Origin of the sequence: Frigoribacterium sp. Leaf172, from assembly GCF_001424285.1 — a bacterium.
Classification (GTDB): domain Bacteria; phylum Actinomycetota; class Actinomycetes; order Actinomycetales; family Microbacteriaceae; genus Frigoribacterium.
In genome coordinates this window covers 786,027-840,847 of sequence record NZ_LMPB01000001.1, presented here as the reverse complement: position 1 = coordinate 840,847, position 54,821 = coordinate 786,027, and the positions used below count along the sequence as shown (strand labels likewise).

General features: G+C 72.6%; 58 protein-coding genes, 2 tRNA genes and 1 pseudogene (2 of these 61 cut by a window edge). 36 read left to right on the top strand and 25 right to left on the bottom strand.

Annotated features, from left to right (window positions below):
- Together ASF89_RS04110 and ASF89_RS04105 are read left to right on the top strand one after the other, a co-directional pair.
- Positions 1–3: the final stretch of an MFS transporter gene (locus tag ASF89_RS04110; RefSeq protein WP_055812235.1), read on the top strand. It extends 1,419 nt beyond the left edge of the window; the window shows 3 of its 1,422 coding nt (coding positions 1,420–1,422); the start codon falls outside the window, past its left edge; its stop codon occupies positions 1–3.
- A gap of 70 nt (positions 4–73) precedes the next feature.
- Positions 74–349, top strand: coding sequence for a hypothetical protein (locus tag ASF89_RS04105; RefSeq protein ID WP_055800482.1), 276 nt, complete (start codon positions 74–76; stop codon positions 347–349).
- On the opposite strand, the gene ASF89_RS04100 is transcribed toward ASF89_RS04105, so the two are convergent.
- From ASF89_RS04100 to ASF89_RS04090, 3 genes are read right to left on the bottom strand one after another with little or no spacing between them, the layout of a single operon-like run.
- Entirely contained in the window at positions 346–1,137 is a 792-nt protein-coding gene (locus ASF89_RS04100; RefSeq protein WP_055812232.1) for an NAD(P)-dependent oxidoreductase, read from the bottom strand. The genes ASF89_RS04105 and ASF89_RS04100 overlap by 4 nt on opposite strands.
- A gap of 46 nt (positions 1,138–1,183) precedes the next feature.
- Positions 1,184–1,498, bottom strand: coding sequence for a multidrug efflux SMR transporter (locus ASF89_RS04095; protein WP_055812229.1), 315 nt, complete (start codon positions 1,496–1,498; stop codon positions 1,184–1,186).
- Positions 1,498–1,911: a multidrug efflux SMR transporter gene (locus tag ASF89_RS04090; protein ID WP_055812226.1), complete on the bottom strand. Its 414-nt coding sequence runs from the start codon at positions 1,909–1,911 to the stop codon at positions 1,498–1,500. Before ASF89_RS04090 ends, ASF89_RS04095 begins: the two co-directional genes overlap by 1 nt.
- 199 nt (positions 1,912–2,110) lie before the next feature.
- Here ASF89_RS04090 and ASF89_RS04085 point away from each other — a divergent pair, with 199 nt between their 5' ends.
- Together ASF89_RS04085 and ASF89_RS04080 are read left to right on the top strand one after the other, a co-directional pair.
- Complete coding sequence (locus ASF89_RS04085; protein ID WP_055812223.1) at positions 2,111–2,818, top strand: hypothetical protein; 708 nt, start codon at positions 2,111–2,113, stop codon at positions 2,816–2,818.
- A 171-nt stretch (positions 2,819–2,989) separates the two neighbouring features.
- Positions 2,990–3,238 carry a hypothetical protein gene (locus ASF89_RS04080; RefSeq protein ID WP_055812220.1) on the top strand — a complete coding sequence of 83 codons (249 nt, stop codon included), beginning with the start codon at positions 2,990–2,992 and terminating at the stop codon, positions 3,236–3,238.
- Positions 3,239–3,319: 81 nt separating this feature from the next.
- Here the strand turns inward: ASF89_RS04080 and ASF89_RS04075 are convergent, their stop codons facing one another.
- Entirely contained in the window at positions 3,320–4,489 is a 1,170-nt protein-coding gene (locus ASF89_RS04075) for a zinc-dependent alcohol dehydrogenase (protein WP_055812217.1), read from the bottom strand.
- The gene (locus ASF89_RS04070) at positions 4,486–4,953 is read right to left on the bottom strand and encodes a hypothetical protein (protein WP_055812214.1); all 468 of its coding nucleotides are present in this window, start codon (positions 4,951–4,953) and stop codon (positions 4,486–4,488) included. The genes ASF89_RS04075 and ASF89_RS04070 overlap by 4 nt, the downstream gene beginning before the upstream one ends.
- Positions 4,954–5,126: 173 nt before the next feature.
- On the opposite strand from ASF89_RS04070, the gene ASF89_RS04065 reads away from it, so the two are divergent.
- Together ASF89_RS04065 and ASF89_RS04060 are read left to right on the top strand one after the other, a co-directional pair.
- Positions 5,127–5,711, top strand: coding sequence for a helix-turn-helix domain-containing protein (locus ASF89_RS04065; protein ID WP_055800455.1), 585 nt, complete (start codon positions 5,127–5,129; stop codon positions 5,709–5,711).
- Between the two features lie 10 nt (positions 5,712–5,721).
- Positions 5,722–7,116, top strand: a complete 1,395-nt coding sequence (locus ASF89_RS04060) for an MFS transporter (RefSeq protein WP_082489764.1) — start codon at positions 5,722–5,724, stop codon at positions 7,114–7,116.
- A gap of 4 nt (positions 7,117–7,120) precedes the next feature.
- Here ASF89_RS04060 and ASF89_RS04055 read toward each other — a convergent pair whose 3' ends face one another.
- Complete coding sequence (locus tag ASF89_RS04055; protein ID WP_082489763.1) at positions 7,121–8,506, bottom strand: hemolysin family protein; 1,386 nt, start codon at positions 8,504–8,506, stop codon at positions 7,121–7,123.
- A gap of 212 nt (positions 8,507–8,718) precedes the next feature.
- On the opposite strand from ASF89_RS04055, the gene ASF89_RS04050 reads away from it, so the two are divergent.
- From ASF89_RS04050 to ASF89_RS04035, 4 genes are all read left to right on the top strand, one after another.
- Positions 8,719–8,916 carry a hypothetical protein gene (locus tag ASF89_RS04050; RefSeq protein ID WP_055800452.1) on the top strand — a complete coding sequence of 66 codons (198 nt, stop codon included), beginning with the start codon at positions 8,719–8,721 and terminating at the stop codon, positions 8,914–8,916.
- A 218-nt stretch (positions 8,917–9,134) separates the two neighbouring features.
- Positions 9,135–9,566, top strand: a complete 432-nt coding sequence (locus ASF89_RS04045) for a hypothetical protein (RefSeq protein ID WP_156357424.1) — start codon at positions 9,135–9,137, stop codon at positions 9,564–9,566.
- A 105-nt stretch (positions 9,567–9,671) separates the two neighbouring features.
- On the top strand, positions 9,672–10,190 hold the full coding sequence (locus ASF89_RS04040; protein ID WP_055800445.1) for a hypothetical protein: 519 nt from the start codon (positions 9,672–9,674) through the stop codon (positions 10,188–10,190).
- Between the two features lie 281 nt (positions 10,191–10,471).
- Complete coding sequence (locus ASF89_RS04035; RefSeq protein WP_055812211.1) at positions 10,472–11,563, top strand: hypothetical protein; 1,092 nt, start codon at positions 10,472–10,474, stop codon at positions 11,561–11,563.
- A 70-nt stretch (positions 11,564–11,633) separates the two neighbouring features.
- On the opposite strand, the gene ASF89_RS04030 is transcribed toward ASF89_RS04035, so the two are convergent.
- Both ASF89_RS04030 and ASF89_RS04025 read right to left on the bottom strand, forming a co-directional pair.
- Positions 11,634–11,990, bottom strand: coding sequence for a hypothetical protein (locus tag ASF89_RS04030; protein WP_055812206.1), 357 nt, complete (start codon positions 11,988–11,990; stop codon positions 11,634–11,636).
- Between the two features lie 123 nt (positions 11,991–12,113).
- Entirely contained in the window at positions 12,114–12,761 is a 648-nt protein-coding gene (locus ASF89_RS04025; protein WP_235483972.1) for a TetR/AcrR family transcriptional regulator, read from the bottom strand.
- A gap of 33 nt (positions 12,762–12,794) precedes the next feature.
- Here ASF89_RS04025 and ASF89_RS04020 point away from each other — a divergent pair, with 33 nt between their 5' ends.
- From ASF89_RS04020 to ASF89_RS16045, 7 genes and pseudogenes are all read left to right on the top strand, one after another.
- On the top strand, positions 12,795–13,808 hold the full coding sequence (locus ASF89_RS04020) for a DMT family transporter (protein WP_082489762.1): 1,014 nt from the start codon (positions 12,795–12,797) through the stop codon (positions 13,806–13,808).
- Complete coding sequence (locus ASF89_RS04015) at positions 13,805–14,521, top strand: CHRD domain-containing protein (RefSeq protein WP_235483970.1); 717 nt, start codon at positions 13,805–13,807, stop codon at positions 14,519–14,521. Before ASF89_RS04020 ends, ASF89_RS04015 begins: the two co-directional genes overlap by 4 nt.
- Before the next feature lie 86 nt (positions 14,522–14,607).
- Positions 14,608–15,228 carry a class F sortase gene (locus ASF89_RS04010; RefSeq protein ID WP_235483968.1) on the top strand — a complete coding sequence of 207 codons (621 nt, stop codon included), beginning with the start codon at positions 14,608–14,610 and terminating at the stop codon, positions 15,226–15,228.
- A 293-nt stretch (positions 15,229–15,521) separates the two neighbouring features.
- Complete coding sequence (locus ASF89_RS04005; protein ID WP_055800430.1) at positions 15,522–15,932, top strand: molybdopterin-binding protein; 411 nt, start codon at positions 15,522–15,524, stop codon at positions 15,930–15,932.
- Positions 15,929–16,807 carry a molybdate ABC transporter substrate-binding protein gene (gene modA / locus ASF89_RS04000; RefSeq protein ID WP_082489761.1) on the top strand — a complete coding sequence of 293 codons (879 nt, stop codon included), beginning with the start codon at positions 15,929–15,931 and terminating at the stop codon, positions 16,805–16,807. Before ASF89_RS04005 ends, modA begins: the two co-directional genes overlap by 4 nt.
- A 103-nt stretch (positions 16,808–16,910) precedes the next feature.
- Positions 16,911–17,678, top strand: a pseudogene (locus ASF89_RS16050) (ABC transporter permease); the annotation flags it as partial.
- Positions 17,658–18,893, top strand: coding sequence for a sulfate/molybdate ABC transporter ATP-binding protein (locus tag ASF89_RS16045; RefSeq protein ID WP_235476625.1), 1,236 nt, complete (start codon positions 17,658–17,660; stop codon positions 18,891–18,893). The pseudogene ASF89_RS16050 and the gene ASF89_RS16045, both read left to right, overlap by 21 nt.
- Before the next feature lie 19 nt (positions 18,894–18,912).
- Here the strand turns inward: ASF89_RS16045 and ASF89_RS03990 are convergent, their stop codons facing one another.
- Positions 18,913–19,314 (bottom strand): CrcB family protein, encoded by a 402-nt coding sequence (locus tag ASF89_RS03990; RefSeq protein ID WP_055812197.1) that lies wholly within the window; start codon positions 19,312–19,314, stop codon positions 18,913–18,915.
- The gene (locus ASF89_RS03985) at positions 19,311–19,820 is read right to left on the bottom strand and encodes a CrcB family protein (RefSeq protein WP_055812194.1); all 510 of its coding nucleotides are present in this window, start codon (positions 19,818–19,820) and stop codon (positions 19,311–19,313) included. Before ASF89_RS03985 ends, ASF89_RS03990 begins: the two co-directional genes overlap by 4 nt.
- Positions 19,821–20,084: 264 nt before the next feature.
- Between ASF89_RS03985 and ASF89_RS03980 the strand changes: the two genes are divergently transcribed.
- Positions 20,085–21,428: an APC family permease gene (locus ASF89_RS03980; protein WP_055812191.1), complete on the top strand. Its 1,344-nt coding sequence runs from the start codon at positions 20,085–20,087 to the stop codon at positions 21,426–21,428.
- A 94-nt stretch (positions 21,429–21,522) separates the two neighbouring features.
- On the opposite strand, the gene ASF89_RS03975 is transcribed toward ASF89_RS03980, so the two are convergent.
- The 4 genes from ASF89_RS03975 to ASF89_RS03960 all read right to left on the bottom strand — a co-directional run bounded on the left by ASF89_RS03975 (position 21,523) and on the right by ASF89_RS03960 (position 24,333).
- A tRNA-Arg gene (locus ASF89_RS03975) sits at positions 21,523–21,594 on the bottom strand.
- 69 nt (positions 21,595–21,663) lie between these two features.
- Positions 21,664–22,158, bottom strand: coding sequence for an HNH endonuclease (locus tag ASF89_RS03970; RefSeq protein WP_055800417.1), 495 nt, complete (start codon positions 22,156–22,158; stop codon positions 21,664–21,666).
- 336 nt (positions 22,159–22,494) lie between these two features.
- Positions 22,495–23,412, bottom strand: a complete 918-nt coding sequence (locus ASF89_RS03965; RefSeq protein WP_156357423.1) for a C40 family peptidase — start codon at positions 23,410–23,412, stop codon at positions 22,495–22,497.
- A 228-nt stretch (positions 23,413–23,640) separates the two neighbouring features.
- Complete coding sequence (locus ASF89_RS03960) at positions 23,641–24,333, bottom strand: metal-dependent transcriptional regulator (protein ID WP_055800411.1); 693 nt, start codon at positions 24,331–24,333, stop codon at positions 23,641–23,643.
- 87 nt (positions 24,334–24,420) lie between these two features.
- On the opposite strand from ASF89_RS03960, the gene serC reads away from it, so the two are divergent.
- A complete protein-coding gene (gene serC / locus ASF89_RS03955; RefSeq protein ID WP_055800408.1) occupies positions 24,421–25,539 on the top strand; it encodes a phosphoserine transaminase in 1,119 nt (372 codons plus the stop codon).
- A 100-nt stretch (positions 25,540–25,639) separates the two neighbouring features.
- On the opposite strand, the gene ASF89_RS03950 is transcribed toward serC, so the two are convergent.
- A complete protein-coding gene (locus tag ASF89_RS03950; protein ID WP_082489757.1) occupies positions 25,640–26,323 on the bottom strand; it encodes a DUF3027 domain-containing protein in 684 nt (227 codons plus the stop codon).
- Entirely contained in the window at positions 26,316–26,693 is a 378-nt protein-coding gene (locus tag ASF89_RS03945) for a cold-shock protein (RefSeq protein ID WP_055800403.1), read from the bottom strand. Before ASF89_RS03945 ends, ASF89_RS03950 begins: the two co-directional genes overlap by 8 nt.
- Positions 26,694–26,776: 83 nt before the next feature.
- On the opposite strand from ASF89_RS03945, the gene ASF89_RS03940 reads away from it, so the two are divergent.
- The 6 genes from ASF89_RS03940 to ASF89_RS03915 all read left to right on the top strand — a co-directional run bounded on the left by ASF89_RS03940 (position 26,777) and on the right by ASF89_RS03915 (position 33,905).
- Positions 26,777–27,055, top strand: coding sequence for a multidrug ABC transporter ATPase (locus tag ASF89_RS03940; RefSeq protein ID WP_156357422.1), 279 nt, complete (start codon positions 26,777–26,779; stop codon positions 27,053–27,055).
- A 40-nt stretch (positions 27,056–27,095) separates the two neighbouring features.
- On the top strand, positions 27,096–28,961 hold the full coding sequence (locus ASF89_RS03935) for a helicase-associated domain-containing protein (protein ID WP_055812188.1): 1,866 nt from the start codon (positions 27,096–27,098) through the stop codon (positions 28,959–28,961).
- Between the two features lie 101 nt (positions 28,962–29,062).
- Complete coding sequence (locus ASF89_RS03930; protein ID WP_055800394.1) at positions 29,063–30,697, top strand: DNA repair helicase XPB; 1,635 nt, start codon at positions 29,063–29,065, stop codon at positions 30,695–30,697.
- Positions 30,694–31,308, top strand: coding sequence for a hypothetical protein (locus ASF89_RS03925; protein ID WP_055800391.1), 615 nt, complete (start codon positions 30,694–30,696; stop codon positions 31,306–31,308). Before ASF89_RS03930 ends, ASF89_RS03925 begins: the two co-directional genes overlap by 4 nt.
- Before the next feature lie 80 nt (positions 31,309–31,388).
- A complete protein-coding gene (locus tag ASF89_RS03920; protein ID WP_055800388.1) occupies positions 31,389–32,081 on the top strand; it encodes a response regulator transcription factor in 693 nt (230 codons plus the stop codon).
- 69 nt (positions 32,082–32,150) lie between these two features.
- Complete coding sequence (locus tag ASF89_RS03915; protein ID WP_055800385.1) at positions 32,151–33,905, top strand: cell wall metabolism sensor histidine kinase WalK; 1,755 nt, start codon at positions 32,151–32,153, stop codon at positions 33,903–33,905.
- A 208-nt stretch (positions 33,906–34,113) separates the two neighbouring features.
- Here the strand turns inward: ASF89_RS03915 and groL are convergent, their stop codons facing one another.
- The 5 genes from groL to ASF89_RS03890 form a co-directional block, all read right to left on the bottom strand.
- Positions 34,114–35,733: a chaperonin GroEL gene (gene groL / locus ASF89_RS03910; RefSeq protein ID WP_055800382.1), complete on the bottom strand. Its 1,620-nt coding sequence runs from the start codon at positions 35,731–35,733 to the stop codon at positions 34,114–34,116.
- 208 nt (positions 35,734–35,941) lie between these two features.
- The gene (locus ASF89_RS03905) at positions 35,942–36,145 is read right to left on the bottom strand and encodes a cold-shock protein (protein ID WP_055800379.1); all 204 of its coding nucleotides are present in this window, start codon (positions 36,143–36,145) and stop codon (positions 35,942–35,944) included.
- 206 nt (positions 36,146–36,351) lie between these two features.
- Positions 36,352–36,924 (bottom strand): LytR C-terminal domain-containing protein, encoded by a 573-nt coding sequence (locus tag ASF89_RS03900; RefSeq protein ID WP_055800376.1) that lies wholly within the window; start codon positions 36,922–36,924, stop codon positions 36,352–36,354.
- Positions 36,925–36,988: 64 nt separating this feature from the next.
- A complete protein-coding gene (locus ASF89_RS03895) occupies positions 36,989–37,282 on the bottom strand; it encodes a DUF3263 domain-containing protein (RefSeq protein WP_055812185.1) in 294 nt (97 codons plus the stop codon).
- 53 nt (positions 37,283–37,335) lie between these two features.
- Positions 37,336–38,358: a DUF2332 family protein gene (locus ASF89_RS03890; RefSeq protein WP_055812181.1), complete on the bottom strand. Its 1,023-nt coding sequence runs from the start codon at positions 38,356–38,358 to the stop codon at positions 37,336–37,338.
- Between the two features lie 115 nt (positions 38,359–38,473).
- On the opposite strand from ASF89_RS03890, the gene msrB reads away from it, so the two are divergent.
- Both msrB and ASF89_RS03880 read left to right on the top strand, forming a co-directional pair.
- The gene (gene msrB / locus ASF89_RS03885; protein ID WP_055800367.1) at positions 38,474–38,896 is read left to right on the top strand and encodes a peptide-methionine (R)-S-oxide reductase MsrB; all 423 of its coding nucleotides are present in this window, start codon (positions 38,474–38,476) and stop codon (positions 38,894–38,896) included.
- Between the two features lie 4 nt (positions 38,897–38,900).
- Entirely contained in the window at positions 38,901–39,461 is a 561-nt protein-coding gene (locus ASF89_RS03880) for a nitroreductase family protein (protein WP_055800364.1), read from the top strand.
- Positions 39,462–39,533: 72 nt separating this feature from the next.
- Here ASF89_RS03880 and ASF89_RS03875 read toward each other — a convergent pair whose 3' ends face one another.
- Positions 39,534–39,716, bottom strand: a complete 183-nt coding sequence (locus ASF89_RS03875; protein WP_055800361.1) for a hypothetical protein — start codon at positions 39,714–39,716, stop codon at positions 39,534–39,536.
- 163 nt (positions 39,717–39,879) lie between these two features.
- On the opposite strand from ASF89_RS03875, the gene ASF89_RS03870 reads away from it, so the two are divergent.
- Both ASF89_RS03870 and ASF89_RS03865 read left to right on the top strand, forming a co-directional pair.
- Positions 39,880–39,953 (top strand) — tRNA-Thr (locus ASF89_RS03870).
- 281 nt (positions 39,954–40,234) lie between these two features.
- Positions 40,235–41,965 carry a family 16 glycosylhydrolase gene (locus ASF89_RS03865; protein ID WP_162240682.1) on the top strand — a complete coding sequence of 577 codons (1,731 nt, stop codon included), beginning with the start codon at positions 40,235–40,237 and terminating at the stop codon, positions 41,963–41,965.
- On the opposite strand, the gene ASF89_RS03860 is transcribed toward ASF89_RS03865, so the two are convergent.
- Complete coding sequence (locus tag ASF89_RS03860) at positions 41,917–42,447, bottom strand: MarR family winged helix-turn-helix transcriptional regulator (protein ID WP_055800355.1); 531 nt, start codon at positions 42,445–42,447, stop codon at positions 41,917–41,919. The genes ASF89_RS03865 and ASF89_RS03860 overlap by 49 nt on opposite strands.
- A 106-nt stretch (positions 42,448–42,553) precedes the next feature.
- Between ASF89_RS03860 and ASF89_RS03855 the strand changes: the two genes are divergently transcribed.
- Complete coding sequence (locus tag ASF89_RS03855; RefSeq protein ID WP_055812175.1) at positions 42,554–43,675, top strand: FUSC family protein; 1,122 nt, start codon at positions 42,554–42,556, stop codon at positions 43,673–43,675.
- Here the strand turns inward: ASF89_RS03855 and ASF89_RS03850 are convergent.
- Positions 43,602–43,847, bottom strand: coding sequence for a hypothetical protein (locus tag ASF89_RS03850; protein WP_055800347.1), 246 nt, complete (start codon positions 43,845–43,847; stop codon positions 43,602–43,604). The genes ASF89_RS03855 and ASF89_RS03850 overlap by 74 nt on opposite strands.
- 58 nt (positions 43,848–43,905) lie before the next feature.
- On the opposite strand from ASF89_RS03850, the gene ASF89_RS03845 reads away from it, so the two are divergent.
- The 4 genes from ASF89_RS03845 to ASF89_RS03830 all read left to right on the top strand — a co-directional run bounded on the left by ASF89_RS03845 (position 43,906) and on the right by ASF89_RS03830 (position 49,262).
- Complete coding sequence (locus ASF89_RS03845) at positions 43,906–44,187, top strand: hypothetical protein (protein WP_055800344.1); 282 nt, start codon at positions 43,906–43,908, stop codon at positions 44,185–44,187.
- Between the two features lie 181 nt (positions 44,188–44,368).
- Complete coding sequence (locus ASF89_RS03840) at positions 44,369–45,391, top strand: 3-oxoacyl-ACP synthase III (RefSeq protein ID WP_055800341.1); 1,023 nt, start codon at positions 44,369–44,371, stop codon at positions 45,389–45,391.
- Entirely contained in the window at positions 45,388–48,282 is a 2,895-nt protein-coding gene (locus ASF89_RS03835) for an alpha/beta fold hydrolase (protein WP_055812172.1), read from the top strand. The genes ASF89_RS03840 and ASF89_RS03835 overlap by 4 nt, the downstream gene beginning before the upstream one ends.
- Entirely contained in the window at positions 48,279–49,262 is a 984-nt protein-coding gene (locus tag ASF89_RS03830; protein ID WP_055812169.1) for an NAD(P)-dependent oxidoreductase, read from the top strand. The genes ASF89_RS03835 and ASF89_RS03830 overlap by 4 nt, the downstream gene beginning before the upstream one ends.
- Before the next feature lie 144 nt (positions 49,263–49,406).
- Here the strand turns inward: ASF89_RS03830 and ASF89_RS03825 are convergent, their stop codons facing one another.
- A complete protein-coding gene (locus ASF89_RS03825) occupies positions 49,407–52,907 on the bottom strand; it encodes a bifunctional proline dehydrogenase/L-glutamate gamma-semialdehyde dehydrogenase (protein WP_055812165.1) in 3,501 nt (1,166 codons plus the stop codon).
- Between the two features lie 179 nt (positions 52,908–53,086).
- Between ASF89_RS03825 and ASF89_RS03820 the strand changes: the two genes are divergently transcribed.
- Positions 53,087–54,091, top strand: coding sequence for an ATP-binding cassette domain-containing protein (locus ASF89_RS03820; RefSeq protein WP_055812164.1), 1,005 nt, complete (start codon positions 53,087–53,089; stop codon positions 54,089–54,091).
- Positions 54,088–54,821, top strand: the 5' portion of a protein-coding gene (locus ASF89_RS03815; RefSeq protein ID WP_055800328.1) for an ABC transporter permease. The gene runs 112 nt beyond the window's last position; only the first 734 of its 846 coding nucleotides appear in the window; it begins with the start codon at positions 54,088–54,090; its stop codon lies beyond the right edge, outside the window. The genes ASF89_RS03820 and ASF89_RS03815 overlap by 4 nt, the downstream gene beginning before the upstream one ends.

Below are 54,821 nucleotides of genomic sequence, written 5' to 3'. Positions count from 1 at the left end.
TGACCGCATCGCCGGCCGGCCCATCCGTCGCTCGAGGGAGGCGCGGGGCCGGTCGGCGACGTAGCGTCGCCTCATGGACGAGTCCACGGAACGCCCCGTGCCCGACCCCGAGAGCGGCGCCGGCGCCGCCGACGACGCGGAGGAGTCGGACTCGAACGACGTCGCGATGGCGATCGTGTTCGGCGTCGTCGGCGTGACCCTGGTGCTGACCCTCGACACGCCCTGGGCGGGGCTGCCCATGCTGGTGCTCGGCCTGTTCTTCGGCGGCAGGGCCGTCCGTCGGAGCCTGCGCCCGGGCGGCGATCCCGCGAGCACGCCGACCACCAGGGCGTCGGAGGCCGACGACTAGCGGCGCATCCGATCCGTCGAGAATCGCGCCGTGGCGAAGTCCCCGCCCTGCGGGGTGCGCTGGTCGATCGGCTCGACCTCGCCTCGTTCTGCGGAGTCGTCTTCGGGCACGTAGCCGAGGGCGGCGCCGGAGTCGAGATCCCACCAGCGGGTGGTGTTCGCCGACACCGCGTAGAACACGGCCGTCTTCTCGGTCGTCGTCATCGCCGCCACGAAGGCACGGACGGCGTCGGCGGGGCTGAGCCAGGTCCGTTGCGCGCGGGCGGACTCCGGGGCGTCGGCGTAGGTGCCGATGCGGACGGAGATCGTGCTGAGGTCGAACTTGTCGGCGTAGAGCCGGCAGAGCGCCTCGGCGGCCGCCTTCGAGACGCCGTAGAAGCCGTCGGGGCGGACGGGCATCTCGGGTGTCACGTGATCGCCAGCCGTGTACGAACCCGTCAGACGGTTGCTGCTGGCGAAGACGACCCGGGGCACGCCGGCTCGCCGGGCGGCCTCGAGCACGTGGTACGTGCCGACGATGTTCACCTCGGCCAGATCGTGGAAGTCCGCTTCGTCGGGGATGCCCCCGAGATGGACGACCCCGTGAGCCCCCGCGAACAGCTCGGTCAGCCCCTCGAGGTCGGCCAGGTCGGTCGTCGCGGAGGTCTCGCCCTGGTCGGCGGGGACGACCGGCCTGATGTCGGTCGAGACGAGCTCGACGCCCCGCTCGAGGAGTGCTGCTCGGAGGGCGGTTCCGATGGTGCCGGCCGCGCCGGTGATGACCCAGCGGCGGCCTGTGATCGTCGTCATGAACGGATCGTACGACGAGCCTCCGACACCGGGGCGGGTCCGCCGCTCAGTGACCGAGCTCGATGAGGAACACCCCCGCGATGATGCAGACGATGCCGGCGCCCATCAGCCAGGTGAGCGGGTCGCCGAAGAGCACGCGGCCCAGCACGGCCGTCAACGCGACGCCGGTCGCGGCCCAGACGCCGTAGGCGACGCCGATCGGCAGACCGAGCGAGAGGGCGGCGCCGAGCAGCGAGAAGGCGACGACGTACCCGATGCCGACGGCGATGTACCAGCGCCGACGCCCGTCGGTGGCGAGCTTCAGGCTGATGGTCGCCGCGACCTCGCAGAGGATCGCGATCGAGAGCAGCACCCAGGCCATCAGAGACCTCCGTCCGTCTGCGGGGCGGGCGGGACGTCGCCCGGGTGACCCGCGCCTCCTGAGGATCCCGTCGCCGCACGGGCCCGGGCGGCGTGCGCCCGCTGCGAGCCCAGCTCGACGAGCAGCACCCCGACGACGATCAGCACGAGACCGACGATCATCACCCCGGTCAGCGCCTGGCCGAACAGCACGGCCGCCATGACCGCGGTCAGCGCGACGCCCGACGCACCCCAGATGCCGTAGGCGACGCCGATGGCCATGCCGCCCTTCAGCACGCGGGTCAGGCAGAGGAAGGCCGAGAGGTAGCCGGCGACGACGAGGGCGTACCAGCCGGGTGCGGTCACGGCGGCCTGCAGCGCCAGCGACGCGGTGACCTCGACCGCGATCGCGCCGCCGAGCCAGAGCCAGGTCATGCTGTCCTCTCGTCGATGGCGCCCCCGGATGAGCCGGGAGAGGTCCGAGCGGACCACGACCCCGGACGGTCTCCGCGGGGCCTCCTCATGCTGTCAGAGTCTCCCGACGAAGGCCGTCAGGGGGCCTCGCCCGAGCGTCGATGCGCCGTGAGCTGCGCGGCGTCGGCCCCGCCGGGTCGGAAGGCGGCAGGATCTCCCCATGAGTGACGGAGCGCTGCGCGCCGGATGGCGTCTCGTCCGGGAGCGACGAGGGGAGTTCCTCGATCCGGCCCGGCTCCGTCGACGGACCGTCGTCGCGGGTCTCGTCGCCGTCGTCGTCGGCGCGGCGCTCGTCGTGTCCGAGATCGCCTGGGGCTTCGATCTCGGGCCCGTCCGGGGTGGCATCGCGCTGGTCCTGCTCGCCGCGGCGGCGGGCTGTCTGGCCGCGACGCTGGTGGGCACCGCGGCTCCCGGCGTCGTGCCGCCGGCGGGGAGCGCTCGAGGCGACTGGCGCCGCTCCCTCCGCATCGAGCAGCACTTCGAGGCCCGACCGCCGATGATGACGTCCGACGACCGCGACGACGTCATCGCCTGGGCGGACGCGACGCTCGGCCCGTCGGTCGTCGCCGCCGATCGCTCGGTCTGGAACCCGGCGGGGTTCCTCATCGCCTGGATCGCGTTCCTGGTGGGCGGCGCCTCCCTCTCGGTCGCTCCGACGCTGGCGTTCTTCCCGGCCGCGTTCGGTGCGCTGCAGTGCGTGCCCGTCATCGGCGCCGTGCTCGCCGCGGGTCGCGGCGAGGCGGCCCGTCGGCGCGCCCTCGCGGTTCCCCCTCTCACGCCCGCGGAGCCCGCCCCCGAGCGGCGTCCTCGACCGGAGCCTCGTGCCGTCAGGCCGCCGGGCTCGCAGCTCGCCCTGCCGGACGAATGACCTGCCGGAGCCCGGGCCGGCGACCCGACGCGCACGCCGGCGAGGCTGGAGCGAGGGGCGGACGCCGACCCGTCCCCGCCTCCTCGTCGTACGCTGACGGCAGACCGGAGGTCGTCGTCCCTTCTGGAGGCGCGGCGCGGGGATCCGGACGGCACGAGATCAGGGGGCGTCATGGAACCACGGACCGACGACGGACTGGCTGACGCGCGGGCGCTCTTCCGGTCGTCCGACGGATCCGAGCCGGAGACCGTGACCCGGGCCGATGCGACTTCGCGCGACACGCTCGCCGGGGCCGCCGCGCTCGGACTAGGGTCGGCCGTCGTGGCGACCCTCGGCACGGTCGTCGTCATCGTCGCCGCGGTGGGGCTGCCGATCCTCGCGATCGCGCTCAGCGCGGCGGCGGCCTCCCTCCTGCTCTGACCGGAGGAGGCGCGGGCCGGCGGCGGACCGCCACCGTCCGGCCTCGACGGCACCGCACCTCCTCGGCACCCGGTCGTGCGCTCAGGGGTGGAAGACCGCCCGGACGCAGCCGTCGGCCTTCTTCTTGAACATGTCGTAGCCCTGCGGTGCATCGCTCAGCGGCATGACGTGGGTGGCGAGGTGGTCGGTCGAGATCTCGCCCGCGGCGATGCGCTCGAGCAGCATCGGGATGTACCGGTGACCGAACTGCTGCCCCGAACGCAACGTCAGCGCCTTGTTCATGAAGGCGCCGAGCGGGAACTTGTCGACGTAGCCGCCGAACACGCCGAGCGAGAAGACGCTGCCGCCCTTGCGAGCCGAGAGGACCGCCTCGCGCAGCGCCGTCGGCCGGTCCGTCTCGAGCTTGAGCAGCGACTTCGCCTTGTCGTAGACGCCGTCGGCGCGGTGGCTGTGCGCCTCCATGCCGACCGCCTCGATCGCGACGTCCGGGCCGCGTCCGCCGGTGCGCTCACGCAGCTCCGCCATCACCTCGGTGCTCGAGTAGTCGAGGGTCTCCGCCCCGATGCGCCGGGTCACCTGGTCGAGCCGCTCGGGCAGGCGGTCGATGACGATGACCTTCTCGGCGCCGAGCAGCATGCTCGCGCGCGCGGCCATCTGCCCGACGCCTCCGGCACCCCAGACGGCGACCGTGTCGCCCGGCTGCACTCCCCCGAGGGCGGCGCCCATCCATCCGGTGGGGACGGCGTCCGATGCGAAGACCGCCTGCTCGTCGGTGACGCCGTCGGGCACGGGGAAGGCGCCCGTGTCGACGAACGGCACGCGGACGTAGTCGGCGTGACTCCCGGCGAAGCCGCCCGTGATCTGGCTGTACCCGAAGCAGCCGCCCGTGGCCGCGCCCCACAGCCCCTCGCCCATGCCCTGGTGCGGGTTCGAGTTGTCGCAGAGCGAGGTCTTGCCCGCCTTGCAGTAGACGCACTGCCCGCAGCTCATGAACGAGCAGACGACGACCCTGTCGCCGACCTTGCGCTTCGTCACGGCCGAGCCGACCTCGACGATCTCGCCCATGAACTCGTGGCCGAGGATGTCGCCCGCCCGCATCCCGGGGACGTAACCGCCCAGCAGGTGCAGATCCGAACCGCAGGTCACCGTCGTGGTGACCTTGACGATCGCGTCGTGCGCGTTGAGGATCCGCGGGTCGTCCACCGTCTCGACGGCGAGCTCGTTGATCCCTGTCCAGACGAGAGCCTTCACAGCACTCCCTCCCCACCGGAGCGGTGAGCGACGAGATCCGTCAGCCGACCGGCCGGCGTCGACCGCCGATGACCTTCGGGCTGCGGCTCCTGCCTCGTGATCTCGCCGACCTCGAGCAGCTGCTTCGTCTCGCGCAGCGCGCGGCGGACGTCCTGTCGCGGGTCGGCGCCGGTGGCCCGTCGGGCCAGCGATCCGACGGCGGTCGCAGGAGGCGCGGCGAGGGGACGCGCTGACAGCTCGGTCCCGCGACCCCCCGGCGCCTCCTTCGTGCGCACCTCGACCGAGTCGCCCAGGTCGCCGAGCGGGCCCGTGGCCGCAGCCGCGGCGACCTCGTCGCGAGGCCGGTCGACGGTGACGACGTGCCAGCGGTCCGCCGAGGCCCGTCGGCCGAGTCGTCGGCGACGGACGACGACGACGGCTGCGGCCGTGACGGCGGGGAGGACGAGTGCTGGGGCGAGGCGCATGGGACTCCGATCCGCGAGGGGCTGCTCTGTCGGCCCGACGGTACGAGCCGGTCCGCCTCGAGGACCGGATCGGGGCGCCCCCCTTGACAACGGCCTGAGGCCTCGTCTCGGGAGCGTGATGGATGCACAACGACTCTTGCGCAACATCCCTTGCGGAGTCTATCGTCGTCTCCATGACCCCCCGCGAGACCTCTCGGACGACGCTCACCTCGGCCGCCTCGATGCGCGTGATGGCGCATCCGACGAGGCTGCGCCTCCTCGGCCTGCTCCGCGAACGCGGCCCGCAGACCGCCGCCCTCCTCGGCGACCTGGTCGACGAGGCGCCGGGGACGATCAGCTACCACCTCGGTCGGCTGGCGTCGATCGATCTCATCGAACCCGCGACGGCGCAGAGCACGGATCAGCGCGAGCGCTGGTGGCAGGCGACCACGATGCTCACCTCGTGGGAGCCCGCCGAGCTGCTCGACGACCCCGACGACCTCGCCGCCTCGTCGGCCCTGCAGAAGTCGATCGCGCACGCCTACGCGAACCGGTACACGGACTACATCGACGCGGCACCGGCCCTGCCCCGCGAGTGGGTCGCGGCCGCGGCGAGCGGCGATCGCAGCCTGCGCCTCACGGTCGACGAGCTGGCCACCCTGCGGGGCGAGCTCGAGGCGCTCGTCGAGCGCTGGGTCGCGGCGAGCGCGAGCCGTGACCGCGACGACGACGGCGCGGAATCGGTCGCGCTCGTCTACCAGGCCTACCGGCGGCCGTGAGGCGCGCCCGATGCGCCGCGCATCAGCCGGGGGGTCGGTGACGACCACCCCGCGTGACCGTCGAGCCGTCGGCTCGCTGACCGCACTGCTGGCGGCTCACGCCGTCTCGCAGACGGGCAACGTCGTGACGGCCTTCGCCGTGCCCTTCTACGTCCTCGGGCTCGGCGGCTCGGGAGTCGAGGTCGGGGTCGCCGCGTTCTTCGCGACCGTCCCCGTCGTCGTCGGCGGCGCGTTCGGCGGAGTCGTCGTCGACCGCGTCGGCCACCGTCGCGCCTCCGTCGTGGCCGATCTCGTCAGCGGGGCGGCGGTGCTGGCGATCCCCACCCTGGCGTTGACCGTGGGGCTGCCCTTCTGGGCCCTGCTGGCGCTGGTCTTCGCCGGCGGCCTGCTCGACACCCCGGGGCAGACGGCCCGCCGCGTCATGCTGCCGCGCCTCACCGAGCGGGCCGGCGTCCCCCTCGAGCAGAGCGTGGGCCTCCTCGACGGCTCGGAGCGCTTCGCGAAGCTCGTCGGCGCGTCGGTCGCGGGCCTGCTCGTCGCCGCGCTCGGGCCGCTCCCCGCCCTCTTCGTCACCGCCGCGACGTTCGCCGTGTCGGCGGGGCTCACGGTGGCGTTCGTCCCCGCGGCCACCCGGGAGCCCCCGGTGACCGGCGGCGACGGCAGCGTCACGACGGCCCGCACCTCGTACTGGTCCGATCTCGGCGACGGGCTGCGCTTCGTCGTCCGGGATCCCCTCCTGCGACTGGTCGTCGCGCTCGTCCTCGTCACGAACCTGCTCGACGCCGCCCGCGGGTCGACCCTGCTGCCCCTCTATGCAGACGACCGACTGGGCGGAGCGGCCGCGTTGGGCCTGCTCGTCGCGACCATGGGCGGTTGCGCACTCGTGGGCAACATCGCGTTCGGCTTCGTCGCCCATCGGCTCTCCCGCCGCGTGACGCTCGCCGTGTGCTTCACCCTGGCCGGCGGCCCCTCGAGCGCCGCGTTCGCCCTGGGCGCCCCGCTGCCCGTGCTCATCGCGGCGACCGCCGTCGCCGGCCTCGCAGCGGGGTCGATCAACCCGATCCTCGGCGCCGTCCAGCTCGAACGGGTGCCCGAGCGCATGCGCGGTCGCGTCTTCGGACTCACGAACGCGGGGGCCTGGGCCGGAGTGCCGTTCGGCGCCCTGCTCGGAGGCATCGCCGCCGACACGATCGGCCTCGCCGTGGCCTTCGGGGTCGTCGCCGTCGCCTACACGATCGCCACGCTGACCCCCTTGCTCGGCGGCTCGTGGCGGTTGATGGAGCGAGAGCGGATCGCGCTCGGCCGGTCGGCGACCACCGGCGACCGCCCGCCCGCACAGCGGAACGGCCCCGCCGAGGGCGGGGCCGTTCCGATCGATGATCGTCAGGAGGGGCGAGGAGCGTGACGGGTCAGACCATCCGGCCCCGGTCCGCCCCGTCGTCGGCGGACGAAGCCTTCGCCGTGGCCGAGCTCGAGCCGCCCGGGAGCTCGACGTGCTCGACGTCGGCGTCGCTCTCGGTCTCGTCGGGGATGACCAGCAGCTCCGAGATGCGGCGGCGGTCCATGACCGTCACCTGCAGACGCGCCCCGTCGATCTCGACGATGTCGCCCACCCGGGCCAGTCGGCCGAGGCTCTCGATCACGAAGCCGGCGACCGTGTCGGACGCGCTGTCGGGCAGGTGGATGCCCGTCGCCTCCTCGAAGTCCTGGAAGTTCAGGCGACCGTCGACCGTCCCGCCCCCGGCGCCGAGGTCCTCCGCGGCCGACTCGGTGTCGTACTCGTCGAAGATCTCGCCCACGACCTCCTCCACGAGGTCCTCGAGCGTGACGATGCCGTCGGTCCCGCCGTACTCGTCGATGATGACCGCGATGTGGTGCCCGCCGGCGCGCATGGACGTGAGCGTCGGCAGCACGCGGGCCGTGGCGGGCAGATACGAGATGGTGCGGACGATGTCGCGGACGGGGGTCGCCGGGTCCTTCGAGATGGCCTCGAACAGGTCGCGGACGTGCACGAAGCCGATGATGTCGTCGATGGACCGGTCGATGACCGGGTACCTCGAGTACGGGCGGTCCTGCACCTCGCTCGCGGCGTCGCTCACGGTGCCGGTGCCGTCGACGGCCGTGACCTCGGGGCGAGGGCGCATGACCTGGCTGAGCTGCCGATGACGCAACGAGAGCACGTCGTCGAGGATGCGGCGCTCGTCGTCGGGCAGACCCTCGTGGCTCGAGACGATGTCGCGGAGCTCCTCCTCGGTCATCTCCTCGCCCGTCTTGTGCGGGTCGCCGCCGAGCATCCGGACGACGAGGTTCGTCGAGATCGACAGCAGCCAGATGACGGGCCGCATGAGCACCGCGAAGACGGCAAGGACGGGTGCGACGGCGTAGGCGAACGAGGCGTTCCGCTGAATGGCCAGCCGCTTGGGCGCGAGCTCGCCGAGCACGAGCGAGAGGTAGGCGATGATCAGGGTCAGGGCGATGGTCGCGACCGTGCCCGCGGCCTGCTCGCCGAGTCCCCACGAGACGAGGAGGGGCGAGACCGACGGGGCGATCGACGACGCACCGTAGGCGGCCGACGCGAATCCGGCGACGGTGACGCCGATCTGCACGGCGGCGAGGAACATGTTGGGGTCGCGGGCGAGACCGGCGACCTTCTCACCCCGCTTGCCCCGGGCGGCGATGGCGTTGACCTGGCTCTCGCGCAGGGTGACCAGGGCCATCTCGGTGGCCGCGAACACACCCCCGACGAGGACGAAGACGACGACCAGGACGATGTTGAGGACGAGATCGCCGTTCATCGGGTCGTGGTGGCGATGGGCCGGGTGGTGCCCGGGGTCTTCCGGGCGCCCGGACTATGGCAGTCGGACGACGAGGACGATGAGTCTGCTGTGCGCTTCATGGGTGGAGAGTACCGGTAGAAGGGTGAGAGACACCGGCCTCGTCGTCGGCCGGACAGCCGCCTGCGGCTCAGCACCTCGGCCCTCCCACGATCGCGGCGTAGCGTCAGAGCATGACTGACGAGAAGCAGACCGAACCGATCATGGACGGCGCGACCGAGGCGACCAACGACGAGAAGCTCAGCGGGCTGATCGAGCAGGTCGAGCACGACCACGGCGACGAGGGAGCCGGCGCGATGGCCGACCACCTCCGAGACCGCATGGACGAGACGAGGACCGAGCCCGAGAACGGCGGCGACACCGAGGACTGACCCGCAGGGCGGCACCCCGGACCGCTGACCCCTGACCTGGGGGTGCTGCCCGCGCCTCCTCGACCGCGCCGCGGCGACGGTCCGTCGATACTGTGCAGACAGGGGGTTCTACCGGCGACGCGTCGGGGGCTCGTGCAGCCGGACGGTCCGGCGCCGATCGGTCCGACGACACGGGCCACGGCGAAGACGTCGCGCAGCGGCGTGATCAGGGGGAAGACATGGCGACACAGGCGACGACACGGAATCGGATCATCGGGGCGGTGGTGGCGATCGTCGTCGCCGTGCTCGTCTCGTTCGGGGTGCGGGCGGCGTTCCAGGCGTTCGGGGGCGACTCGAAGGAGGACGCCATCGCCGAGAACGTCGAACAGGCGAAGGAGCAGTACGACCTGCCGCAGCAGATCGACGAGGTCACCGTCCTCGAGGACATCACGGCCGAGTCCGACGCGATCCACTACCGCTACACGCTGTCGGGCGAAGGCGTCGAGAGCGTCACCGAGGAGCTGCTCGCGGCGTCGGTGCTCCCGCAGCTGTGCAGCACGGCGGCGACGCGCGACATCCTCGACCGCGACATCGGGATGAAGTACTCGTACGACGTCGAGGGAACGGGCGACCAGCTCGAGCTGGCCTTCTCGAAGTCCGACTGCGCGTAATCCGCTCGCGGTCTCCCGGACCCGTCGACCCCGCTCCGGCGGCGGCTCGGCGGGTCCTTCTCATCCGGCCTTCCCGAGCTGCGATCGACCTGGCAGAGTGAGGCGATGACCGATCGTGCTCACGACGACCTCAATCGCTCGCCCGTCGACGACGACGCGGTCGACGATCTCTTCTCCCGCGCCGAACGCCGCGACCGGGTCGTGCAGCTCGGCGTCGTGCTCGGGTACGTCGGTCTCTCGTTCGTGCGCCCAGCCTCCCTGGCTCCCGTCGCGCGGGTCGCGTATCACGTGACCCTCGCCGGACTGGCGGCGGCAGGCACGGCCAGCGGACTCACGCGCGAGCCCTTCACCGATCCGAAGGTCACGGCAGGAGGCGCGGCGGGGGCCGCCGGGGTCGTCATCGGCTTCGCGCGCACCACCGAGGCCCTCGACGAGCGTCTGCACCGGTCGATCGAACGCCTCGGCGTCGACCGACCACGGTGGATCATCGCCGCGCTCAGCCTGACCGTCGGCGTCAGCTCGCTCGTGCTCGAGCGGGTCGTCACCGAGCGGAGGCGCGCCCTGGTCGAGGCCGAGGCGGCCGCGGCGACGGCGCCGGCGCAGTCGGCCTCCCGCTCGCACTGACTCCGCCCTGCCCCTAGCAGGCCCGGCCCCCGCCGCACCCGACCGGCCCGCTCGACCCGCTCGGCTTCCGGAGGGTGTTCTCTCGCGCAGGCTATTACGAATACACGCGTAGCACCCCCCACCCGACTCCCCGCTGCGCATGCATGCGTGATTGAGAGGACACGCCGCCCCGGTCAGCTCCGCACACGCACACGCACGCACAGACAGGCACCTACCCCCTCGCGCTACGCGGTCAGCGGACACCGCGCCTCCTCGACCTCCGGCGCTGGCAGGGTGTCGTCATGAAGACACTCGTCCTCGGCGGCACGGCCTGGCTCAGCCATCGCATCGCATCGACGGCCGTCGCCGCTGGGCATGACGTCACCTGCCTAGCCCGCGGCATCGCCGTCCCCGACGGGGTGACGCTCGTCCGGGCCGATCGCGATCACGACGATGCGCTCGCCCCCGTCATCGGGCATCGCTGGGACGCGGTCATCGACGTCGCCCGCGAACCCGGTCACGTGCGGCGGGCCGTCCGCGACCTCGAACCCGTCGCCGACCGCTACCTCTTCATCTCGACGACGAGCGTCTACGCCGCGCCCGGACCCGTCGGAGCCGACGAGTCCGCCGAGCGCGTACCGCCCCTCGCCGCCGACCGCGTGCCCGGCCCCGACGACTACGGCCCCGCGAAGGCCGCCTGCGAGGACGCGGTGCTCGACGCCTTCGGAGAGGACCGGGCTCTCATCGCGCGGGCGGGGCTCATCGGCGGCCCCGGCGACCCGACCGGCCGCACCGACTACTGGCCGTGGCGGTTCGCCCACCCCACCCGCGCCTCCTCGGCCGACACCAGCACCAGCACCAGCACCAGCACCAGCACCAGCAACAGCACTGACGGTCGATTCGTCCTCGTCCCCGACGCCCCCGACCTCCCGACGTCGGTGATCGACGTGCGCGACCTCGCCGAGTGGCTCGTCCGCTGCGCCGAGCAGAGCACGAGCGGCGTGATGGACGCCGTCGGCCCGTCGGCGCTCTTCCCCGCCCACCTCGAGGCCGCGCGAGAGGCCGCAGAGGCGGCACCCACGACGGTGACCGCGACGGCGTCGGCCGACTGGCTGCTCGCCCGCGAGGTGGGTCAGTGGGCGGGCCCGCGCTCACTCCCGCTCTGGATCGCCGACGCCGACTGGTATGGAATGAACGCGCGCACGGGCGACCGAGCGCGGTCCGCGGGACTCACGCACCGCCTCCTCGTCGACACGCTGCGCGACGCCCTCGACGACCGCGAGCGCCGGAGCGACCCCGGCACGCGTCCGAGCGGACTCGACGACGACGACCACGCCGCCCTGCTCGCCGACCTGCTCGCCGGTGCCGGCGCGGGGGAAGGCTCACCCGACTGAGCATCCCCCGCCGCCGTGCCTGCCGCGGGCACGGCGGCGGGCACGCGACAGCCGAGGAGGCGCGGCTCGCTCAGAGCAGGTCGCGCACCGTCTCGTACGTCCGGTCGGGTGCCTCGAGGTGCATGTCATGGTGCACGCCGGGCAGTCGGCGCACCTCCCACCCCACTGACTCGAGCCTCGTCGCGAGGGCGTCGGGCAGCACCGACGGGGAGTCGTCCGACAGCACGATCGTCGATGGGACCTCGGGCGGAGCCACGACGACCGGGTGGAACGCGACGTCGCGGAACACCCCGACGGCCATCCGCCGGTCGAACAGCCCGTTCGCCCGATCGAGCGAGGCCCGGATCTCGGCGGTGTAGCCGGCACGCGTCCGGGCTCCGCGTCGCGCCTGCAGCGCCCCGGCGACGCCCATCGTCACCAGGGGCACCGCCCAGAACAGCCGACCGGCGATGCCCGTCGTGGGCAGCGCACCTCCGACCGCGCCGGGAGCGGGCGTCCTGCCGGGCCGACCCGCGCCTCCTACGGCCTCGGCACCCCGCCCCGCTCCGCCTCAGACGACCCGCGCGCGCAGCACCTCGGCCGCCGCCGCCCGTGCGACGACGAACGGCTCGGCGAACGTCCGCATGCCGAGGGTGACGAGTCCCCCCTCGTGCAGCAGCATCAGCAGTCGCGCCGTGCCGTCGGGGTCGTCCACGCCCGCCTCGCGGCACAGGGCGCCGAAGAGCTCGAACATCCAGGCCTTCTGGCGGACGACCTCGGGCAGAGCGGGGTTGCCGTCGCTCCCGTCGCCCATCTCGGCCCGGGCGTTGATCGCGCTGCAGCCCTTCCGGTCGTTGTCGGGCACCCAGAGGATCGTGGCGTCGAAGACGGCCAGCACCCGGTCGGGGCCCGGCTCGGGCACGAGAGCGAGGTGGGCGGCGATGTGCTCGCGCCATCTCTGGTCGCGGTGCTGCAGGTACGAGACGACCAGCGCCTCCTTCGATCCGAACCGGTCGTAGAGGGTCTTCTTCGTGACCCCGGCTTCGGCCGCGATGGTGTCGACGCCGACGGCGTGGATGCCCTGCTCGTAGAACAGCCGCGACGCCGCGTCGAGCACGCGACGGGCGCCGGGCGTGAGCGGAGGCAGGGGCGGCAACGACGCCGGCAGCGGATCGGTCGAGGAGTCGGGGAGGCGCGAGGTCGTCTCGGATTCGGTCACCCCGAGAGTCTACCGATCTGTATAGTCGATCGCATGAGTAAACAGATCGGTGTACTCGGTGCCGTCGTCACCGTCGTGGCCTCGGCCGCCTTCGTCACGTCGTGGAGCTCCGGCTTCGTCATCGCCAAGATCGCCACGGTCGACGTGCCGGCCACGACCCTGCTGGTCTGGCGCTTCGCCCCGCTCGCGGTCGTGCTGCTCGTCGTGCTGCTCGCCCGGCCGGACGGGCTCGCGGCGCTCCGCACGGTGCCGCGGGCCGACCTCCGACGGCATGTCGCGATCGGGCTCTCGGCCCAGTTCGGCTACTGCTTCTTCGTCTACGCCGCGGTCGGGGCGGGCATCGCGACCGGCACGACCGCTCTGATCGACGCCGTGCAGCCGCTCGTCGTCGCCACCCTCGTCGGGCCGCTGCTGGGGCTGCACGTCCGCGGCGGCCAGTGGGTGGGCCTCACCCTCGGCGCCGTCGGGGTGGCGCTGGTCGTCGGATCGCAGCTCGGCGGCTCCGACGCGTCGGCGGCGGCCTACCTGCTGCCCGCGGCGGCCATGGCCTGCCTCATCGTCGGGACGTTCGTCGAGCGGCGATCGGAGGCGCGCCTCCCCGTCGTCACGACCCTCACGATCCACATCGTCGTGACCGCCGCCGCGCTCATCGTGCTGGCACTCGCCACCGGCACGCTGGCGCCGCCCGCCGATGCGGCCTTCTGGCTGGCCGCCCTGCTGTCGGCGGCGCTGCCGACCCTGATCGCCTACGGCCTTTACTGGTGGCTGCTGCGGCGGGTCGGCATCACGGCCCTCAACGCCCTGCTCTTCCTCGTGGCGCCGACGACCGCCCTCGCGGGAGCCGCCCTGTTCGACGAGCCGCTGACCGTCGTGACCGTCGCCGGGTTCGTGCTGTGCGCCTCCGGGGTCGCGCTGGTCCTGATCTTCGAGGGAAGAAAAGATCCTGTCGTGTTGAACGTTCCGCGCAGCGCCGTCGTAGGCCCCTCCACAAGCGTCGTCCGACCGGATCACGCCCCGCGAGAGGCAGAGGAAGCATGTCGAAGATGAACCGTTCCGTCCGCACCCTGACCATCGGAGGCGCCGCCGCGGCCGCCCTCACCCTGTTCGCCGCCGCTCCGGCGAGCGCCGAGACCGAGGTCCCCGAGCCCTCGAGCTTCACGAGCGCCTTCACCGTCATGGCGACGCCCGACCAGGTCATCAACACCGAAGGCGCCGTCACCCCGGGCCAGGAGGGCGCCACCGGCACCTTCGACTTCCGCATCAACAGCGACCAGAACATCATCTGCTACGACATCACCCTCTCGGGCGTCTCGGGCGACTACAAGAGCCCGGCCAAGACGGCCACGCACATCCACGAGGCGGCAGCCGGCAAGTCGGGCCCGCCGCGCATCGCGTTCCCCAACCCCGTCGACGACGGCACGGGCGAGCGCACCAGCAGCGGCTGCCTCCAGGGCCCCTTCACCACGGGCGTCATGAGCGACGCGGGCGCCGACACCGGCGAGGGCTTCACGCTCGCGCAGATCGAGGCGAACCCCGAGGGCTTCACCGGCGACTCGCACACCGCCGACTTCGCCGCCGGCGTGGTGCGCGGCCAGCTGACGCAGGTGCCGGTCGGCGGGGTCGACACCGGTGCCGGAGGCGCGGCGAACGCCTCGTCCGGTGACCAGAGCCTGATCGGCGCCGGCGCGATCGGCGCCCTCGGACTGCTCGGCGCGGCCGGCGTGCTCGTCGCCCGTCGCCACCGCCGCCAGGAGTCCTGATCTCCGGCGGTCGCCCCGAGGCGGGTGCGTCGCGTGAGCGTCGCACCCGCCGGGCGGCCGCGCCCCTGATCGTCTCGGCCGCCGCGGTGGTCGCCCTCGTGCTGACCGGCTGCGCGCCGGACTCAGGAGGCGCACCCGCCGCACCGACGGAGGTCGCCGCCCCGACGGGGTCGGGTCCGACGGCGGAGTCGAGCGCGCCTCCTGCCGGGTCCACCGCGCCGTCGGCGGCACCGACCCCGGTGGCGTCGCCGGCGATCGCCGACGGGGTCGCCCCGATCAGGGTGTCGGTTCCGTCGATCGAGCTCGACGAGCCCCTCATCGACCTCGGCATCGCCGCCGACGGACGCATGGAGGTCCCGACGGACTTCGACGACGTGGGCTGGTTCACCGGAGGCGGTCGACCCGGTGGGAGGGGACCGACCGTCATCGCGGCGCACGTCGACTCGACCACGGGGCCGGCCGTGTTCGCGCGACTCTCGGAGGTCGCGGTGGGCGACGAGGTCGAGGTGCTCGACGCCGACGGCACGCCCGCCCGCTACGCCGTGACCGAGGTCGAGGACTTCGCCAAAGCGGACTTCCCCACGGCCAGGGTCTTCGGCGCCACGGCCGACGACTCGCTGCGCCTCATCACCTGCGGCGGGTTCTTCGACCGGAGCGTCGGGCACTACGACGACAACCGCGTCGTCTTCGCCGAGCGCGTCCGGTAGGCCGGGGCCGGGCGGAGCGGGCCGGGCGCCTCCGTCTCCCCCACCTCCCCCCCCTCCATCGCCGCCGCCGCCGCCGCCCGAGTGGTCAGAAGATGCTCTCCCCCCGCTCACGGACGACATCTTCCGACCACTCGACTCCTGGCCAAACCGCACTGCGGGGCACGGTGGTCGCTTCCCGCCCTTCGCGCCGCCCTCGAGGGCCTCTTCCGACCACCGAATCGAGGCGCCTCCGGCGCCCTTCCGCGGGTCGGTGAGCTCCTTCGCAGCGCAGATGCGGACTTATACTGGCTCCCATGGCTCAGATACGGATCCGCGACGCAGCGTCCTTCCTCGGCGTCAGCGACGACACCGTCCGCCGGTGGGTCGCCGACGGCACCCTCGTCGGCGAGCGCGACGCCTCGTCGCGCACCGTCGTCGACGGGCTCGCCCTGGCTCGACTGGCTCGCGAGAACGCCGTGCTGCCCGACGACCCGTCGGGCATCGGCCGTTCGGCTCGCAACCGGTTCGTCGGGCTCGTCACCGACATCGTGATGGACACCGTCATGGCGCAGGTCGAGATCCAGTGCGGGCCGCATCGCGTCGTGTCGCTGATGAGCAGCGAGGCCGTCCGCGAGCTCGGGCTCGAGCTCGGCTCCGTCGCGGTGGCCGTGGTGAAGGCCACGACCGTGATCGTCGAGACGCCTCAGCGACCGGTGGGCGCATGAGACTCCCCGCGGCCCACGCGAGCGGCGATATCGCTCCCTCGGGGCGCACCCGCCGCACCCGCCGCACCCACCGCCCCCTCCGCACCCGCCGCGCCGCAGTGCTCGGCATCGTCGGGCTGACGGTCGTCGCGCTGACCGGGTGCGGGGCATCCGACGACGGCGCCACCTCGGCGTCGGGCTCACCGGGCGGTGACGACCTGTCGGGCAGCATCACGGTCTTCGCCGCCGCGTCGCTCACCGGCTCGTTCGCCGACCTGGCCGCCGACTTCGAGGCGGCGCATCCGGGGGTGTCGGTCGACCTCAACCTCGCGGGCTCGTCCGATCTCGCCACGCAGATCGTCGAGGGGGCGCCCGCCGACGTCTTCGCCTCGGCCGACGCGAAGAACATGAGCACGGTGGTCGACGCGGGCCTCACGGACGGCGACCCGGTCGACTTCGCGACGAACGTGCTCGAGATCGCCGTGCCTCCGGGCGATCCCGCCGGCGTGCGCGACCTCGCCGATCTCGCCGACCCCGATCTCGACGTCGTCGTCTGCGCCCCCGCCGTGCCCTGCGGCGCGGCGACGGTCGCCGTCGCCGAGGCGGCGGGGGTGGAGCTGACGCCGGTCAGCGAGGAGTCCTCCGTCACCGACGTGCTCGGCAAGGTCACCTCGGGCCAGGCCGACGCGGGGCTCGTCTACGTGACCGACATCGCCGCCGCCGGTGACGCCGTCGAGGGCGTCCCGTTCGACGAGTCCGCCGAGGCCGTCAACACGTACCCGATCGTGGCGCTCACCGACTCCCGAGACTCGGATGCGGCACAGGCGTTCGTCGACTACGTGGCCGGCCCCGACGGCCAGGCGGTGCTCTCGGCCGCCGGCTTCGGGTCGCCGTGACGAGGCGCCAGGCGGCGACAGCCGCTCGTCGCCTCCCCCGGTCTCCTGCCGCCGCTGGGTGGGAGCCGATCCGGTGAGCCGTGGTCGTGTCCGCCGCGCGCCCATGAGCCGCGTACCCGCCACCGGGATCCCGGCGGGCGTGCTGATCGTGGCCGCCGTGGGCGCCGCGTTCGTGGTGCTGCCCCTGGCCGCGATGGTGCTGCGGGTGGACTGGCACCGCTTCATCCCCCTCGTCACGTCGGAGTCGTCGCTCTCGGCCCTCCTCCTCAGCCTCCGCACATCCGTCGCCGCGACCGTCCTCTGCGTCGTCTTCGGCGTCCCGATGGCCGTCGTGCTGGCACGAGCGCGATTCCGCGGGCAGCAGCTGCTGCGGGCACTCGTCCTGCTGCCGCTCGTCCTCCCACCCGTCGTCGGGGGCATCGCACTGCTCTACACGTTCGGCCGGCGGGGTCTGCTCGGCGGGGTGCTCGACGTGCTCGGCGTCGAGATCGCGTTCTCGACGACGGCGGTCGTCCTGGCGCAGACCTTCGTCGCCCTGCCGTTCCTCGTGCTCAGCCTCGAGGGCGCCCTGCGCACCGTCGGCACGCGGTACGAGGTCGTGGCCGCCACCCTGGGCGCTCGACCGACGACCGCGCTGCGCCGCGTCACGCTGCCCCTCGTGCTGCCCGCGGTCATCTCGGGCGCCGTGCTGTCGTTCGCCCGGGCCCTCGGCGAGTTCGGAGCGACGCTGACCTTCGCCGGCAGCCTGCAGGGCACGACCCGCACGCTCCCCCTCGAGATCTACCTGCAGCGCGAGACCGACCCCGACACCGCCGTGGTCCTCTCGCTCGTGCTGGTCGTCGTCGCCGTCGTGATCGTCGCGGTCGCGCATCGGGTCGGCGGGTTCGCGCCCACCCGCGGGGCGGCGCCCACGGACCGCCCGTCGGCGGAGGCGCCCGGCCGCGCCGACGACGGCCCGCGAGCGGATGACGCTCCGGCGGGCACCGCCCCGCCCGCCGCGCCTGCGCGTCGTCTCGAGGTGACCCTCCGGGTCGACGAGCGCGACGTCGACCTCCGCCTCGTCGTCGAGCCGGGCGAGACGGTGGCCGTGCTCGGCCCGAACGGCGCGGGCAAGTCGACGCTGCTCGGCGCCGTCGCCGGGCTCGTCCGACCCGACGCGGGTCGGATCGCCCTCGACGGCACCGTGCTCTCCGAGGCGGGTCGCGACCGGGGCGACGCGTCGTCGTGGCTCGCACCGCACCTCCGCGGCGTCTCGCTCCTGGCGCAGGAGCCGCTGCTCTTCCCGCACCTGACCGTGCTCGAGAACGTGGCGTTCGGCCCCCGCAGCGCAGGCCGCCCCGCCGACGAGGCGCGCCGGACGGCCCGGCGCCGGCTCGACGAGGTGGGGGTCCTCGATCTCGCGGGCAGGCACCCGGGCGAGCTCTCGGGCGGCCAGGCTCAGCGGGTCGCCGTCGCGCGGGCGCTCGCATCGGAGCCGGGGGTCCTGCTGCTCGACGAGCCCCTGGCGGCGCTCGACGTGGTCGTGACGCCCGCTCTGCGGCGGACCCTGCGGCGCGTGCTCGCCGACCGCACCGTGATGATCGTCACGCACGACGCGCTCGACGCGTACACGCTCGCGGATCGCGTCGTCCTCGTCGAAGGCGGTCGCGTCGTCGACGAGGGGACGCCGACCGAGGTCTTCGACCGTCCGCGCACGCGCTTCGCCGCGCGTCTCGCCGGCGTCAACCTCGTCACCGGGGTCGTCGACCGGGGCGCGGTGCGCGTCGACGCCGACACCCGCCTCGGCGTCGGCACCGGCCCGGGAGCCGACCTCCTCATGACGGAAGGAGGCGCCGTGTCGTTCGCCGTGCCTCCTGCGCTGGTCACCGTGTCGTTCGATCGGCCCGACGACCCCTCGCGAGAATGCGTCCGCGGCGAGCTGCTCGACCTCGAACCGCGCGGCGACGTCGTCCGGGTGCGGGGCGCGCTGCTGTCGGCCGACCTCGGTCCGAGGCGAGCCGCGGAGCTCGACGACCACGTCGGGCGCCCCGTCTGGTTCTCGTTCGACCGCGCCGCCGCCGAGGTCTACCCCGCCGAGCGCCGCTGAGCGCCCGCCCCGCACGGGCTCAGCCGCCGAGCGCCACCCCGAGCACGGCGGCCCCGACCGACAGCACCAGCACGCCGACGACGTTCAGCACGCCGGCGCCGCGGCGCCCCTCCGCGAGCAGTCGGGCGGTCTCGACGCTCGCCGTGCTGAACGTCGTGTATCCGCCGATCAGTCCTCCGCCCGCGACGAGCAGCACCTCGTGCGAGACCCCGCTCGTCGACGCCAGCCCGGCCAGCAGCCCGAGGGCGAACGACCCCGTCACGTTGATGAGCGCGGTGCCGAGCGGCAGGCGTCGCGCCGTCGAGTCGGCCCGCGTCCGCGCCGCGATCGCCGACCGCACCATCCCGTCGACGACGAGGCGCAGCGCCGCGCCCACCCCGCCCGCGAGCGCGATGGCGACGAAGACGAGCGGGCCGGTCATGCCGCGCCTCCCCGCCCGTGTCGAGGCGGGCGGGGGTCGACGCGTCGGCGCATGCGTCCGGCCAGGGCGATGCCGGCCCCGGCGGCGAGGGTCCCGAGCACCACCGACGACACGGCGTAGGCGAATGCGATCACGAGGCCGCCGCCCGATCCGAGCAGCCCCACGTCGACCGCGAAGGCGCTGTACGTGGTGAAACCGCCGATCAGCCCCGTGCCGACGAGCAGCCGCGCCATCCGCCGCCGCCCCTCGTCCGAGCCCCGGCGCACCAGCGACTCGAGCAGCAGACCCAACGCGAACGACCCGACGAGGTTGATGACCAGGATCGCGACGGGGAACCCCCCGGGAGGCGCGGCGAACGTCAGCGCCAGCCCCTCGCGCAGCGCGGTCCCCACCATGCCGCCGAGCGCGACGAGCCCGAGCGAGCTCCACCGCAGGTGGAGGGGCCGGGTGGCGGAGGGCCGTGAGCGGTGGCCTTCGCGAGGGTGGGATGCCGGGTCGTCGGTCACCGCGCCTCCTCGTCCTCCGTCGATCGCGCGCCGATACGCGCCTCGCCGAGGGTACCCGCGTCCGGCCCGGGCTCCGCCTCCGGCTCCGGCTCCGGCCCAGGCTCCGGCTCCGGCTCCGGCTCCGGCTCCGGCTCCGGCTCCGTGCCGACCGCCGACCAGAAGCGCACCCCCGTTGTCAACCCCTTGCGGCCTCAGGGAGCGGACCCGCGCCTCCGCGGCCGTTTCCGCATTGACTGACCGATGCACCAGACCTCGAGGAGACCCATGAGCACGCCCGCCCCCACCAGCGCCCCCGCGCCGTCCGACAGCTCGCCGTCGAAGCTGAAGCAGGCGATCACCGGGCCGCTGCTGTACCTGTTCATCCTCGGCGACGTGCTCGGTGCGGGGATCTACGCGCTGATGGGCACGCTGTCGGCCGAGGTCGGCGGGGCGCTCTGGGCGCCGTTGCTGCTCGCGCTGCTGCTGGCGCTGCTGACGGCCGGTTCGTACGCCGAGCTGGTCACGAAGTACCCGAAGGCAGGAGGCGCGGCGATCTTCGCCGAGCGCGCCTTCCGTCAGCCGATCATCTCGTTCCTGGTCGGGTTCAGCATGCTCGCCGCCGGGGTGACGAGCGCAGCCGGTCTCTCGCTGGCCTTCGCGGGCGACTACCTCGGCACGTTCATCGACCTGCCGCCGGTGCCGACGGCGATCGCGTTCCTCGCCCTGGTGGCCTGCCTGAACGCGCGGGGCATCAGCGAGTCGCTCAAGGGCAACGTCGTCATGACGGTGATCGAGGTCTCGGGCCTCGTCGTCGTGATCGCCGTCGTGGCGATGATGCTCGGCGGCGGGGGCGGCGACGTCAGCCGGATCGGCGAGTTCCCCGTCGACGCGAACCCCGCGATCGCGACGCTGGGTGCAGCGATCATCGCGTACTACTCGTTCGTCGGCTTCGAGACGAGCGCCAACATCGCCGAGGAGGTGCGTGATCCGTCGCGCGTCTACCCTCGCGCCCTCTTCGCCTCGCTGATCACGGCCGGTGTCGTCTACGTGCTGGTGGGGCTCGCCAGCTCCATCGCCCTGCCCGCGTCGGAGCTGTCCGACTCGACCGGACCGCTGCTCGACGTCGTGTCGGCCTCGGGTGCCGGGATCCCCGAGTGGGTCTTCAGCCTGATCGCCCTGGTCGCGGTCGCGAACGGCGCCCTGCTGACGATGATCATGGCGAGCCGCGTGACCTTCGGCATGGCGGAGCAGGGGCTGCTGCCCCGCGCGCTCGGCGCCGTGCTGCCGCGGCGTAAGACTCCCTGGGCGGCGATCCTCGTGACGACGGCCGTCGCGATGGGGCTGACGCTGATCGGCGACATCGGCACGCTCGCCGAGACCGTCGTGCTGCTGCTGCTGTTCGTCTTCATCAGCACGAACGTGGCGGTGCTCGTGCTGCGTCGCGACGAGGTCGAGCACGAGCACTTCCGGGTGTGGACGGCCGTGCCGGTGCTCGGCGTGGCCTCGTGCGTGCTGCTGCTCACGCAGCAGAGCGGCCAGGTCTGGCTCTTCGGAGGCATCCTGCTCGCCGCGGGCGCCGTGCTGTTCTTCGTGGCGCGCCTCCGCTCGAAGGCACCCGCCGCCCGCTGACCCGCCGCCCCACGCCCGAGTCGAGCGCGCGAAGCGCGTGGCCGCGGGGGTTCGGGTCCCTTCAGGGGCAGGTCGACGCGAAGCGTCGTCGGGGTGCCCCTGGAGGGACTCGAACCCCCAACCCTTTCCTTAGGACGGAACTGCTCTTCCATTGAGCTACAGAGGCTGACCCGCCGAGTCTACCGAACCCGCGCCTCCCCCCGTCCGGTGCGATCGAGGTGCCCGTGGCCGCACCCTAGGCGGCGGCCAGGAACTCGTCCCATTCCGCCTGCGGCCGCTCGACCCCGCGGACGACCCAGCCGACCCCGTGCGGCGCCTTGGGCGTCCACCGCAGCGACCATCCCATCTCGGCGGGCGTCCGGTCGCTCTTGAGGTTGTTGCACTTGAGGCAGCAGGCGACGAGGTTCTCCCAGCTGTCGGCGCCGCCGCGCGACCGCGGCTGCACGTGGTCGATCGTGGTCGCGCCGCGTCCGCAGTAGGCGCAGTGGTGGGCGTCGCGCCGCAGCACCCCTCGGCGCGAGACGGGGATCGTCCGCCCGTGCGGGATCCTCACGTACCGGGTCAGCACGATCACCGACGGCCGGTCGTACGAGGCGCGGGCCGCGAGCACCGGATGCCGGGCGTCGGCCGACACGATGGTCGCCTTCTGGGTCATGACGAGCACGAGGGCCCGCCGATCGGACACCACGGCCAGCGGTTCGAAGCCGGCGTTGAGAACGAGAGTGCGCATGCTGTCCCTTTCGAAGCACCCTGGACGGCTTCCAGGGATTCGATGCGTCTCGCAGCCACCGGCGCGGGCCGGGAGGAGGGACTCGCCGCACGAAAAAAGCACCGCCCCTCAGGGCAGTGCTCTATCGGTCGGCGGGGTGTCGTATGTGCTCGTGCGTCCGCGCACCCATGGTGCGAGCGGCGGTCGTGCGAGGCATGTGACTCTCCTGGTCTCAGCGGTACTCCGAGATCGCCAGGTTAACCCCGAAGAGCCGCCGTGCCAAGACCCACGGCGGCTCTTCACAGCCTGTTCAGACGACGGCCCGCCCCAAGACGTCAGCCGAGGAGGCGCGGGTCGTCAGACCCCGAACCGCACGTAGTGCACGGCGTCCGTCCACAGCGGCCGCACGCTGACGACGCCGCCGGGCTTCGGCGCGTCGAGGATCATCCCGTTCCCCGCGTAGAAGCCGTCGTGCGAGCCGTCGTTGAAGATGATGACGTCGCCGGGCTGGGCCTCGGCGGCCGAGATCGGCGTGCCGAGCGCCCCCTGGGCGGGCACCGAGTGCGGCAGCGAGATGCCGTACTGGGCGTAGACGAACATGATGAAGCCCGAGCAGTCGAACCCGGCGGGCGTGGCGCCGCCGTAGACGTAGGGGGTGCCGAGGTACTGCAGGGCCGTCTGGTAGACGGCGTCGAGGCTGAAGGCCCCGGGGGTCGCGGCACCGGCGGCCGGAGCGGCGGCTGCCGCGGCCGACGTCGACGACGTGGCCTCGGTCGCGGTCGCGACGTACTCGGAGGCGGTGGGCCCGGTGTAGCTCGCGGCCTGCTCGGCGAGCTCGGCACGCTCCTGCTCGCGCTGCACGGCCTCGGCGGCCGCTGCGGCCGCCTGATCGAGCGTCGCCTGCGAGGTCGCCGTGTAGCCGTCGCGGCCGGCGTCGGCTGCGGTGACGTCGTCGGCGACGGAGATGGTCTGCGCGTCGGCGGTCCGCGAGGTGGCGAGGGCGGCCGTCGCGGCGGACTCCGACGAGACGCCGGCGGCCTCGTTCGCTCCGGGCGTCTGGGCGAAGGCGGGGAGGGCCAACGTGCCGAACAGGCCTGCCGTGAGCGTCATCACCGTCACCGAGACGGCGGTCCGGCGAGCGCTCGTGCGGCGGCGCGGAGCCGGTGCCGCGGCGGCCCGGCGCAGGGAGGAGCGCGTGGGGAGGTCGGCGGGGGTGCGGAGGGCAGCGGTCTTCGGCTGCTCGTTCTCGTGTCGGGCGGGAACAGGCTGGGTCAAGAGGGTGGTTCTCCGGCGTCTCGGCAGCGCTAGGGTCACTGCCCCCGTCCATTCGTCAGGATCAACGACTCAGGGCACGAGACGGGAGTGGAGAGACGTCGTGCCGGGGATCCCGCCACCGGCTTCCTGGCCGCGGGACTCTGCGACCTTACGCGAAACAGGGCCCCGAATCATCCTCGAGACGGATATTTGTAACGAATTGATAACCAGCTGACCGCAGGCTGGGGATCAGCTCGACACGTAGATGTGCTGCGCGACCTCGTTGGGCAGCTCGAGCCCCTCGTCATGACCCTCCACCTGCACGAAGACGTACGAGCCCGCGGAGGTGACGGTGGCCACGCCACCGGGGGTGACGCCGGCGTTCTGCAGCTGCTGGAGCAGCTCGGGCTCGAACTGCACGGGCTCCGCCAGGCGGCGGATCGGCCGGGTGACGCCCTCGGCGTTCTCGGCGACGACCTGCACGAGGTTGACGACGCCGTCGAGGAACCGCCCGGCGGGCGAGTCGCCGAGCTCGTCGAGCCCGGGGATGGGGTTGCCGTAGGGCGACTCGGTCGGGTGGTCGAGCATCTCGAGCAGGCGACGCTCGACCTGCTCGCTCATCACGTGCTCCCACCGGCAGGCCTCGTCGTGGACGTACGCCCAGTCGAGGCCGATGACGTCGGCGAGGAGGCGCTCGGCGAGACGGTGCTTGCGCATCACGTGCGTCGCCTTGCTGCGACCGTCGTGCGTCAGCTCGAGGTGGCGGTCACCGGAGACGACGACGAGACCGTCGCGCTCCATGCGGGCGATCGTCTGCGAGACGGTCGGACCGGAGTGGCCGAGTCGCTCGGAGATGCGCGCACGCAGCGGCACGATGTTCTCTTCTTCGAGGTCGAGGATCGTGCGCAGGTACATCTCTGTCGTGTCGACGAGATCGGTCAACAGGGGCCTCCCGGTGGAACGCGTGGACTACCCCGTCAGCCTAGTCGCTGCACGATGCGGCCTCCGCCGCCTCACTAGGATCGACCCATGGCGGACATCTCGATTCCCACTGACCTCCTGCCCACCGACGGTCGATTCGGCTGCGGGCCGTCGAAGATCCGCGGCGCGCAGCTCGAGCACCTCGTCACGTCGGGGGCGTCCCTCCTCGGCACCTCGCACCGCCAGGCCCCGGTCAAAGACCTGGTCGGCCGGGTCCGCGCCGATCTCGGCGAGCTCTTCCGCATCCCCGACGGCTACGAGGTCGTGCTCGGCAACGGCGGCTCGACCGCCTTCTGGGACGCCGCGGCCTTCGGTCTCGTCGAGAAGCGCGCCGAGAACCTCTCGTTCGGCGAGTTCGGCTCGAAGTTCGCCAAGGCGAACGCGGCCCCGTGGCTCGAGTCCCCCCACGTGATCACCGCAGAGGGCGGCGCCCTGGCCGAGGTCGAGGTGCTCGAGGGCGTCGACGTCTACGCCTGGCCGCACAACGAGACCTCCACCGGCGTGATGGCCCCCGTCACCCGTGTCGTCGGCGACCCGGGCGCCCTGACCGTCGTCGACGCCACGAGCGCCGCGGGCGGCATCGACTTCGACGCCGCGCAGGCCGACGTCTACTACTTCGCCCCGCAGAAGAACTTCGCGAGCGACGGCGGCCTCTGGCTCGCCCTCCTCTCCCCCGCGGCGATCGAGCGCGTCGAGCGCATCGCCGCGAGCGGCCGGTACATCCCCGAGTTCCTCAGCCTCAAGAACGCGGTCGACAACTCGCGCCTGAACCAGACGCTGAACACCCCGGCCCTCACCACCCTGCTGCTCCTCGAAGACCAGACCCGCTGGATGCTCGACAACGGCGGCCTCGCCGGCATGGACGCCCGCACGCGCGAGTCGTCGTCGGCCCTCTACGACTGGGCGACCGCGTCGGAGTACGCGACGCCGTTCGTCGTCGACCCGTCGCACCGCTCGCAGGTCGTCGCCACCATCGACTTCGCCCAGTCGATCGACGCCGCGGCCGTCGCGAAGATCCTGCGCCAGAACGGCATCGTCGACACCGAGCCCTACCGCAAGCTGGGTCGCAACCAGCTGCGCGTCGCCACCTTCGCGGCCATCGAGCCCGACGACGTGCGTCAGCTGATCCGCTCCATCGACCACGTGGTGGGTGCCCTGTCCGCCTGACGCCCCTCGACGACGAAGACCCCCGTGTTCCGCACGGGGGTCTTCGTCGTCCGGCACCGGTCTGATGCCGAGGAGGCGCGGTGAACGCCCCCGGGACCGTTTACCGTCGCCGGCGCCTCCGCGGCCTGCCGGAGCTCTCGCCGCGCGATGCGCCGCCCTGGGGCTCCTCGTCGTCCGAGCCGTCCTCGTCGTCGGACTCGTCGTCGCCCGACTCGTCGTCGTCGGACTCGTCGTCGTCCGACTCGTCGTCGTCCGACTCGTCGTCGTCCGACTCGTCGTCGTCCGAGACGTCCAGGTCGTCGATGTCGACCCCGTCGACGTCGCCCCCGTGGACGATGCTGCCGTGAGGCGCCTCGTCGTCCGAGCCGTCCGACTCGTCGTCGTCGGACTCGTCATCGTCGTCCGACTCGTCGTCGTCATCGTCATCGTCGGAGTCGTCGTCATCGTCCGAGTCGTCGTCACCCTCGGCACCCTCGCGCGCCTCCTGGGCCTGCATCTCGGCGAGGCGATCGGCCCACGGCACCCAGTCGGGTGCGATGAGCGCGCTGTCGCCGGGAAGCAGCTCGGCCTCGAGCACCGAGGGCTCCTCGCCCTCGAGGTGCGCGACGCTGACCGTCCAGAACCAGCCGGGGTATCCGGGCAGCAGGGTGGCGAAGCGCACGGAGGTGACGCCGGGCTCGTCCTCGACCGCGGGAGCCTCGGCGCCGATGGTCTCGTCGGGGGTGATCTCGAGCAGGGCGCGACGGGCGAGGTCGGACCAGGGGGTGGTCACGGCGTCAGGCATCGAACGAGTCGGCGACGGTCCGGAGGAGGACGGCGATGCGAGCGCCGTTCTGCGGGTAGCGACCATGACGGAGGTCTCCGCCGGCCTTGTCGAGCACCTTCACGAGGTCCTCGACGATGACGGCCATGTCGTCGGCGGACCGGCGGCTCATCTTCGCGAGGCTCGGGGCGGCCTCGAGCACGCGCACCGAGAGCGCCTGGGCGCCGCGCTTGCCGTCGGCGATGCCGAACTCGAGACGGGTCCCCGCCTTGACACCCACGGTGCCGGCGGGCAGGGCCGACGCGTGGAGGAAGACCTCGTGGCCGTCATCGCTGGTGATGAAGCCGAAGCCCTTCTCATCGTCGTAGAACTTGACCTTGCCGGTGGGCATGACTTGACTCCTAGAAGAGGTGGGGTGAGAGCGACCTCAGCTTAGAGCGAGAGGTCGAGGCGCGCCCCCGCTATCCTGTGCAGGTGGCTGAGAAGACCGACAAGAGCGCGCCGACGAGCGTCCATCGTACTGAACGCGTGCTGATCTTCATGATCGCGGCGATCGTCGTGCTGTCGATCGTCGCCTTCGTCGTGCGGTTGATGGGCTCCGTCGCCGGGGTCTCCGACTACACGACGGGGATCTGGCCGGCGGTCAGCGTCCTGCCGCTCATCGGCCTCCCGCTGGCCATGCTGCTGATCATCGCGTACGTCGTCGCCAGTGGCGCTCGACGGGTGCGAGAGAACCGGGGCACCACACGGTAGACGCAGCACCCGGCTGCGCAATCTTCGGAGGTCGACCCCAATGACCAGTGCACTCGATCTCGCGGGCGTGCTCCGCGGCGCCCCGGCGGACGATCTGCTCCGTCGCCTCGCGGCGCGGCAGCTCCGCCCCGCGTCGGTCCACGACGCGTTCGACCTGGCCGACGTCCTGCTCGAGCCGGCGTCCGTCCGAGACGTCCTGTCGCGGCTCGACCGCACCGAGCTGCGGGTCCTCCAGTCCGCCCGCGTCCCCGCCGACGCGACGACCCTCGCCGATCGACTCGCCGACTCCGACGACGACGCCCTGTCTCCCGTCGACGCGGCGATCGACCACCTGGTCGATCTCTTCCTGCTCGTCCCGTCGGGCGACGGCTCCGACCGCGTCGTCGCCACCCCCGACGCCGTCGGCGAGCGTCTCGACGACGATCCCCTGCTCTCGGCCGACCGTCTGGCCGACGAGCGCCCGCCGGTGGTGCTCGAGGCGGTCGCCGAGATCGACCGCGAGGCCGTCGACGCCCGCTCCGCCGAGCGTCTCTACGCCGTCGTGATCGAGGTCGCCGAGATCCTCCGGGCGCTCGAGCTGTCACCGGCCCGCGAGCTGGCCAAGGGCGGCCTGGCGCTGCCCGAGGCACGCCGTCTCGCCGAGGCCGCGCGGGTCGACGCCGACGACGTCGCCACCCTGCTCGGCATCACGACCCGCGCCGGGCTCGCGCGGACGAGCCCGGACGGGTGGGTCGTCACCGACGATTCGTCCGACTGGCTGGCGTCGTCGTGGCCCGATCGCTGGGAGGCCCTGACCCGCTCGTGGGTGGACTCGCTCCCGCCCGAGATCGTCGCCGTGCTGCGGCAGCGGGTCGAGACGTCGTGGGGCGAGCCGCTCCGCGAGTACACGCTCTGGGCCTACCCGGCGGGGGCGGCCTGGGTGCCCGAGCGCCTCGCCGCCTTCTCGCGGTCGGCCGAGCTGCTCGGGCTGAGCTCCGGCGGGGTCCCCACCTCGGCGGCGCTCGCGCTGTTCCACGAGGGCCCGGCCGCGGCGCGGGCCCGCGTGGCCGATCTGCTGCCCGACGCCGTCGAGCAGGTCTACCTCCAGCACGACCTCACCGTGGTGTCGCCCGGCCCGCTCGCTCCGGCGCTCGATGCGCGCCTCCGGGTGATCGCCGACGTCGAGAGCGCCGGGCTCGCGGCGACGTACCGCATCACCGAGGGGGGCGTGCAGCGGGCGCTGAGCGCCGGCGAGACGGCGGACAGCCTCCGCGAGTTCCTGTCGGGCATCTCGGCGACCGGCATCCCCCAGCCGCTCGACTACCTCGTGCAGCAGTCCGCCGAGCGCCACGGGAGGTTCCGCGTCTCGAGCATCGAACCGGGCGCCCCGGGCTTCCCCGGCGACGCCCTCACCCTCGTCGAGGCCGACGATCACACGAGCATCGACACGCTCGAGGTCGACCACGCCCTGGCTCCGCTGGCGCTCCGACGGATCGACGGCCTCCGCATCGCCAGCCGCTTCGAGCGCGACACCGTGTTCTGGGCGCTGGGCGACGAGCGGTACCCCGTCGTCGTCCTCGACGACTCGGGTTCGTCGGTGACGCCGCCGCTGCGGCGTCGCCCCCGTCGCCCCGTCCCGGTCCCGGCGCGCGATCAGCTCCGCGAGATGGTCGAGCGTCTGACCTCCGACAGCGAGGGCAGCGACGAGTCCACCGACCGGGCGTGGATCGCCCGTCAGCTGGACGCCGCGGTCAAGGGCCGCTTGACGGTCACCCTGACGATCGCGCAGCCCGACGGCTCCACTTCGACCCTCGACATGGAGCCCACGGGCGTCGGCGGCGGGCGTCTGCGCGGTCGCGACAAGAAGTCCGACGTCGAGCGCACGCTGCCGCTGTCGCACGTCGTCGCGGTGTCCAGCTCGCGCTGACCCGGGCGCCGCGGTGTCCGGCTCGCGCCGACCCGGGCGTCGCGGGGCGGCACCGGCCCACCTGACAACGACCGCAGGAGGCGCGCCTAGACTCGACCCTCATGACCGGCCCCCTGATCGTCCAGAGCGATCGCACCGTCCTGCTCGAGGTCGCGCACCCCCAGGCCGAAGACGCGCGTCACGATCTCTCGGTCTTCGCCGAGCTCGAGCGGGCGCCCGAGCACGTGCACACCTACCGCATCACCCGGCTCGGCCTGTGGAACGCCCGTGCCGCGGGTCACACCGCCGACGACATGCTGGGCACCCTCGAGACGTACTCGAAGTTCCCCGTGCCGCAGAGCGTCACCGTCGACATCGCCGAGACGGTCGCGCGCTATGGCCGCATCGTCATCGAGCGCGACGGCGACACCCTCGTGCTGCGCGGCACCGACGACACCGTGCTGCGCGAGGTCACGCGCGTGAAGAAGATCGGCGAGCTGCTCGGCGTCCGTCGCAGCGACACGGTCTGGGAGCTCCTGCCGTGGGCGCGCGGCGAGGTCAAGCAGCAGCTCGTGAAGCTCGGCTGGCCGGCGGAGGACCACGCGGGCTACACCCCGGGCACGCCGCACGAGATCGGACTCGACGAGAGCGACTGGCACCTCCGCGACTACCAGCAGAAGGCCATCGACAACTTCTTCGACGGCGGCTCGGGCGTCGTCGTGCTCCCCTGCGGCGCCGGCAAGACACTGGTCGGCGCGGGCGCGATGGCGGCGGCCGGGACGACCACCCTCATCCTCGTGACGAACACCGTCTCGGCGAGGCAGTGGCGCGACGAGCTCCTCAAGCGGACGACGCTGACGGAGGACGAGATCGGCGAGTACTCCGGCTCGGTGAAGGAGGTCAAGCCCGTCACCATCGCGACGTACCAGATCCTGACCGCCCGGCGCGGGGGCAAGTACACGCACCTGTCGCTGCTCGACGCGCTCGACTGGGGCCTGGTGGTCTACGACGAGGTGCACCTCCTCCCCGCTCCGGTCTTCAAGCTGACGGCCGAGCTGCAGGCCCGCCGCCGACTCGGCCTCACGGCGACGCTCGTCCGCGAGGACGGCCGCGAGAGCGACGTCTTCAGTCTCATCGGGCCCAAGCGGTTCGACGCTCCGTGGAAGGAGATCGAGGCGCAGGGCTACATCTCGCCGGCCTCCTGCTACGAGGTGCGGGTCGATCTGCCCCAGGAGGCGCGGCTCGAGTACGCCGCCGCCCCCGACGACGAGCGGTACCGTCTCGCGGCGACAGCCCCGGCCAAGCTCGGGGTCGTGCGCGACCTCGTCGCACGGCACTCCGGCGAGCAGATCCTGGTGATCGGCCAGTACCTCGATCAGCTCGAGCAGCTGGCCGAGACGCTCGACGCGCCGACCCTCACGGGCGCGACCCCCATCGACGAGCGCGAGCGCCTCTACCAGGCGTTCCGCGACGGCGAGGTGAAGGTGCTCGTCGTCTCGAAGGTGGCGAACTTCTCCGTCGACCTGCCCGAGGCGACCGTGGCCATCCAGGTCAGCGGCTCGTTCGGCTCGCGGCAAGAAGAGGCCCAGCGTCTCGGTCGCCTCCTCCGGCCCAAGAAGTCGGGGCTCCCGGCGTCGTTCTACACGCTCGTCAGCCGCGACACGGTCGATCAGGACTTCGCGCAGAACCGGCAGCGGTTCCTGGCCGAGCAGGGCTACAGCTACACGATCCTCGACTCCCCCGCCCTCGCCGCATGAGCGGCCCTCTCGAGCCGGGCGACCCCGGTGCCGACGAGCACGCCTCCGACGAGGGCGGCCGTCAGGGCGACCTCCCCCTCGGCGACGACGACCTCTGGCGCGACGGGCTCCGCCGGGTCTTCGCGGCCGACCAGGCGCCGTTCGCGACGTTCGGGCCGCTGGTCGCCTCCCTCGACCACGACGCGATCGAGTTCCGCGGGCAGAACGCCCGCCTGGCCCCCTGGGACGATTCGGTCGTCGTCTCCGTCGAGCGGACCTACGAGGTGCAGGGCGGTCTGCACGCCGGCTCCATGCTCAGCATCGTGACGTGGAGTCCCGACCCCGAGGTGCTCGATCGCAGCGACCTCCTCGCCGGCTCGCCCGTGAAGGACCACCTCTTCGCCGGTCTCACCGCGATCGGTGCCACCGACGACGCCGAGGAGGCGCGGGTCGTCGCCGCGCCCGTCGAGGAGTTCCCGGGATGGCAGATCACCCGCGCCTCCGGCTACACGGCCGTGCTGGAGCACCGCGAGGGCGTCGACTTCTCCCTGGCCGTGCCCGACGAGCTGCTCGAGCTGACGACCCGCATCGCCCTCGTGCCGAACATCGAATGGGACGACTCGGCTTCCTGACTGCCGACACCGTGTCCGCATACGGCGGACGTGCCTCCTGCTCACAGGCAACGCCGAGGAGGCGCGCAGATACTTGCACCATGAGTGACGGCCCCAAGATCCTTATCGTCGACGACGAACCGAACATCCGCGACCTCCTGACCACGAGCCTCCGCTTCGCCGGCTTCGCCGTCCGGGCCGTCGGCAACGGGGCGCAGGCCATCTCGGCCGTCCTCGAGGAGGAGCCCGATCTGATCATCCTCGACGTGATGCTCCCCGACATGAACGGCTTCGGCGTCACCAAGCGCCTCCGCTCGTCGGGCTACACGTCGCCGATCCTGTTCCTGACGGCGAAGGACGACACCGAAGACAAGATCACCGGCCTCACCGTCGGAGGCGACGACTACGTCACGAAGCCCTTCAGCCTCGACGAGATCGTCGCCCGCATCAAGGCGATCCTCCGCCGCACCATGAACGAGGACGAAGACGCCATCATCCGCGCCGGCGAGCTCACGATGGATCAGGACACCCACGAGGTCACCATCGGCGAGACCGCCATCGAGCTCAGCCCCACCGAGTTCAAGCTGCTGCGCTACCTCATGCTGAACCCCAACCGCGTGCTGTCGAAGGCTCAGATCCTCGACCACGTCTGGGAGTACGACTTCAACGGAGACGCCGGCATCGTCGAGAGCTACATCTCGTACCTGCGTCGCAAGCTTGACCAGTTCTCGGCCGAGCCGATCATCCAGACCAAGCGCGGCTTCGGCTACATGCTGAAGGCCTCGAAGGGCTAGCCGCCCGCGAGATCGAGGCGGACGCCCGGGGGCCTCGGCTCCCAGGCGTCCTCGGTATCGTTCGCCCTTATGCACGCACGCCTCTCGCAGTGGTGGAACGAGATCTCCATCCGCACGAAGATCACCGGGATCACGGTGACCCTGGTGACCCTCGGGCTCCTGGTCGCCGGGCTCGGCACCATGACCGTGCTGAGCACGTACCTCTACGGCCAGGTCGACACCCAGCTGAAGACGTCGGCCGACAGCTTCACGGGGGCGTCGCGCAACGGCACGTCGTGCACCATCAACTTCGGCGACAAGTCGAGCTACCTCGCGATCCTCAACCCCGACGGCAGCATGATCTGCGACACGAGCGATCTGCTCGAGGACGGCGTCGGCCCGGTGCTCGCCGGCGTGACCGTCGCCGAGTCCGCGGGCGGCGAGGCGCAGAGCGTCGACAACCGCACGCACGACCAGGAGTGGCGCGTCTACGCGACCGTCAAGCCGCTGACCCTCACCTCGACGAGCGGTGCGACGCAGACCATCGACGCCACCATCGTCACGGGCACCAACCTCGCGGCGACCAATGCGACCATCAACCGCTTCGGCGGGATCTTCCTCGGCTTCGGCGTCTCCGTCGTCGTGCTCGGCGCCGCCCTCACCCGGCTGCTCGTCACGTCGACCTTCTCCCCCCTCCGCGACGTCGAGGCCACGGCGGCGCGCTTCGCCGACGGCGACTACAGCCAGCGGCTCGACTCGACGACGCCGAACACCGAGGTCGGTCGGCTCAACCGGTCGCTCAACACGATGCTGAACCGCATCGACGACGCCTTCGACGACCGGGCGAAGACCATCGACCAGATGCGCCGGTTCGTCGGCGACGCGAGCCACGAACTCCGGACCCCGCTCGTCAGCCTCCGCGGCTACGCCGAGCTGTACCGGATGGGCGCCCTGACCAAGCCGGAGGACGTCGCCCAGGCCATGGAGCGCATCGAGAAGGAGGCCATCCGGATGGGCGTGCTCGTCCAGGACCTCCTCCAGCTCGCACGCCTCGACGAGTCGAAGCCGCTCGAGCTCGGCCCGGTCGATCTCGTGCAGCTCGCCCGCGACTCCGCCCTCGACACGATGGCCTCGAACCCCGACCGCGACATCGAGGTGCTCGTGCTCGACCCGGTCGTCCCCTCGGCCACCCCGGCGGATGACGGCGAGGCGGCCGAGCCCGCGATCGACGCGGCGCCCGGCCTCCCGGTCGAGAGCCGGACCACCGGCCCGGTGACGCCCGCCGCGTCGGGGTCAGCGACGGCGGGCGGCGCACCGGCTACGTTCGCCGGAGCCACCCTCGCGCGCCTCCGGAGCCTCCGCGCCCGCGGCGTCCGCAACGCGGACGGCAGCACGGCGGCCGTGCCCGTCGAGCAGACCCCCCTCGACGAGGCGCACGCCATCGTCGTCGGCGAGGAGAACAAGATCCGTCAGGTGATCACCAACCTGATGGGCAACGCGATGCGCTTCACGGAGCACGACAGTCCGATCGAGATCGTCGTGCAGTCGGACCCGGGTCGCGGCGTCGCCACGTTCGCGATCGTCGACCACGGCGAGGGCATCCCGCCGCAGATCCGCGAGAAGATCTTCCAGCGGTTCTGGCGCGCCGACTCGTCGCGCACCCGCGACACCGGGGGCAGCGGGCTGGGGCTCGCCATCGTCTCGGGCATCGTGGCAGCCCACGGCGGCAGCGTCGACGTGCGCGACACCCCCGGCGGCGGCGCCACGTTCCAGGTGGCCCTGCCCCTGATGCCCGCCGACGCCGCCGTCACCACCGCCCCCGCGGCCGGCCCGCAGCCCGCCTAGCCGCCCGCGGCCCGCGGCGCCCGCCGCTCGCACCCCACACCCCGAAACCCGCGCAACACCCCCATCTCTCGGGGTGCTGCGCGGGTTCCGGGGTGCTGCGCGGCTTTCGGGGTGCCGCGCGGGTTCCGGGGTGCCGCGGCGGGGACGCCGAAGGGCGGCTCCCCCGGAGGAGAGCCGCCCTTGTGGTGGTGCGGTGGAGCGGTGCGGACTAGAAGTCCATGCCACCCGTGGGGTCGCCGGCCGGGGCCGGGTTCTTCTCGGGCTTCTCGGCGACGACGGCCTCGGTCGTGAGGAACAGACCGGCGATCGAGGCGGCGTTCTGCAGAGCCGAACGCGTGACCTTGGCGGGGTCGATGATGCCGGCGGCGATCATGTCGACGTACTCGCCGGTCGCGGCGTTGAGGCCGTGTCCGATGGGCAGGCCGCGGACCTTGTCGGCGACGACGCCGGGCTCCATGCCCGCGTTGAAGGCGATCTGCTTCAGGGGAGCGTCGATGGCGACACGGACGATGTTCGCACCCGTGGCCTCGTCACCCTCGAGCTGCAGCTCGGCGAGAGCGGTCTTGCCGGCCTGGATGAGCGCGACGCCACCACCGGCGACGATGCCCTCTTCGACGGCGGCCTTCGCGTTGCGGACGGCGTCCTCGATGCGGTGCTTGCGCTCCTTCAGCTCGACCTCGGTCGCGGCACCGGCCTTGATGACGGCCACGCCGCCGGCCAGCTTCGCGAGGCGCTCCTGGAGCTTCTCACGGTCGTAGTCGCTGTCGGTCGCCTCGATCTCGCTGCGGATCTGACGGACGCGGCCCGCGATCTGCTCGGGGTCGCCGGCGCCCTCGACGATGGTCGTCTCGTCCTTGGTGATGACGACCTTGCGGGCACGACCGAGCAGGTCGAGCGTCGCGTTCTCGAGCTTGAGGCCGACCTCTTCGGCGATGACCTGACCGCCGGTGAGGATCGCGATGTCCTGCAGCTGCGCCTTGCGACGGTCGCCGAAGCCGGGGGCCTTGACGGCGACCGACTTGAAGATGCCGCGGATCTTGTTGACGACGAGGGTCGCGAGGGCTTCGCCGTCGACGTCCTCGGCGATGATGAGCAGCTGCTTGCCGCTCTGGATCACCTTGTCGACGATGGGGAGGAGATCCTTGATGTTCGAGATCTTCGAGTTGACGATGAGCACGTAGGCGTCTTCGAAGACGGCCTCCTGGCGCTCGGGGTCGGTGACGAAGTACTGCGACAGGTAGCCCTTGTCGAAGCGCATGCCCTCGGTGAGCTCGAGCTCGGTGCCGAAGGTGTTGCTCTCCTCGACGGTGACGACGCCCTCCTTGCCGACCTTGTCGATCGCCTCGGCGATGAGCGCGCCGATGGTGGGGTCGGCGGCGGAGATCGAGGCCGTGGCAGCGATCTGCTCCTTGGTCTCGATGTCCTTCGCGTCGGCGAGCAGCTGGGCCGAGACGGCCGCAGCGGCCTTCTCGATGCCGCGCTTCAGCGAGATGGGGTCGGCGCCGGCGGCGACGTTGCGGAGTCCTTCGCGGACCAGGGCCTGCGCGAGGACGGTGGCGGTGGTCGTTCCGTCGCCGGCGACGTCGTCGGTCTTCTTCGCGACCTCCTTGACGAGCTCCGCGCCGATCTTCTCGAAGGGGTCGTCGAGCTCGATCTCCTTGGCGATGGACACGCCGTCGTTCGTGATGGTGGGGGCGCCCCACTTCTTCTCGAGGACGACGTTGCGACCACGCGGGCCGAGGGTGACCTTAACCGCGTCGGCCAGGATGTTCAGGCCACGCTCGAGGCCACGACGGGCCTCTTCGTCAAAAGCAATGATCTTAGCCATGTGTGTTTTTCGTCCCTCCCGGACGTCATGAAGCAGAAGCATTGGCACTCACGTGTCGCGAGTGCCAGCAACGATTCTGGCACTCGCCAGGTGAGAGTGCAAGTGACGGGGAGGGCCGACGGCGGCACCGGGGACACGACGACGCCGCCGCGGTTTCCCGGGGCGGCGTCGTGATGGGCGAGGGTCGTCGGCGACCCCGCTCGGAGGCTCAGGCGAGTCGGACGGACTCCGCCTGGGGGCCCTTGCTGCCGGTGCCGACGTCGAAGACGACCGCCTGGCCCTCCTCGAGCACCTTGTAGCCGCTCATGTCGATGGCGGAGTAGTGCACGAAGACGTCCTGTCCGCCTCCCTCGACCGTGATGAAGCCGAAGCCCTTCTCGGCGTTGAACCACTTGACGGTTCCGTTGGCCATTTCTCGTTCCCCTTTGTTGCTGTGATGGTGCGGCGCATGAGTCGGCCGGTTCTCGCATGCTAATGCTGAGACGGACTCGAATAGAAGACCGGGGAGCCCCCGCCGAGCGGGAATCACCCGACTTTAAACACGGCCGTAACATGCGGCGAGCCGGGGAGGCGCGGTGCGGGACGAGCGCGCACCGCGCCTCCTCGGCTCGTCGGCCCTCAGGGGGTGAAGTCGGTGCCGAGCACGACGGTCACCGACGCGTTCGGGAAGGCCGAGCTCGCGGCCGTCGCCGAGATGCCGAGCGTCTGGGCGAGGCCGAGGGCCACGCCCTCGTCGGCCGGGTCGGCGTAGTAGACGGTCGAGGTCGAGGCCGACGTGTCGCCGGCGTTGCCCTGCGTCGCCACGGTGTAGCCGGCGGCCGTCAGATCGGCGCTGGCCGCGGTCGCGAGACCCGCGGTCGCCGTGCCGTTGAGCACGGCGATGGTGACCGACGGGTCGACGTCGGCGGCGGCGGTGCCGGCGGGGGCCGTCGGGCTGGGCGACGGCTCGTCCGTGGCGCCGGCCGTCGGCTCCGCCTCGGAGGTCGCCGCGGGCGACGGGTTCGTGAACTGGAAGCTGTCGTTCAGCACCCCGAGGGCGATCACGCCGCCGCCGACCAGCAGACCGGTCGCGAGCGCGGCCCAGGCGAAGACGAACCAGCCGCGGCCCTTGACCGGGCGAGCACGGTGCGCCCCGACCCTCTCGAGGTCGTGGGGCAGATCGTCGAAGCGGTCGCGGGGGAGGTTCGGCATGAGGGGCGGGTCTTCTCTGGTTCGGCGGGCGTCGTGTCGTCGGCGTCGTGTCGGCGGGCGGCGGTCAGCGGGTCGGCGGTCCGAAGGACCGCGTCGTCCGCGCGAGGGTTCGAGCGTCGCGGAGTCGGATCAGGCGCCCGACGAGCATTGGAGCGTAGGCCAGCGCGGCGGGACGCTCGATGAGCGCGTTGAGCAGCTGCTGGTAGCGAGCGGTCGAGAGTCCCAGCTCGCGGCGGATCACGGCCTCCTTGTGACGCGTCGATCCGGTGGCGGACTGCTCGAGGTCGAGGATCGCGCGGTCGCGTTCGGAGAGCCCGATGACCGTGCCGTCGTCGTCCGTCGTGCCGCTGTCGCCCATCCACCTGCCCTCTCGATCGTCGTCATCCTACGGGCGGGCGCTTGCGGGGCGGCTCAAGAGGGCAGCAGCCGCACCCGCGTGCCGTGGGCGTCGCCGACCGCGAGCGCGTGCCCGTCGAGGGCCAGCGCCGCGAAGTCGCCGCCCGGTGCGAGCCCCGCGTGCGGGGGGACGACGACGTCGTGGAGGAGGTCGCGTCGCTCGTACGAGATCCAGCTCGCGTCGAGTCGGCGGACGGCGTCGACGAAGGCCTGACGCCTCGCGCCCGGCAGGTAGACGAGCGTCCCCGTGGAGACGACGACGAGGCGGGCGTCGGTCGGGGCGTCCGCCGCCGCCGCCGCGAGACCGTCGACCGCGTCTGCGCGGAGGATCCGAGGAGGCGCGCTCCGGGCGACCGCGACCGCCCGTCTCAGGAGGTCCACCCGGTCCGACGGGCCCGGCGGAAGGGAGGTCTCGAGCCACGACACGGCCGAGGGGTCGGTGACGTCGACGGGATCGAGGTCGAGACCGGCGCGCCAGACGATCTCGGGCAGCTCGACCCGGCCGGCCGAGACGGCGCCGGCGAGGGCGCTCGGCGGGGCGTCGGCTCCCGACCCGAGGTCGATGTCGAGTCCGACGACGACGTCGCCGACCGGGTCGCCCCAGCGCAGGTCGACGTCGACGCCGTCGCCCCGGGCGGTGGCGTGGAACGCGTAGCGGTCGGGGAACAGGCACAGCCCCGCCGACGCGCCCACCTCGAGCAGCGCGACGGGACCGTCGACCCGCGACAGCGCCAGCGACACCGGGCCGAGTCGGCGCACGTCGTTGACCTGCGTCGTCCGCCGCCCGAGCTCGGCGACGAGCGCGTCGGGGTGGGCGAGCATCCACTCCCGGAGGCTCGGCCACGGCTCGAGGGGCGCGCCGAGCCAGCGTGCGACGGCGAGTACGAGGGCCGGCTGGCGCCGCGCCTCCGGGGCCCTCCCGATCAGAGCGAGCACGTCGGGATCGTCGGCGATGCCGCGCGACCACTCGTCGTAGAGGGGCGACCGCTCGCGCACGGCCGCCTCGGCATGGGCGCGGAACCGGTCGGCGAGGAGCATCCGTGGATTCTAGGCGGACGCCCCGGGGCGGCTGGGCGTCGCGTCCGCTCCCCCGAGGAATGACTGTCGGGGGGACCGTGTTGAATGGGGAGTCCCGAACATCAAGGAGTCAACCGTGTCGTACAAGGTCGAGAAGTCCGAAGAGCAGTGGCGAGCCGAGCTCGGTCCCGAGCAGTACGCCGTGCTGCGTGAGGCCGCCACCGAGCGCCCGTGGACGGGCGAGCTGCTCGACGAGAGCCGCGCCGGCGTCTACGCCTGCGCCGCCTGCGGGGCCGAGCTGTTCAAGAGCGGCACCAAGTTCGACAGCAACTGCGGCTGGCCGAGCTTCTACGAGTCCGTGAACCCCGACGCCGTGCAGCTGATCGACGACGACAGCCTCGGCATGGTCCGCACCGAGGTGCGCTGCGCCACCTGCGGCTCGCACCTCGGGCACGTCTTCCCCGACGGGTTCGGCACGCCGACCGGCGACCGGTACTGCATGAACTCGGTCTCGCTCAGCTTCCGCGAGGGCGACGAGCCCGCGTCGGCCGCCGAGTGACCTCGTGACGACCGTCGCCGCGGCGGCCGGGCGCCGACGCTCGCGGTCGAAGGTCACCGACGAGGCCCCCTCGCACGAGCAGCTCGTGGCGGCGGTCGAGGCCGCGGCCACGGTCGCCGACCACTCGTCGATGCGTCCGTGGCGTCTGATCGAGCTCCGGGGCGACGACCGTCGGATCATCGGCCGGTCGCTCGCCGCCGCCGACGGGGCCGAGGGCAAGGACGCCGAGAAGCTCGAGCAGAAGTCGCTCCGGGCGCCCCTGGTCATCGCGGTGGTCTCGTCGCCGAAGCCGAGTCGCAAGGTCCCCGAGTGGGAGCAGGAGAGCGTCGCCTCGGGCGTGGCCCATCTGCTGTCGCTGGTGCTCGACGACGAGGGCTGGGGCGTCTTCTGGCGGTCCGGCACGCACACGCGCGCCCCCGAGGTCCACGCCGCTCACGGGCTGACCGGCGACGAGAAGCTGCTGGGCTGGCTCTACGTGGGCGGCCGCGACCGTCCGCGTGCCGACGAGAAGCCGCGCAAGCGCGTCGACGTCGCCCGCCATCTGGGCGGTCTCGACCGGGCCTGATCCCCGCGGCCGTCAGACGACGACGACCCCGGCTCTCGAGCGCCGGGGTCGTCGTCGTTCACGGGTGCCGCGTCACCAGGTCTCGTGGCTGTTGCCGATGACCGTGATCGGCAGCCAGAACGACCCCGTCATGGCGACGATGCCGGCGAAGAAGATGATGGCGTTGGGCTCGCCCGAGCCGAACGAGTACGCGAAGAGGGCGCAGCCGACGAGCAGCAGGGCGATCGAACCGATGGCGGTCAGGATGTTGGTCATGGGGGCTCCTCGTGATCCGGGCCGGGACACGGCCGGCGCCGTGTGCGTCTACTTCACCACTGAACACCGCCCGCGCGCCAATCGCGGCCCCTCTCGTACCCCGAGGTCGGCGCCTCGGGGCAGGACCACGGGGTCTCGCCGGGCTTGTAGGGTGGTCGTGTCAGCCGCCTTGGCGCAGTCCGGTAGCGCAGTGCTCTTGTAAAGCGAAGGTCGTCGGTTCGAATCCGACAGGCGGCTCCCTCCGAAGGCCCCGATCGATCCCGATCGGGGCCTTCGCACGTCGCCGGACCGCGATGGGGTACAGCGAGGAGGACAGACGCTCCAGCGCTCCCCCCAACGAGGGCGACCCGTGCTGGGGGATGACGGGTTTCGTCCCCCGAGCGCAGACTTGTGGAGCACCGAGGAACCCGAAGCTCCGCGGCGCGCTGTACCCCGACGAGCGATCGTCGGGTCTGCCGGACCTCTCCCCCGAAGCACCCGCTTGCCCTTCCGATATTCCTGGGAAGGGACACCGCGACATGGTCACACGGACATCCTCACGATCGCTGTCGATCAGCGCCACGATCGTGGCGGGCGCACTGCTCGCGTCGGCACTGGTGGCGACGAGCGCGACGAGCGCCGACGCCGCGACCGGTTCGGTCATCGCCGGCAAGACCGCGACCGACCCCGCAGCCGCTTCGACGTCCCTCCTGCACGGGAACCTCTCGGGCTGGACCCAGACCTTCAAGGACGACTTCTCGACCCCTGTGGCCAAGGGCGGGTTCCCCGGCCCCTACGCCAAGCAGTGGATGACCTACGACGGCTTCGGCGACACCTGGAAGATCGGCCGCTACGAGGCCGACATCCTGTCGGTCCACGACGGCGTCCTCGACATGCACCTGCACACCGGCTCCGACGGCGTGCCCCGCGCCGCGGCCCCCATCCCGCTGGTGAACGGCCAGTGGGGCGGTCAGACCTACGGCCGCTACAGCGTGCGCATGAAGGCCGACGCCCTGCCCGGCTACGGCACCGCCTTCCTGCTCTGGGACGACGACAACGTGTGGGAGAACGGCGAGATCAACTTCCCCGAGGGCAGCCTCGACGGCACGACCCAGGCCTTCAACCACCAGCTCGGCACGCCGTGGAACAACGACATGTGGGCCGACACCAGGACGTCGTACACCGGGTGGCACACCTACACGATCGACTGGACCCCCACGAAGATCAGCTACCTGCTCGACGGGGTCGTCGTGGCCTCGACCACGACGAACATCCCGAAGACGCCGATGCACTGGGTGCTCCAGACGGCGACGAACGGCACGAAGCCCGCCGCGAACGTCGACGGGCACCTCCTCGTCGACTGGGTCAGCCAGTACGCGTACACCCCGGGGAGCGCCTCCACCGTGGCCCTGCCGTCGGCCCCGGCCCCGACCCCGGCCCCGACCCCCGCCAAGCCCCCCGTGGCCCCCAAGCCCCTCACGCTGACGGCGCCCACGCCGGCCATCCGCGGCACCCTGACCGTCGGCTCCACCCTCACCGCGCAGACCGGCACCTGGACCTCGGGGACGGCGCTGAGCTACAAGTGGCTGCGCGAGGGCGCCGCGATCGCCGGGGCGACCGGGTCGAGCTACAAGACGACCGCGGCCGACGCCTCGAAGAGGATCAGCCTCGTCGTGACGGGTTCGAAGTCCGGCTACACCACCGCCTCGAAGACGTCGGCAGCGGTCGTCGTCAAGCCGGCCCCGCTCGCCAGCGCCGCACCCACCGTCACCGGCAAGGCGACCGTCGGCGGCAAGGTCGGCGCGAAGACCGGCACCTGGACCGCCGGCACCACCTTCACGTACCAGTGGAAGCGCAACGGCCAGGCCATCTCGCGGGCGACGGCGGCCACCTACGCGCCCACCGCCTCCGACGCGAACCGCGCGATCACCGTCGTCGTCACGGGCACGAAGCCCGGGCACACCGCGGTGGCCCGCGCGTCGAACGCCGCGACCGTCAAGCCGCTGACCCTCACCGCCGGCACCCCGGGCGTGAAGGGCTCGACCAAGGCCGGGAGCACGCTGACCGCCCAGCGCGGCACCTGGACCACGGGCACGAAGTGGACGTTCCAGTGGACCCGCGACGGGTCGTGGATCAAGGGCGCGACGGGCACCACGTACCGCACGAAGGCCTCCGACGCCGGTCACCGCATCGGCGTCAAGGTCACCGGCTCGAAGCCCGGCTACACGTCGGCGTCGCGCTGGTCCAAGCCGGTCACCATGCGTCGCTGACCCGACTCGAGATCCACCAGGAGGGCCCGGAGCCCGTCGCCCAGCAGGGCGCGGGCCTCGGGCCCGAGGTCTGCCAGCAGGGCCCTCTCGGCGGCGAGCTGCGGTCCGAGCGCGGCGTCGAGCACGCTCCGCCCGGCCGCCGTCGGGATGACGAAGTAGCCGCGCTGATCGTCGGGATTGTCGAGGCGGCCGACGAGACCCGCGGTCGTCAGCACCCGGATGCGCTTCGTGATCGCCGGCGGCGAGAGCAGGGTCTCGTCGGCGAGCTGCGTCGGGGAGGACGGGACGTCGCGGCGGACGAGGGCCGCGAGCAGGTCGAAGTCGGCCCGGCTGATGCCGTGCGCCCGGAGGAGCTCGTCGCTCTGCCGCTGGACGATCCGCGCGATGCGGGTGATCCGCCCCACCACGAGGATCGCCTCGACGTCGAGATCGGGGCGGAGCCCTCTCCACTGGTCGTGGACGTGGTCCATGGCGTCGCGCATCCCGCGATCATAGCGATCGTTCACAGGTAAACTGCTTCTCGACCGATGATTCACCCGTGAAGCACCTCGACGACGAGCGCACGACGGACGCCCTCGAGAGGACCCCATGACCGACACCGCCCCGAGCCGCATCCTCCCCCGCCCGGGCGACCTGTTCCGCCTCGGTCCGCACGACTCGGCGCACCTGCCGGCGGCCCGCGTGGCCGTCTCGGTCGTGGCGCCCCTCGTCGTGCTCGCGCTGCTCGGGCACCTCGAGTGGGCTCCCTACGCCACCTTCGGGGCCTTCGCCTCGGCGTTCGGGCGCGGTCTGCCCCTCCTCCAGCGCCTGGGGATGCAGCTCGAGGCCGGCGCCGGGCTGGTGGCCTGCGTCGTCCTCGGAGCCGCCCTCTCGTCGCTGTCCACCCCCGACCCCGGTCTCGTCGTCGTCGTGGCGATCGTCGCCGGGCTCGCCTCCCTCGTGTCCGACCTCCGCCGCTGGAGCCCGCCGGGGCCGCTCTTCTTCGTCTTCGGCCTCGGCGTCTGCGCCTTCCTGCCCGCCGACGGCGCCGCGGTCGCAGCGGCGTCCGTCGTCGCGCCGGCGAGCCTCGCGCTCGCGCTGCTCGCCTCCGGCGCCGCGGCCCTCACGCCGAGCGGTCGTCGAGCCCTCGCATCGGAGACGGGACGGATCAGGAGGCGCGCCCCGCGCCTCCTCGATCGTCGCCGCACCCTCGTCCACGCCGGCATCTGCCTGCTCGCGTCGCTCGTCGCGGGTCTGATCAGCGTGGCCGCCGGCTTCGAGAACCCCTACTGGGCGATGGTCTCGGCCGTCGTGCCGGTCGTGGGCAGCGCGACGGCGACGCAGCTCGTCCGGGCCGGCCACCGCCTCCTGGGGACCCTCGCCGGCGTCGTCGTGGCCGCGGGCCTCCTCGCGCTGCAGCCGAGCACCCCCTGGCTGATCGTCGCGTTCGGGGTGCTCCAGTTCGCGGCCGAGCTCGCGGTCATGCGCAACTACGGCCTGACGCTGCTCTTCGTGACGCCGATGGCGCTCGGCATGTCGGCCCTGGCAGGGCCCGTCGACATCGGCGAGCTGGTCGTGTGGCGGGGCGTCGACACCCTGGTCGGCGTGGGCGTCGTCGTCGTGCTGCTGCTCGCGACGCACCGCCTGCGGACGCGGGTCAGCCCTGGCGCGCCTTCGCCCGCCGGTCGTCGCGCGACCACCAGACGAGGTCGGCGACACCCTGCGCGATGAGCAGCAGCGCGACGACCAGCACGACGTACGCGACCGGCTCGACCGGACGACCCGAGGTCATCGTGCCGATCTGCACCACGAGGCCGAAGACGCCGAGCGCCGCCTCGAGCACGGCCGGGAGCACGCTGCCGGTCTTGGTCAGGATCCAGAAGGGCCGGCGCGGGGTGCTCATGCGACGAGCGTACCCGGGCGACGGGGCCGGACCGGGCTCGCCGGGATAGCCTGGCGGGATGCGTGAGAAGAGCGTCCGGGTCGACCCCGACGTGCCGAACTGGCTGCTGACGAAGCGCGGCGGACGCGTGCTGCCCGTGCTCACCATCGGCTGCGCACTGGTCGTCGTCGCCAGCATCGTCGCGGCCCTGCTCGTCGGCGGCGGCTCGGTGACCGTCGTGACGGTCGTCGTCGTGCTCGCCGCGGTGGGCGCGGTCGTCTGGGCCGTGGCCGATCTCGTCTGGTGGACGCGGGGCGACCGACGGTCGGTCGTCCGGCTGCCTCGAGACCCCCGCGCGTGAGGCGCGAACATGCCCCGATCGGCATGTCTGTGCCCCGGCAACCTGGCAACCGCTCAGAGGCGGTGGCCGTAAACTCGTCAGGATGCATCGATTCGATGCCACGATCTCCCGGCCCTGATCGGCACCCCTCGCTCAGCCGCGCCGGCGCCAGCCCACCCAGACAATTCGACAGGGAGTTCCGGTGAACGGAAACGCCACGACCCGGCACAGCAACGCGGCGTTGCTGTCGGTCGCCAGCACGATGGCCGAACGGGTCACCACCTCCGAGAGCATCGACGAGAAGCTCCGTCCCGTGCTCAAGCGCCTGAGGATGCCCACGGGCCTGCTGCAGAGGGTGGCGGGCGTCCACGAGCGCCGCAACTGGGGGCCCGACCAGAGCTTCGACCTGGCCGCCATCGATGCCGGGAAGCGCGCCCTCGCCGAGGCCGGGGTCCGCCCCGATCAGGTCGGGCTGCTGATCAACACGTCCGTCACGCGCCCCCACCTCGAACCCTCGGTGGCCGTGCGCCTGCACCACGGCCTTGGCCTGCCGTCGTCGGCGACCAACTTCGACATCGCGAACGCCTGCCTGGGCTTCGTCAACGGCATGACCCTCGCCGCCCAGCTGATCGACGCCGGCCAGATCGACTACGCCGTCATCATCGACGGCGAGGACGCCGACGACGTGCAGGTCAACACGATCGACCGCCTGCTCACCGAGGGCTTCGACCGCGACGACTTCATGAGCGAGTTCGCCAGTCTCACCCTCGGCTCGGGCGCGGCCGCCGCCGTCATCGGGCGCGCCGATCTGCACCCCGAGGGCCACAGGATCCTCGGCGGGGTCACGCGCGCGGCGACCGAGAACTACGACCTCTGCGTCGGCAGCGTCGACGGCATGTTCACCGATGCCAAGGCGCTGCTCAAACGCGGCATGGAGCTCGTCGTCTCGGCCTGGCGCGAGGCCAAGCCCGACTGGAACTGGCAGGGCATGGACCGCTACGTCATGCACCAGGTGAGCGACGTCCACACCAACGCGTTCGTCAAGGCGGCCGGCATCGACCGCAAGCGGGTGCCCCTCACCTACCCGACCCTCGGCAACGTCGGACCGGCATCGATCCCCATCACCCTGGTGGAGGAGTCGAAGACCCTCTCGCGGGGCGACCGGGTCCTGCTGATGGGAGTGGGCTCGGGCATCAACACCGCGATGATGGAGCTCGCCTGGTGAGTCGCCTCCCCCGCGCCGCCCGTTCGACGGCGCCCGCCCAGCTGCCCCCCGACGACCTCCCCGGTCTCGACCCGGCCTGGTCGCGCCTCGTCGACGTGCCGTACGGGCTCGGCTCGCACCGCGCCTCCCGACGCTGGCACGTGCTCGACAACGGCGACGCCCTCGCAGAGCTGGGGGCCGAGCCGGTCGGCACGATCCTCTGCGTGCACGGCAACCCGACCTGGTCGTACCTCTGGCGTGAGCTCGTCGCCTCGACGGTCGCCTCCGCGGCCGCGGGCGGGGCCGCCTGGCGCGTCGTCGCCGTCGACCAGCTCGACATGGGCTGGTCCGAGCGCACCGGGTCGCCGCACGCGCTGGCCCGCCGCGTCGCCGATCTCGGCGACCTGACCGACGCCCTCGAGCTCGACGGCCCCGTGGTCACCCTCGGTCACGACTGGGGCGGCGTCGTCTCGATGGGCTGGGCCGTCGACCACCCCGAGCGGCTCGCCGGCCTCATGCTGCTCAACACGGCGATCCACCAGCCCGAGGGCACGCCGATCCCCGCTCCCCTCCGTCTGGCGCTGGCCCGCGGGGTCCTCGGCGGCGCGACCGTCGGCACGACCGCGTTCGTCGACGTCACCCTCGCGCTCGGGCACCCCGCGCTGCCCGCCGACGTGCGCGCGGCCTACCGCGCCCCCTACCGCACGGCGGCGCGACGGGGCGGGATCGGCGGCTTCGTCGCCGACATCCCCGTCGACGACGATCACGAGAGCGCACCCGAGCTCGACCGGATCGCCGAGGCCGTGCGCGAGCTCGACGTGCCCGCCCTGATGCTCTGGGGCCCCCGCGATCCGATCTTCGGCGACCGGTACCTCGACGACCTCGTCGACCGCCTGCCGCACGCCGACGTGCACCGCTTCGAGGGCGCCGGCCACCTCGTGGCCGAAGACGTCGACTACGCGTCGGCCGTCCTCACCTGGCTGGGCGACCGGCTGCCCGACGGCTCGACGGACGGCGCCTCGAGCATCGGCGACTCCCCCGCGAGCCCGTCGAGCCCGTCGCGGCCTTCGCGTCTCGACGGCGCGGGCGCCGCGGGCGCCGCAGCCGCCGACAAGGCCCTCGGGGCGGGTGCCGACGAGGCGACCGCCGCAGCGGCGGCCGCTTCGGCCGAACGCATGGCCGAGGAGGCGCGGCTCGTCTCCGCCGCCTCCCAGGACCGTCCGCTCTGGTCGTACCTCGACGCCCTCTCGGAGAGCACCGACACCGCCCTGATCGAGATGGTGCCGACCGGAGCGGACGGCCCGCGCTCGGTCAGCTGGCGCCTCCTGTCGCGACGCGTCCACGAGATCGCGCTGGGTCTGCGCAAGCACGGGGTCCGCCCGGGAGACCGCGTCTCGCTGCTGGTGCAGCCCGGGGCCGACCTCACCGCCGTGCTCTACGCCTGCCTGCGGATCGGCGCCGTCGTGGTCGTGGCCGACGCCGGTCTCGGCGTGCGGGGCCTCACCCGGGCCGTCCGCGGCGCCTGGCCCGACCACGTGATCGGGCAGCTGCCCGGACTCACCGCGGCCCGCGCCCTGGGCTGGCCCGGTCGGGTGATCTCGACCACGCGCCTCCCCGAGGTGACGAGACGCGCCCTCGGCGTCGAGGCGTCGCTGCCGGAGATCGCGGCGCTGGGTCGACGGGCGCACGAGGCCCTCGCCGAGCTGCCCGAGTCGCCCGCCGGCGACGCCGAGGCCGCGATCCTCTTCACCTCGGGCTCGACCGGGCCCGCGAAGGGCGTCGTCTACCGCCACGGCCAGCTGACGGCCCTCCGCGACGCCCTCGCCGCGCAGTACGGCGTCGGCCCCGGCACCGGTCTCGTCGCCGGTTTCGCGCCGTTCGCCCTGCTCGGCCCGGCCCTCGGGGCGACCAGCGTCACCCCCGACATGGACGTCACGAAGCCCCGCACCCTCACCGCCCGCGCCGTCGCCGCGGCCACCGCCGCGGTCGACGCGACCGTGGTGTTCCTCTCGCCCGCCGCTCTGACGAACGTCGTGGCCACGTCCGGGGCTCTCGACGCCGCCGACCGGGCGGCGCTGTCGGGCGTCGAGACCTTCCTGTCGGCCGGGGCGCCCGTGTCCGAGTCGCTGCTGGCCGCGGCCGGACGGCTGATGCCGAACGCGACCCCGCACACCCCGTACGGCATGACCGAGGGGCTGCTGCTCACCGACGTGACGCTCGAGGGCGTCCGCGCCGCCGCGGCCGATCGCGCCGACCGGCTCTCCGCCGGCGCCCACGACGCGGGCGGAGTCTGCGTCGGGCTGCCCGGGGCGACCACCTCGGTGCGGATCGCCGGCCTCGACGAGGCGGGGCGCGCCTCCGGCGAGCCGGCCGCCGCGCCCGGCGTGACGGGCGAGATCGTGGTCTCGGCGTCGCACGTCGAAGACCACTACGACCGTCTCTGGCTGACGCACCGCGCCAGTCGGCTCGGCTCGACGCCCGACACCCGCTGGCACCGCACCGGCGACGTCGGGCACCTCGACGAGCAGGGTCGGCTCTGGGTCGAGGGGCGTCTGCCCCACGTGATCACCACGGCCGCGGGCGTGCTGACGCCGGTCGCGTCCGAGCAGGCGGTCGAACGGGTCGAGGGCGTCGGTCGCGCCGCCGTCGTCGGCATCGGCCCGGCGGGCACGCAGCAGGTGGTCGTGGTGGCCGAGACGACGCCGGCCGCTCGCCGACCCGGTCTCGCCCCGACGCCGCTCGCCGCGGCCGTGCGCGAGGCCGTCGAGGCCGCCTCGGGTCACCCCGTCGCCGCCGTGCTCGTCGTGCCCGGCCTGCCCACCGACGTGCGGCACAACAGCAAGATCGACCGCTCGGGCCTCGCCGCCTGGGCCGCCTCCGTGCTCTCGGGCGGACGGATGCGCCGCCCGTGAAGGTGCTCGTCACCGGGGCGAGCGGCCTGCTCGGCGGCGCCGTCGCCCGGGCGATCGCCGACGCCGGGCACGACGTCACGACCTTCCAGCGCCGCCCCTCCGGTGTCGCGGGGGTGCGCGACGCGCTCGGCTCGATGACGGACGACGCCGCCGTGGCGTCCGCCGTCGACGGGCACGAGGCGGTCGTCCACCTCGCCGCGAAGGTCTCGCTGGCCGGCGCGCCCGCCGACTTCGAGGCCGTGAACGTCGGCGGCACGCGGTCGCTGATCGAGGCGATGCGCGCCTCCTCGGTCCCCCGGCTCGTCTTCGTCTCGTCACCGTCGGTCGCGCACGCCGGCTCGTCGATCGTCGGAGGCGACGCCGACCCCGCCTCGCCCGTCGACGCCCGGGGCCACTACGCCCGCACGAAGGCCGCCGCCGAGCGGCTCGCGCTGCAGTCGGCCGACGCCGATCTGCGCGTCGTGGCGGTGCGGCCGCACCTCGTCTGGGGCCCGGGCGACACGCAGCTCGTGGCCCGCATCGTCGATCGGGCCCGCTCGGGGCGCCTGCCGCTGCTCGACCACGGGGCGGCCCTGATCGACTCGACCTACGTCGACAACGCGGCGTCCGGCATCGCGGCCGCGCTCGAACGCGTCGACGCCGTCAGCGGTCGGGCCTACGTGCTGACCAACGGCGAGCCGCGGACGGTCGCCGACCTCATGGCGGGGATCTGTCTGGCGGCCGGGGTGCCGGCACCGCGGCTCCGGGTGCCTGCCGGCGTCGCCCGAACGGCGGGCTCGCTCGTCGAGAGGCTGTGGGCCGTGCGCCCGGGCGCAGACGAACCGCCCATGACGCGGTTCCTGGCCGAGCAGCTCTCGACCGCGCACTGGTTCGACCAGCGCCGCACCCGGCACGACCTCCAGTGGACGCCGGCCGTCGGCCTCGACGAGGGCCTCAGCCGACTCGCCGCCTGGTACGCGGCCGGCCGGCCCCCGGTCTGAATCCCCGCTCGCCCGGGCGCTCGCCCGCCCGAGCCCTCGCACGCGTGAACCCGCGCGGGGGCATCAGGAGGTGCGGCGGGCTCCCGTCATCGGCGGCGGACCAGCGCCGCCCGCCCTCGACGACGCCGACCCGCCGCACCCCGCTCAGATGACGGACTCGCTCCACGGGTCGGGGTTGCCGAACCGGTGCGCCGTGATCGCGATCGCCTGCTCGCGGAGGAACGGCAGCAGCTCGAGCCGCCCCGTCGGGGTCACGGCCGAGTCGAACACGGCCACCGAGGGGTCGCCGCCGAGCGCCGACGACAGAGCCGAGGAGGCGCGGTCCGCGTCACCCGCGCCCGTCACCAGCCGCACGCGCTCCGTCCGCAGCCCACCCGCGCGCACGCGGTCGTGCCACGCCTCGTCGCTCTCGTGCGCCACCACCGGCACCGGCCGGCCCAGCGCCGCGACGAACGCCGACGGCAGGTCGATCGAGGTCGACACGGTCAGCGGAGCGCCGGACCGGAGACCCGCGAGCAGCACCCGGACGGCGTCGACGGGGTCGGCCCCGTCGGCGATGCGCACCGTCACGGGCAGCGGGCGGTAGCGCAGCAGGTCGCGCTCGAGCCCGAGGGCGCTGACGTCGCGGGCGACGCCGAACTCCGTCGACCAGAAGTGCTCGTCGGTCGCCGCCGCGGCACGTAGATCGTCGGCGGCCGCGGCCCCCGACGCCCCGAGCAGCGGGGTCGCGGCCTCGACGGCGGCGAGGACGGCCGAGCCGGGGCGCGCCTCCCGGGTTCCGACCACGGCGGCGGGCTGCCACGATCCGAGGTGCACGAGGTAGTTCGGCCCGCCGGCCTTGGCGCCGGCGCCGACCGACGACTTCTTCCAGCCGCCGAACGGCTGACGGCGGACGATCGCGCCGGTGATGCCGCGGTTGACGTAGAGGTTGCCGGCCTCGACGGCGTCGAGCCAGACCGAGAGCTCCGCCGGGTCGAGGGTGTGCAGACCGGCCGTCAGCCCGTAGTCGGTGGCGTTCTGCAGCGCGATGGCCTCGTCGAGCGTCGCCGCGGTCATGATGCCGAGCACGGGACCGAAGTACTCGGTGAGGTGGAACTCGCTGCCGGCCGCGACGCCGGTGCGGACGCCGGGCGACCAGAGCCGACCCGTCTCATCGAGCCGCCTCGGCTCGACCAGCCACGACTCGCCCGCCCCGAGCGTCGTCAGCGCCCGCTCGAGCTTGCCGTGCGCGGGCTCGACGATCGGGCCCATCTGCGTCGTCGGGTCGGAGGGCAGGCCGACGCGCATCGTCGATGCGGCGTCGACCAGCTGGCGGCGGAACCGCTCGGAGGTCGCGACCGACCCGACCAGGATCACGAGGCTCGCCGCCGAGCACTTCTGGCCGGCGTGACCGAACGCCGACTTGATCACGTCGGAGGCCGCCAGGTCGAGATCGGCGCTCGGGGTGACGATGATCGAGTTCTTGCCGCTGGTCTCGGCGAGCAGGGGCAGGTCGTTACGCCAGCTCGTGAAGAGCTGAGCCGTCTCGAAGGCGCCGGTCAGGACGACCCGATCGACCGACGGGTGCGAGACCAGGTGGCGCCCGAGGTCGCCCTCGTCGACGTCGACGAGGGTCAGGACGTCGCGCGGCACACCGGCGTCCCACAGGGCCTGCACCATCACCGCGCCGCAGCGGCGGGCCTGCCCGGCGGGCTTGATGACGACGCTGCTGCCCGCGGCGAGCGCCGCCAGGGTCGAGCCCGCGGGGATCGCGATCGGGAAGTTCCAGGGAGGGGTGACGAGCGTCAGCCGCTCGGGCACGAAGCGGGCGCCGTCGACGGAGTCGAGCTCCTCCGCGAGGTGGGCGTACCAGTTGGCGAAGTCGATGGCCTCGCTGACCTCGACGTCGCCCTCGGCGACGGTCTTGCCCGTCTCGCTGGCGGCGACCTCCATCAGGTCGGCGCGTCGGGCCGACAGCATCGCCGCGGCGTCGCGGAGGACGGCCGCTCGACCCGCGCCTCCTCGGGCCGCCCACGCGGCGGACGCGGTGACGGCCCGGTCGAGCAGGGTGTCGAGGGTGGCCTCGTCGGTGACGCGTGCCGACTCGATCAGGTCGACCCCGAGCGTCGAGTGGGCCGACCGGGCGGCGATGTCGCGGCCCCAGGCGCGGTTGGCGGCGAGCGCCGGGTCGGTGTCGGGCTCGTTCTCGAACCCGCTGCCGGGCTCGCGCGCCGCCAGGGCCTGGGCGGGGTCGAGACGGCTCTGCACGCGGTGCGGCGCGGGGGTGTCGCCGTCGACCGCGGCGAGCGATGCCAGGAACCGTCCCTTCTCGCGCTCGAACATCGTCTCGTTCGAGGCCAGCTCGAAGACGGCCGACATGAAGTTCTCGCTCGACGCGTTCTCTTCGAGGCGGCGGATGAGATAGCTGATGGCGACGTCGAACTCGCGAGGGTGCACGACCGGCGTGTAGAGCAGCAGACCCCCGACGTCGTTCTTGACGAGCTCGGCCTGCCCCTCGGCCATGCCGAGAAGCATCTCGAACTCGATGCGGTCGCTCACGCCGCGGGCCTCGGCCAGCAGGTGGGCGAACGCGATGTCGAAGAGGTTGTGACCGGCGACGCCGATGCGCACGGCACGGGTGCGCTCGGGGGTGAGGGCCCAGGTGAGGACCCTCTTGTAGTTCGTGTCGCTGTCCTGCTTCGTGCCGTAGGTCGCGAGCGGCCACTCGTGGACGGTCGCGTCGACGGTCTCCATCGCGAGATTCGCGCCCTTGACCACGCGCACCTTGATCGGGGCTCCGCCCGCGTCGACCCGGGCCGTCGCCCAGTCGGTGAGCCCCTGCAGGGCGCCGAGCGCGTCGGGTAGGTAGGTCTGCAGCACGATGCCGGCCTCGAGGCCGTGCAGCTGCGGCTGACCGAGGAGGCGCGTGAAGACCGCGATCGTCAGGTCGAGGTCGCGGTACTCCTCCATGTCGAGGTTGATGAACTTCGGCTCGGGCGAGCGGGCGGCCAGCTCGTAGAGCGGGGTGAGCTTCTCGATGACGCGCTCGACCGTCTCGTCGAAGGCCCACATCGAGAGCTGGCTGACGATCGAGGAGACCTTGATGGAGACGTAGTCGACGTCGTCGCGGGCGAGCAGCGCCCGGGTGCCGGCGAGCCGGTGCTCGGCCTCGGCGTCGCCGAGGACGGCCTCGCCGAGGAGGTTCAGATTCAGGCGCGTCCGGTCTCGTCTGATCGAGGCGATCGCGGCGCCGAGCTCGGCCGGGCGGGCGTCGGCGATCAGGTGGCCCACCATGCCGCGGAGGACGCGACGGGCGATCGGGACGACCACGCCCGGCAGCACGGGCGCCATGACGCCGCCGAGACGCACCGCGGAGCGCAAGTGCCACGGCAGGAAGGCCGGTGCCTGCTTCGCGAGGGTCGAGAGGTTGCGCGCGGCGACGCCGAGGTCTTCGGGGCGGACGACGCGGTCGACGAACCCGATGGTGAAGGCGAGACCCGACTCGTCTTTCAGCACCTGGGCGAGCAGATGCGCCGAGCCGGTGCTCGGGGCGCTCGAGGCCTCGTGGGCCCAGCGGCGGGCGAGGGCGACGGCGTCGTCGCCGATGCCGACGGGAAGGAGCTGTTCAGCGGTGGACGGCCCCGCCGTCTCGTCGAAGGTGGTCATGGGTTGAATGTAGGGCGGAACTTGCCACGTGGCAAGGTTTGACATCAGCTCGTAACACGGCGGCGGACCCGGCATCCGGAACTGATGAAATATCACTGGCGCGCAGGCCGGTACCGCGCTACCTTGAGCGCGTCCGGGACCGCTCCCCGGAACCGACGGCAGCGGAGGACGGATCACTCATGGCCATGATCGAAGCACGGGGCCTCACCAAGACCTACCGGTCGAAGTCCGGGCCGGTGCACGCTCTGAACGGGCTCGACCTGACGGTGCCCGAAGGCACGGTCAAGGCCCTGCTCGGCCCCAACGGCGCCGGCAAGACCACGGTCGTGAAGATGCTGACCACCCTCGAACGACCGGACACCGGCACGGCGACCATCGCCGGTCTCGACGTCGTCGCCGACGCCCAGGCCGTCCGGCGATCGATCGGCGTCTCGGGTCAGTACGCCGCCGTCGACGAGAACCTCACGGGCTTCGAGAACCTCGACATGATCGGGCGGCTCTACCACCTCGGCGCGAAGGTCTCCCGCGAGCGTGCTCGCGAGCTCATCGACGTGTTCGACCTGTCCGCCGCGGGCGATCGACCGGTCAAGGGCTTCTCGGGCGGCATGCGCCGCCGCATCGACCTCGCCGGCGCCCTCGTCACGAACCCGCGCGTGCTGTTCCTCGACGAGCCCACCACGGGTCTCGACCCGCGCAGCCGGCTGGCCCTCTGGGACATCATCACCAGCCTGGTCGACGGCGGCACGACGGTGCTGCTCACCACGCAGTACCTGGAAGAGGCCGACCGCCTCGCCGACGACATCTCCGTGATCGACGGCGGCGCGGTCATCGCCGAGGGGACGGCCGATCAGCTCAAGGCGCAGGTGGGCGGTCATCGACTGGTCGTGGCGCTGGTCGACGAGACCCGATCGGCCCAGGCCGTCGAGGTCCTCCGGCGGCACGGCGACAACGAGCCCGCGATCGACGCCGACGGCCGGCAGCTCGAGGTCGCCGTCACCGACGGCCCGACCGCGCTGCAGCGGACGCTGGCCGACCTCGGCGCGGCGGGCATCGAGCTGCACGACGCCGGCATGCGGCGCCCCACCCTCGACGACGTCTTCCTCCAGCTGACCGGCCACCGCACCGGCGCGGACGACGACGCCTCCGCCACCGACGCCCCGAGCGAGAAGAAGGCCCGCGCATGACCACCACGACCGCGCTCGCGCAGACCCTCGAGCCCGCCACCGACACGGGTCTCTCGACCTGGGCCTCCGACGGCTGGACCGTCACGAAGCGGAACCTCATCAAGGTGCGCCGCTCACCCGACATGCTGATCTTCGCCGTCCTGCAGCCCATCATGTTCGTGCTGCTCTTCAGCCAGGTCTACGGCGGGGCCATCGCGGTCGAGGGCACCGACTACACGCAGTTCCTGATGGCGGGGATCTTCGCGCAGACGGTCGTCTTCGGCTCGACGTTCTCGGGTGCCGCCATGGCTCAAGACCTGAAAGAGGGCATCATCGACCGGTTCCGCACCCTGCCGATGAGCCCGTCGGCGGTGCTGATCGGCCGCACGAACAGCGACCTCGTCCTCAACACGATCTCGATGGTCATCATGATGCTGACCGGTCTCGCCGTCGGGTGGCGGGTGAACGCCTCGCCGGCGTCGTTCCTCGGCGGCGTCGCCCTGCTGCTCCTGTTCAGCTACTCGTTCAGCTGGGTCATGGCGCTGCTCGGCATGAGCGTCAAGACCCCCGAGACGATCAACAACGCCTCGTTCATGATCCTGTTCCCGCTGACCTTCGTCTCGAACGCGTTCGTGCCGAGCGACACCCTGCCGACGGCCCTGCGCGTCTTCGCCGAATGGAACCCGGTCTCGTCGCTCGTCCAGGCCGCCCGCACGTCGTTCGGCAACCTCGGGAACACCCCGGTGCCCGA

Coding starts and splice junctions, on each gene's coding strand:
- ASF89_RS04040 (WP_055800445.1), top strand. CDS start 9,672: ATGACCGATCGTGCTCACGACGACCTCAATCGCTCGCCCGTCGACGAC.
- ASF89_RS04100 (WP_055812232.1), bottom strand. CDS start 1,137: ATGACGACGATCACAGGCCGCCGCTGGGTCATCACCGGCGCGGCCGGC.
- ASF89_RS04095 (WP_055812229.1), bottom strand. CDS start 1,498: ATGGCCTGGGTGCTGCTCTCGATCGCGATCCTCTGCGAGGTCGCGGCG.
- ASF89_RS03860 (WP_055800355.1), bottom strand. CDS start 42,447: ATGCGCGACGCCATGGACCACGTCCACGACCAGTGGAGAGGGCTCCGC.
- ASF89_RS03850 (WP_055800347.1), bottom strand. CDS start 43,847: ATGAGCACCCCGCGCCGGCCCTTCTGGATCCTGACCAAGACCGGCAGC.
- ASF89_RS04055 (WP_082489763.1), bottom strand. CDS start 8,506: ATGAACGGCGATCTCGTCCTCAACATCGTCCTGGTCGTCGTCTTCGTC.
- ASF89_RS04065 (WP_055800455.1), top strand. CDS start 5,127: ATGACCCCCCGCGAGACCTCTCGGACGACGCTCACCTCGGCCGCCTCG.
- ASF89_RS03990 (WP_055812197.1), bottom strand. CDS start 19,314: ATGACCGGCCCGCTCGTCTTCGTCGCCATCGCGCTCGCGGGCGGGGTG.
- ASF89_RS04005 (WP_055800430.1), top strand. CDS start 15,522: ATGGCTCAGATACGGATCCGCGACGCAGCGTCCTTCCTCGGCGTCAGC.
- ASF89_RS03925 (WP_055800391.1), top strand. CDS start 30,694: ATGAGCGGCCCTCTCGAGCCGGGCGACCCCGGTGCCGACGAGCACGCC.
- ASF89_RS03900 (WP_055800376.1), bottom strand. CDS start 36,924: ATGCCGAACCTCCCCCGCGACCGCTTCGACGATCTGCCCCACGACCTC.
- ASF89_RS03905 (WP_055800379.1), bottom strand. CDS start 36,145: ATGGCCAACGGAACCGTCAAGTGGTTCAACGCCGAGAAGGGCTTCGGC.
- ASF89_RS04060 (WP_082489764.1), top strand. CDS start 5,722: ATGCGCCGCGCATCAGCCGGGGGGTCGGTGACGACCACCCCGCGTGAC.
- ASF89_RS04050 (WP_055800452.1), top strand. CDS start 8,719: ATGACTGACGAGAAGCAGACCGAACCGATCATGGACGGCGCGACCGAG.
- ASF89_RS03825 (WP_055812165.1), bottom strand. CDS start 52,907: ATGACCACCTTCGACGAGACGGCGGGGCCGTCCACCGCTGAACAGCTC.
- ASF89_RS04090 (WP_055812226.1), bottom strand. CDS start 1,911: ATGACCTGGCTCTGGCTCGGCGGCGCGATCGCGGTCGAGGTCACCGCG.
- modA (WP_082489761.1), top strand. CDS start 15,929: ATGAGACTCCCCGCGGCCCACGCGAGCGGCGATATCGCTCCCTCGGGG.
- ASF89_RS04105 (WP_055800482.1), top strand. CDS start 74: ATGGACGAGTCCACGGAACGCCCCGTGCCCGACCCCGAGAGCGGCGCC.
- ASF89_RS04045 (WP_156357424.1), top strand. CDS start 9,135: ATGGCGACACAGGCGACGACACGGAATCGGATCATCGGGGCGGTGGTG.
- groL (WP_055800382.1), bottom strand. CDS start 35,733: ATGGCTAAGATCATTGCTTTTGACGAAGAGGCCCGTCGTGGCCTCGAG.
- ASF89_RS04020 (WP_082489762.1), top strand. CDS start 12,795: ATGAGTAAACAGATCGGTGTACTCGGTGCCGTCGTCACCGTCGTGGCC.
- ASF89_RS03845 (WP_055800344.1), top strand. CDS start 43,906: ATGCGTGAGAAGAGCGTCCGGGTCGACCCCGACGTGCCGAACTGGCTG.
- ASF89_RS03875 (WP_055800361.1), bottom strand. CDS start 39,716: ATGACCAACATCCTGACCGCCATCGGTTCGATCGCCCTGCTGCTCGTC.
- ASF89_RS03930 (WP_055800394.1), top strand. CDS start 29,063: ATGACCGGCCCCCTGATCGTCCAGAGCGATCGCACCGTCCTGCTCGAG.
- ASF89_RS04085 (WP_055812223.1), top strand. CDS start 2,111: ATGAGTGACGGAGCGCTGCGCGCCGGATGGCGTCTCGTCCGGGAGCGA.
- ASF89_RS03915 (WP_055800385.1), top strand. CDS start 32,151: ATGCACGCACGCCTCTCGCAGTGGTGGAACGAGATCTCCATCCGCACG.
- ASF89_RS04070 (WP_055812214.1), bottom strand. CDS start 4,953: ATGCGCCTCGCCCCAGCACTCGTCCTCCCCGCCGTCACGGCCGCAGCC.
- ASF89_RS03935 (WP_055812188.1), top strand. CDS start 27,096: ATGACCAGTGCACTCGATCTCGCGGGCGTGCTCCGCGGCGCCCCGGCG.
- ASF89_RS03890 (WP_055812181.1), bottom strand. CDS start 38,358: ATGCTCCTCGCCGACCGGTTCCGCGCCCATGCCGAGGCGGCCGTGCGC.
- ASF89_RS03895 (WP_055812185.1), bottom strand. CDS start 37,282: ATGGGCGACAGCGGCACGACGGACGACGACGGCACGGTCATCGGGCTC.
- ASF89_RS03920 (WP_055800388.1), top strand. CDS start 31,389: ATGAGTGACGGCCCCAAGATCCTTATCGTCGACGACGAACCGAACATC.
- ASF89_RS04015 (WP_235483970.1), top strand. CDS start 13,805: ATGAACCGTTCCGTCCGCACCCTGACCATCGGAGGCGCCGCCGCGGCC.
- ASF89_RS04080 (WP_055812220.1), top strand. CDS start 2,990: ATGGAACCACGGACCGACGACGGACTGGCTGACGCGCGGGCGCTCTTC.
- ASF89_RS04035 (WP_055812211.1), top strand. CDS start 10,472: ATGAAGACACTCGTCCTCGGCGGCACGGCCTGGCTCAGCCATCGCATC.
- ASF89_RS03980 (WP_055812191.1), top strand. CDS start 20,085: ATGAGCACGCCCGCCCCCACCAGCGCCCCCGCGCCGTCCGACAGCTCG.
- ASF89_RS03855 (WP_055812175.1), top strand. CDS start 42,554: ATGACCGACACCGCCCCGAGCCGCATCCTCCCCCGCCCGGGCGACCTG.
- ASF89_RS03865 (WP_162240682.1), top strand. CDS start 40,235: ATGGTCACACGGACATCCTCACGATCGCTGTCGATCAGCGCCACGATC.
- ASF89_RS03970 (WP_055800417.1), bottom strand. CDS start 22,158: ATGCGCACTCTCGTTCTCAACGCCGGCTTCGAACCGCTGGCCGTGGTG.
- serC (WP_055800408.1), top strand. CDS start 24,421: ATGGCGGACATCTCGATTCCCACTGACCTCCTGCCCACCGACGGTCGA.
- ASF89_RS03945 (WP_055800403.1), bottom strand. CDS start 26,693: ATGCCCACCGGCAAGGTCAAGTTCTACGACGATGAGAAGGGCTTCGGC.
- ASF89_RS03820 (WP_055812164.1), top strand. CDS start 53,087: ATGGCCATGATCGAAGCACGGGGCCTCACCAAGACCTACCGGTCGAAG.
- ASF89_RS03950 (WP_082489757.1), bottom strand. CDS start 26,323: ATGCCTGACGCCGTGACCACCCCCTGGTCCGACCTCGCCCGTCGCGCC.